At 45.5% G+C, this 57,671-nt stretch carries 49 protein-coding genes and 1 pseudogene (1 of these 50 running past the window's edge); 29 read left to right on the top strand and 21 right to left on the bottom strand.

Annotation, left to right across the window (positions count from 1 at the left end; all coding sequences use genetic code 11):
* Positions 1–211, top strand: partial view of a phenylacetate--CoA ligase family protein gene (locus tag NL645_RS01530; protein ID WP_253651038.1) — the end only. Its footprint begins 992 nt before the window's first position; the window shows 211 of its 1,203 coding nt (coding positions 993–1,203); the start codon falls outside the window, past its left edge; its stop codon occupies positions 209–211.
* Between the two features lie 124 nt (positions 212–335).
* Positions 336–932 carry a methyltransferase domain-containing protein gene (locus NL645_RS01535; protein ID WP_253651039.1) on the top strand — a complete coding sequence of 199 codons (597 nt, stop codon included), beginning with the start codon at positions 336–338 and terminating at the stop codon, positions 930–932.
* Here the strand turns inward: NL645_RS01535 and NL645_RS01540 are convergent.
* The 3 genes and pseudogenes from NL645_RS01540 to NL645_RS01550 all read right to left on the bottom strand — a co-directional run.
* Positions 929–1,411 (bottom strand): hypothetical protein, encoded by a 483-nt coding sequence (locus NL645_RS01540; protein ID WP_170901812.1) that lies wholly within the window; start codon positions 1,409–1,411, stop codon positions 929–931. The genes NL645_RS01535 and NL645_RS01540 overlap by 4 nt on opposite strands.
* Positions 1,412–1,528: 117 nt before the next feature.
* Complete coding sequence (locus NL645_RS01545) at positions 1,529–2,203, bottom strand: c-type cytochrome (RefSeq protein WP_253651040.1); 675 nt, start codon at positions 2,201–2,203, stop codon at positions 1,529–1,531.
* A gap of 43 nt (positions 2,204–2,246) precedes the next feature.
* Positions 2,247–2,489, bottom strand: a pseudogene (locus NL645_RS01550) (molybdopterin containing oxidoreductase); the annotation flags it as partial.
* Here NL645_RS01550 and NL645_RS01555 point away from each other — a divergent pair.
* Positions 2,456–2,746: a TPMT family class I SAM-dependent methyltransferase gene (locus tag NL645_RS01555; RefSeq protein ID WP_253651041.1), complete on the top strand. Its 291-nt coding sequence runs from the start codon at positions 2,456–2,458 to the stop codon at positions 2,744–2,746. The pseudogene NL645_RS01550 and the gene NL645_RS01555 overlap by 34 nt on opposite strands.
* Before the next feature lie 150 nt (positions 2,747–2,896).
* Positions 2,897–4,810, top strand: a complete 1,914-nt coding sequence (locus NL645_RS01560) for a BCCT family transporter (protein ID WP_048624916.1) — start codon at positions 2,897–2,899, stop codon at positions 4,808–4,810.
* A gap of 90 nt (positions 4,811–4,900) precedes the next feature.
* On the opposite strand, the gene NL645_RS01565 is transcribed toward NL645_RS01560, so the two are convergent.
* The 3 genes from NL645_RS01565 to budA are packed head-to-tail and all read right to left on the bottom strand — an operon-like array spanning position 4,901 to position 8,174.
* Positions 4,901–5,659, bottom strand: a complete 759-nt coding sequence (locus NL645_RS01565; RefSeq protein ID WP_253651042.1) for an SDR family NAD(P)-dependent oxidoreductase — start codon at positions 5,657–5,659, stop codon at positions 4,901–4,903.
* The gene (gene alsS, locus NL645_RS01570; RefSeq protein ID WP_237310900.1) at positions 5,656–7,359 is read right to left on the bottom strand and encodes an acetolactate synthase AlsS; all 1,704 of its coding nucleotides are present in this window, start codon (positions 7,357–7,359) and stop codon (positions 5,656–5,658) included. The genes NL645_RS01565 and alsS overlap by 4 nt, the downstream gene beginning before the upstream one ends.
* 29 nt (positions 7,360–7,388) lie before the next feature.
* On the bottom strand, positions 7,389–8,174 hold the full coding sequence (budA, locus tag NL645_RS01575; RefSeq protein ID WP_104972435.1) for an acetolactate decarboxylase: 786 nt from the start codon (positions 8,172–8,174) through the stop codon (positions 7,389–7,391).
* A gap of 97 nt (positions 8,175–8,271) precedes the next feature.
* Between budA and NL645_RS01580 the strand changes: the two genes are divergently transcribed.
* The 4 genes from NL645_RS01580 to NL645_RS01595 all read left to right on the top strand — a co-directional run bounded on the left by NL645_RS01580 (position 8,272) and on the right by NL645_RS01595 (position 12,463).
* Entirely contained in the window at positions 8,272–9,153 is an 882-nt protein-coding gene (locus tag NL645_RS01580; protein WP_243327944.1) for a LysR family transcriptional regulator, read from the top strand.
* Positions 9,154–9,282: 129 nt separating this feature from the next.
* Positions 9,283–9,939, top strand: a complete 657-nt coding sequence (hxpB, locus tag NL645_RS01585; RefSeq protein ID WP_253651043.1) for a hexitol phosphatase HxpB — start codon at positions 9,283–9,285, stop codon at positions 9,937–9,939.
* A 102-nt stretch (positions 9,940–10,041) separates the two neighbouring features.
* A complete protein-coding gene (locus tag NL645_RS01590; protein ID WP_253651044.1) occupies positions 10,042–11,595 on the top strand; it encodes a TIGR04141 family sporadically distributed protein in 1,554 nt (517 codons plus the stop codon).
* A gap of 112 nt (positions 11,596–11,707) precedes the next feature.
* On the top strand, positions 11,708–12,463 hold the full coding sequence (locus tag NL645_RS01595; protein ID WP_253651045.1) for a PhzF family phenazine biosynthesis protein: 756 nt from the start codon (positions 11,708–11,710) through the stop codon (positions 12,461–12,463).
* Between the two features lie 58 nt (positions 12,464–12,521).
* Here NL645_RS01595 and NL645_RS01600 read toward each other — a convergent pair whose 3' ends face one another.
* The 3 genes from NL645_RS01600 to NL645_RS01610 are packed head-to-tail and all read right to left on the bottom strand — an operon-like array spanning position 12,522 to position 15,071.
* Complete coding sequence (locus NL645_RS01600; RefSeq protein ID WP_104973567.1) at positions 12,522–12,650, bottom strand: DUF2474 domain-containing protein; 129 nt, start codon at positions 12,648–12,650, stop codon at positions 12,522–12,524.
* A 20-nt stretch (positions 12,651–12,670) separates the two neighbouring features.
* A complete protein-coding gene (gene cydB, locus NL645_RS01605; RefSeq protein WP_253651046.1) occupies positions 12,671–13,678 on the bottom strand; it encodes a cytochrome d ubiquinol oxidase subunit II in 1,008 nt (335 codons plus the stop codon).
* A 28-nt stretch (positions 13,679–13,706) separates the two neighbouring features.
* A complete protein-coding gene (locus NL645_RS01610; protein ID WP_253651047.1) occupies positions 13,707–15,071 on the bottom strand; it encodes a cytochrome ubiquinol oxidase subunit I in 1,365 nt (454 codons plus the stop codon).
* Positions 15,072–15,207: 136 nt separating this feature from the next.
* Here NL645_RS01610 and NL645_RS01615 point away from each other — a divergent pair, with 136 nt between their 5' ends.
* Positions 15,208–16,641, top strand: coding sequence for a PLP-dependent aminotransferase family protein (locus NL645_RS01615; protein ID WP_301339001.1), 1,434 nt, complete (start codon positions 15,208–15,210; stop codon positions 16,639–16,641).
* Between the two features lie 9 nt (positions 16,642–16,650).
* Here NL645_RS01615 and NL645_RS01620 read toward each other — a convergent pair whose 3' ends face one another.
* The gene (locus NL645_RS01620; protein WP_253651048.1) at positions 16,651–17,199 is read right to left on the bottom strand and encodes a sugar O-acetyltransferase; all 549 of its coding nucleotides are present in this window, start codon (positions 17,197–17,199) and stop codon (positions 16,651–16,653) included.
* A gap of 248 nt (positions 17,200–17,447) precedes the next feature.
* Positions 17,448–17,768, bottom strand: a complete 321-nt coding sequence (locus NL645_RS01625; RefSeq protein ID WP_031427956.1) for a DUF1840 domain-containing protein — start codon at positions 17,766–17,768, stop codon at positions 17,448–17,450.
* Positions 17,769–17,900: 132 nt separating this feature from the next.
* Here NL645_RS01625 and NL645_RS01630 point away from each other — a divergent pair, with 132 nt between their 5' ends.
* Both NL645_RS01630 and NL645_RS01635 read left to right on the top strand, forming a co-directional pair.
* Positions 17,901–18,737, top strand: coding sequence for a phosphate/phosphite/phosphonate ABC transporter substrate-binding protein (locus NL645_RS01630; RefSeq protein ID WP_170901800.1), 837 nt, complete (start codon positions 17,901–17,903; stop codon positions 18,735–18,737).
* An 11-nt stretch (positions 18,738–18,748) separates the two neighbouring features.
* The gene (locus NL645_RS01635; RefSeq protein ID WP_253651049.1) at positions 18,749–21,376 is read left to right on the top strand and encodes an ATP-binding protein; all 2,628 of its coding nucleotides are present in this window, start codon (positions 18,749–18,751) and stop codon (positions 21,374–21,376) included.
* An 86-nt stretch (positions 21,377–21,462) separates the two neighbouring features.
* On the opposite strand, the gene NL645_RS01640 is transcribed toward NL645_RS01635, so the two are convergent.
* The 6 genes from NL645_RS01640 to NL645_RS01665 all read right to left on the bottom strand — a co-directional run bounded on the left by NL645_RS01640 (position 21,463) and on the right by NL645_RS01665 (position 28,595).
* Positions 21,463–22,365, bottom strand: a complete 903-nt coding sequence (locus NL645_RS01640; protein WP_253651050.1) for a hydroxymethylglutaryl-CoA lyase — start codon at positions 22,363–22,365, stop codon at positions 21,463–21,465.
* Positions 22,346–24,406 carry an acetyl/propionyl/methylcrotonyl-CoA carboxylase subunit alpha gene (locus tag NL645_RS01645; RefSeq protein ID WP_253651051.1) on the bottom strand — a complete coding sequence of 687 codons (2,061 nt, stop codon included), beginning with the start codon at positions 24,404–24,406 and terminating at the stop codon, positions 22,346–22,348. The genes NL645_RS01640 and NL645_RS01645 overlap by 20 nt, the downstream gene beginning before the upstream one ends.
* Positions 24,399–25,181: an enoyl-CoA hydratase-related protein gene (locus NL645_RS01650; RefSeq protein WP_253651052.1), complete on the bottom strand. Its 783-nt coding sequence runs from the start codon at positions 25,179–25,181 to the stop codon at positions 24,399–24,401. Before NL645_RS01650 ends, NL645_RS01645 begins: the two co-directional genes overlap by 8 nt.
* A gap of 107 nt (positions 25,182–25,288) precedes the next feature.
* Complete coding sequence (locus tag NL645_RS01655) at positions 25,289–26,896, bottom strand: carboxyl transferase domain-containing protein (protein ID WP_253651053.1); 1,608 nt, start codon at positions 26,894–26,896, stop codon at positions 25,289–25,291.
* A 97-nt stretch (positions 26,897–26,993) separates the two neighbouring features.
* Positions 26,994–28,163, bottom strand: a complete 1,170-nt coding sequence (locus NL645_RS01660; RefSeq protein ID WP_253651054.1) for an isovaleryl-CoA dehydrogenase — start codon at positions 28,161–28,163, stop codon at positions 26,994–26,996.
* A 45-nt stretch (positions 28,164–28,208) separates the two neighbouring features.
* Positions 28,209–28,595 (bottom strand): MerR family DNA-binding transcriptional regulator, encoded by a 387-nt coding sequence (locus NL645_RS01665; RefSeq protein WP_005373242.1) that lies wholly within the window; start codon positions 28,593–28,595, stop codon positions 28,209–28,211.
* 209 nt (positions 28,596–28,804) lie between these two features.
* Between NL645_RS01665 and NL645_RS01670 the strand changes: the two genes are divergently transcribed.
* The 14 genes from NL645_RS01670 to choV all read left to right on the top strand — a co-directional run bounded on the left by NL645_RS01670 (position 28,805) and on the right by choV (position 46,504).
* Entirely contained in the window at positions 28,805–29,983 is a 1,179-nt protein-coding gene (locus NL645_RS01670) for a thiolase family protein (protein WP_182036096.1), read from the top strand.
* Between the two features lie 70 nt (positions 29,984–30,053).
* The gene (locus NL645_RS01675; RefSeq protein ID WP_253651055.1) at positions 30,054–31,547 is read left to right on the top strand and encodes a CoA-acylating methylmalonate-semialdehyde dehydrogenase; all 1,494 of its coding nucleotides are present in this window, start codon (positions 30,054–30,056) and stop codon (positions 31,545–31,547) included.
* Positions 31,548–31,642: 95 nt separating this feature from the next.
* On the top strand, positions 31,643–32,797 hold the full coding sequence (locus NL645_RS01680) for an acyl-CoA dehydrogenase family protein (RefSeq protein WP_005373226.1): 1,155 nt from the start codon (positions 31,643–31,645) through the stop codon (positions 32,795–32,797).
* A gap of 49 nt (positions 32,798–32,846) precedes the next feature.
* Positions 32,847–33,623: an enoyl-CoA hydratase gene (locus NL645_RS01685; RefSeq protein WP_253651056.1), complete on the top strand. Its 777-nt coding sequence runs from the start codon at positions 32,847–32,849 to the stop codon at positions 33,621–33,623.
* A 10-nt stretch (positions 33,624–33,633) separates the two neighbouring features.
* On the top strand, positions 33,634–34,764 hold the full coding sequence (locus tag NL645_RS01690; RefSeq protein ID WP_253651057.1) for an enoyl-CoA hydratase/isomerase family protein: 1,131 nt from the start codon (positions 33,634–33,636) through the stop codon (positions 34,762–34,764).
* Between the two features lie 18 nt (positions 34,765–34,782).
* Positions 34,783–35,679 (top strand): 3-hydroxyisobutyrate dehydrogenase, encoded by an 897-nt coding sequence (mmsB, locus tag NL645_RS01695; protein ID WP_253651058.1) that lies wholly within the window; start codon positions 34,783–34,785, stop codon positions 35,677–35,679.
* Positions 35,680–35,688: 9 nt separating this feature from the next.
* Positions 35,689–36,447, top strand: a complete 759-nt coding sequence (locus NL645_RS01700) for an SDR family oxidoreductase (RefSeq protein WP_253651059.1) — start codon at positions 35,689–35,691, stop codon at positions 36,445–36,447.
* A gap of 429 nt (positions 36,448–36,876) precedes the next feature.
* Positions 36,877–38,925 (top strand): tetratricopeptide repeat-containing diguanylate cyclase, encoded by a 2,049-nt coding sequence (locus NL645_RS01705; protein WP_253651060.1) that lies wholly within the window; start codon positions 36,877–36,879, stop codon positions 38,923–38,925.
* A gap of 525 nt (positions 38,926–39,450) precedes the next feature.
* Positions 39,451–40,050 (top strand): transcriptional regulator BetI, encoded by a 600-nt coding sequence (betI, locus tag NL645_RS01710; protein WP_005392557.1) that lies wholly within the window; start codon positions 39,451–39,453, stop codon positions 40,048–40,050.
* Positions 40,051–40,068: 18 nt separating this feature from the next.
* Positions 40,069–41,529, top strand: coding sequence for a betaine-aldehyde dehydrogenase (betB, locus tag NL645_RS01715; protein ID WP_253651061.1), 1,461 nt, complete (start codon positions 40,069–40,071; stop codon positions 41,527–41,529).
* A 180-nt stretch (positions 41,530–41,709) separates the two neighbouring features.
* Positions 41,710–43,425, top strand: a complete 1,716-nt coding sequence (gene betA, locus NL645_RS01720; RefSeq protein ID WP_253651062.1) for a choline dehydrogenase — start codon at positions 41,710–41,712, stop codon at positions 43,423–43,425.
* A 38-nt stretch (positions 43,426–43,463) separates the two neighbouring features.
* The gene (locus NL645_RS01725) at positions 43,464–44,402 is read left to right on the top strand and encodes a choline ABC transporter substrate-binding protein (protein ID WP_005392553.1); all 939 of its coding nucleotides are present in this window, start codon (positions 43,464–43,466) and stop codon (positions 44,400–44,402) included.
* 78 nt (positions 44,403–44,480) lie between these two features.
* The gene (choW, locus tag NL645_RS01730; RefSeq protein WP_005392552.1) at positions 44,481–45,323 is read left to right on the top strand and encodes a choline ABC transporter permease subunit; all 843 of its coding nucleotides are present in this window, start codon (positions 44,481–44,483) and stop codon (positions 45,321–45,323) included.
* Between the two features lie 2 nt (positions 45,324–45,325).
* Positions 45,326–46,504: a choline ABC transporter ATP-binding protein gene (gene choV, locus NL645_RS01735; RefSeq protein ID WP_253651063.1), complete on the top strand. Its 1,179-nt coding sequence runs from the start codon at positions 45,326–45,328 to the stop codon at positions 46,502–46,504.
* Positions 46,505–46,607: 103 nt separating this feature from the next.
* On the opposite strand, the gene NL645_RS01740 is transcribed toward choV, so the two are convergent.
* Positions 46,608–47,264 (bottom strand): NAD(P)H-dependent oxidoreductase, encoded by a 657-nt coding sequence (locus NL645_RS01740; RefSeq protein WP_150916796.1) that lies wholly within the window; start codon positions 47,262–47,264, stop codon positions 46,608–46,610.
* Between the two features lie 238 nt (positions 47,265–47,502).
* Between NL645_RS01740 and NL645_RS01745 the strand changes: the two genes are divergently transcribed.
* Entirely contained in the window at positions 47,503–47,907 is a 405-nt protein-coding gene (locus tag NL645_RS01745) for a globin (RefSeq protein WP_005392547.1), read from the top strand.
* Positions 47,908–47,991: 84 nt separating this feature from the next.
* On the opposite strand, the gene NL645_RS01750 is transcribed toward NL645_RS01745, so the two are convergent.
* From NL645_RS01750 to NL645_RS01760, 3 genes are all read right to left on the bottom strand, one after another.
* Positions 47,992–48,774, bottom strand: a complete 783-nt coding sequence (locus NL645_RS01750) for a slipin family protein (RefSeq protein ID WP_005373196.1) — start codon at positions 48,772–48,774, stop codon at positions 47,992–47,994.
* Positions 48,775–48,784: 10 nt separating this feature from the next.
* On the bottom strand, positions 48,785–50,161 hold the full coding sequence (locus NL645_RS01755; RefSeq protein WP_046875968.1) for a nodulation protein NfeD: 1,377 nt from the start codon (positions 50,159–50,161) through the stop codon (positions 48,785–48,787).
* A gap of 255 nt (positions 50,162–50,416) precedes the next feature.
* The gene (locus NL645_RS01760) at positions 50,417–53,065 is read right to left on the bottom strand and encodes an EAL domain-containing protein (protein ID WP_085344439.1); all 2,649 of its coding nucleotides are present in this window, start codon (positions 53,063–53,065) and stop codon (positions 50,417–50,419) included.
* A 720-nt stretch (positions 53,066–53,785) separates the two neighbouring features.
* Here NL645_RS01760 and NL645_RS01765 point away from each other — a divergent pair.
* From NL645_RS01765 to NL645_RS01775, 3 genes are all read left to right on the top strand, one after another.
* A complete protein-coding gene (locus tag NL645_RS01765) occupies positions 53,786–54,754 on the top strand; it encodes a cytochrome-c peroxidase (protein ID WP_253651416.1) in 969 nt (322 codons plus the stop codon).
* Entirely contained in the window at positions 54,747–57,104 is a 2,358-nt protein-coding gene (locus tag NL645_RS01770; RefSeq protein ID WP_253651064.1) for an ATP-binding protein, read from the top strand. Before NL645_RS01765 ends, NL645_RS01770 begins: the two co-directional genes overlap by 8 nt.
* A gap of 98 nt (positions 57,105–57,202) precedes the next feature.
* Positions 57,203–57,670, top strand: a complete 468-nt coding sequence (locus NL645_RS01775; RefSeq protein ID WP_253651065.1) for an OsmC family protein — start codon at positions 57,203–57,205, stop codon at positions 57,668–57,670.
* Position 57,671: the final 1 nt, after the last annotated feature.

Below are 57,671 nucleotides of genomic sequence, written 5' to 3' on the forward strand. Positions count from 1 at the left end.
CCAAGAAGTCTGTCGTCGCCACGATATTAAAGGCTCCTTGAAAATTGAGCGTGATGGCTTCAACGATACCATTACTTTCTGCTGTCATGATGTTCATGTATCAGCAGAGGACATTCAAGCAACACTCCAGTCTGTCACTAAACTGAAAGGCAATGTCCAGTTCGTGTCCAATCAGACCGAACAGCCGTTAATCAATGACTTGCGCAGTTAATCCGTCATTGTAAACCGCAGTTATAAAAAGCTAACAACGTAAAAATCAAAGGCTAGGAGAGGGGATACCACATTGTGCTGCGTATCCCTTTCTTTTTGTGCCAGTACAATCAGGAGGGCGATAAATGAAGCAGGCACCGACCATCAATCAACAGTTTTGGGATAATTTGTTTACCCAAGGCACCATGCCGTGGGATGCGAGCACCACTCCTCAAGAGCTAAAAGCTTACCTAGAAAAAGCGCTTAATAGCGGTCAGTCTGTATTTATCCCTGGCTGTGGCGCTGCTTATGAACTCAGCTCTTTTATTAAATATGGGCATGACGTGATCGCGATGGATTACAGCCAACAAGCAGTAAAAATGGCGCAATCGATGTTAGGCAAGCACAAAGATAAAGTCGTGCTGGGGGATGTATTTAACGCTGACTCTACGCACTCATTTGATGTGATTTACGAGCGTGCCTTTCTCGCTGCACTACCGAGAGACCAGTGGCCAGATTACTTTGCTATGGTGGATAAATTGCTGCCAAGAGACGGTTTGTTAATTGGTTATTTCGTTATAGATGATGATTACCACTCTCGCTTCCCTCCATTTTGTTTGCGAAGTGGGGAGTTGGAGGGTTATCTAGAACCGGAGTTTAAGCTTGTGGAATCCTCAGTGGTGGCAAACAGTGTTGAGGTTTTTAAAGGTAGAGAGCGCTGGATAGTGTGGCAGAAGTGTTAGTCGCTTTTAATCTTTTTGAAGAAGTATTCGCGGAAACTTTCTGGCTCTTTTTTAATCGCTGAAAAGTAAGTCACAAATGTATGATATTTGGTCGATGCCATGAGCCAGAGAGCGATAATAGGAAAAAGTACAAAACTAACAAAAAAAAATTTATGTTCATCTTCAAGAAGGAATAGGCCAAGAGCGTAAACAAGGAGCTGAAAGTAAATATTGATTAAGTTGATTTCTGCCGCTTTAGGTTTGCCTCTAACAATCATCATGTTTGGGATAACAAGCAGTAGAGTCATGATTCCAGCAAAAGAAAAGTTTAGAGCCAAGAAAGCATCAGTTGTTAAGTGCTCAGACGACTGGTCAATCAATATTGCCAGCAACGTTACTGCCATGCCGCCTCCCATCATAATCAAGGTAATGACTGCCACGCCAACAAGAAAAACCCAAATAGAAAGGTAATGGTTGTCAAAAAACTCTTCTGCCTTCAATCTCTTAAACCTCATCGATACGTGCTGTGAAATAACAGAGGCTACTTCACTCTATTCTTGTAGAGGGGATGCTCACATAGAAAGAATACGTATGTAAAATATCAATAAGCGTTAGTTTTAAAGGCGGGAGTTACCCCCATAATAGGTCGAAAGGTATTTCAGAATGGCTTCGCGATCATCACCCGGCAGTTCATCCATCCCTTGCTCTTCAATCATCCAGTCTAAGGTTTCATCCCATCGTTGGCGGCTTAGTCCTTGTTGTGTGACCATGTGTAACGAATGACAGGCTGAGCAGATTGCCGCGACGAGCTCCATATTCTCTCCCGGCCTTAATATCCCATCACCTGGCGATTTAACCTCCAATCCTGATGACGTCATATTCCAATTGGGTGGTGTCGGGTTTTTCGTTGCAAGCCATGCAATGATAGCCGCGCGCGCACCGGGATCTGTTACGCTAGGGAAGATCATGTTGGTCCCTGGCGCGAAGTCATTCGGAGCGGATAAAAATGCGTCCAACTTTTCTGCGTCCGATTTTCCTTGATGTTGTCTAATTCCGTTGCTGTAATTGAAGCCCTCAAAACTGGCGATATTGCGCTCTGCTAGCCCCCATAAGGGCGGGCCAACCACCGTTACGCCATTCGGCTCAAACTGATAGCAAGCTTTACAAACCATGGCTTGCTGCTCGCCTGCTGCAATCAACTCGTCGTTACTCGCAAGGACAGGGTCGCTCAACAAAGCCAAAAGGGTGAAAGCGAGCGGGAGTACCCGCTCTGATGGTTGTTTTGTTCTCACCTTGTTATGTCCCCTAAGTTCTCACTATTCTGCTACTGACTCTTTAGCTTCGTACAATCAATGCGATGCGGTGGAAAGTGTTGTTGAGGTAACCTTTCGGATTCCATGCGATGGTAAAAGGCTGGCTGACACCTTGATCGTCAGTTGCTTTCGCCCACACTTCGTAGTAACCCGCTTGAGGGCACTTCACCTTAGCATTGAACGTTTGCCAAGCACCGTCATTGGTAGGAGCTGCGAGGTCGGCATCCATCCATGTTGCGCCAAAATCAATCCTTTCTCGCTGCACTACCGAGAGACCAGTGGCCAGAGTACTTTGCTATGGTGGATAAATTGCTGCCAAGAGGCGGTTTGTTAATTGGTTATTTCGTTATAGATGATGATTACCACTCTCGCTTCCCTCCATTTTGTTTGCGAAGTGGGGAGTTGGAGGGTTATCTAGAACCGACGTTTAAGCTTGTGGAATCCTCAGAGGTGGCAAACAGTGTTGAGGTTTTTAAAGGTAGAGAGCGCTGGATGGTGTGGCAGAAAAGTTGCCGTATTTAAACGCTATGGCATCAAATAATGAATACCAAATCAGCGTCACATAATGCATATTTTAAAGATAATTATTCTTGTGGTAACGATAATTGTTGTGAATTGGCGAAGTTGTGAGAAATGTAGATCATGTCCTTTGAAAACATAAGGATATATAATATGGACAAATCATTTTCTCTCATCGATAAGCCTACCTTTTTAGGCTCACTCTTTCTTTTACTTAGCGTCGTTATACCTTTAATTTTATTTCCCACACAAGGTGCGGATTGGATAGCTTCAGCCAAATTTTTCATGACCGATAAGCTTGGTGTGTTATACCTCGCACTGGGTATCGCAGCAATGTGTTTTATGATTTACACCGTGTTCAGCGATCTTGGCCAAATCAAACTTGGTGAAGCCGACGAGCAACCAGAATTTGGTAACGCCTCATGGGCTGCAATGCTATTTTGTGGAGGTATTGGCGCAAGTATTCTGTATTGGGGGTGTATCGAGTGGGCATACTACTATCAATCACCACCATTTCAGTTGGAAGCAGGCAGTGAAGAAGCCATTCGCTGGGCCGCGACTTATGGTCTGTTTCACTGGGGACCGATCGCTTGGTCAATTTACCTTATTCCTGCTCTGCCTATCGCTTACTTCTTTTATGTACGCAAACAACCTGTTTTGAAAATCTCTAGTGCGTTAATGCCTGTATTAGGAGAAAAGCGTGCAAACGGTGGTATTGGCAAGTTTATTGATGTGTTGTTTATTTTTGGTATGTTGGGTGGCGCGGCGACTACGCTTGGCTTAGCAGCGCCTCTTATCAACGGTGGTCTACATCATATCTTCGGTCTTCCAAACAATACCTTCAGCCAAGTGGCTGTATTACTTCTCTGTACTGCTATTTTTGGTTACTCCGCGTATGCAGGGCTTGAGAAGGGGATCAAATTCCTTAGTAACATTAACTTCTGGGGTGCGATGGGCTTGTTACTCTTTGTACTTGCCGTTGGGCCAACCGTGTTCATGTTAGAAACGGGCTTAGATTCTATTGGTCGTATGTTGTCTAACTTCTTTGTTATGGCTACCTGGGCGGAGCCGTTTGGTGGTTATGGTGAGTTTACAGATACACACTTCCCGCAAGACTGGACTATTTTCTACTGGGCATGGTGGTTGGTCTTTGCTCCTTGTATGGGATTGTTTGTTGCGCGTATCTCGCGTGGAAGAACGATCAAACAGATGGTCGTAGGTTCGATATTTTACGGTTCTTTAGGTTGTTTCTTATTCTTCATTGTTTTAGGTAACTACGGTTTATCGTTGCAATTGACGGGTGAGCTTGATGTCATTGCAATCCTCAATGAATCAGGCGCACCAGCGGCTATTTTTGCAACGTTAGACACATTACCGTTAGGGCCAATCGTTATTGGTGTTTTTACACTATTGTGTATCATTTTTACGGCGACTTCGTTTGACTCTATCTCGTACATTCTTGCGTCTGTGGTTCAAAATGATGTGACGGAAGAACCGATGCGCTGGAACCGTTTGTTCTGGGCGTTTACTTTGTCTTTTCTGCCAACCGTCCTAATGTTCATGGGAGGTTTATCGACATTACAAACCGCTGCGATCGTGGGCGGTTTACCGTTGTTAGTTATCTCGGTGATGTTGATGGTGTCCTTTGTTCGCGCGGCGAGCCTAGATATTAAACATCAAGCAGAATACGAAGAGCCAACCATTAACATTGAAGAACTGCCGGAAATTGACCCTTGGTCAACAGAGGGAATGGCTTTGGCGAAATTTGAGCGCTTTAAAGACTTAGCTCAACAGGCGGCTGAAGAAGAGCGCGAAGCAATGGCAGCCCTGATGAGCATGCGTAAGAGAATTCGCGCATTTGCCTTAGAGCACAGCTGTGAATCTGGGTTTTCGGACCATCATTTACCAGAAGAGATGCAAACAGAGCTACAGCAACTAACCGAAGCGCTTGAGTTGGCTCAACAGAAGAAACAAGAACTGTCTGAACAAGCCCAAGAATCTCGAATGGAATTTAATCATGTGTTATTAGGCGGCGCGTCGGCAGGTTTAGCAACGTCGCAGGCTTAAGAACAGACACACAAGAGCCGAGTACAAACTCGGCTCTTTTTTGGCGTGGATACCTTACAGTTAAAAATTCTGCTCAGTCAGTGTTAATGCTTATACTATTTTAGGTTGACCATCTGATGCGGTGGCACCGCCGTCTACAGGTAGGTTTACGCCATTAATGAAAGATGCGTCATCACTTGCCAAGAAAGTCACGACGGACGCAATTTCTTCAGGTTCTGCTGCTCGGCCAAGCGCAATGCGCTCATTGAATTTATCGCGGATTTCCTGTGGCCAGCCGTTCGTCATGTTGGTTTTTACTAAGCTTGGGCATACGGCGTTAATTCTTACACCCTCCGCACCATGGTCCAATGCCATCGCTCGGGTAAGGTTCACCACTGCGCCTTTACTCGCGCAATAGAATGCGGCACCCCAGTCACCACCCAAACCGGAAACGGACGCGGTATTCACCATACAACCTTTCGTTTTTAAGAGTTCAGGTAACGCAAACTTCGCGCAATAAACGACGCCGTCAATGTTTACACCAGAGAGCTTCTTCCAGTCTTCCACACTACCTTTAATCACGGAACCAGGGACATGTACGCCAGCATTGTTTACTAAAATATCCAGTTTACCGAAACGGGTAACAACATCAGAAATCAGTGCTGCGACTTTGTCTGGATCAGAAACATCAATGGAATGCGCAGACACGCGCTGTTTATCAAAGCCCTCAACAGCGTTTGCCAACTGCTCTTCATTCCAATCGGCAAGAGCGACGTTTGCGCCTTCTTCATACAAACGTTTTGCGATGGCCAAACCAATACCATTGGCAGAACCAGTGACGAGTGCGACTTTATTTTTTAATCCTCTCATGCGATTTCTCCTTCGAAACTTACAAAAACGGGATCTTGATTTTTCTCTGTGCGCGGCAACATCAGTTTGTCGTTGTCGCTGTAATCTACGGGGATAGCCACCACTGCTGGTCCTTCAACGTCCATGGCTTTATTCAATGTCGGTAGCAATTCGTGTTGACTAGTCACTGCGAAGCCTTTCGCGCCAAATGCTTCGGCGTACGCCTTGAAATCAATTGGTCCAAATTTCACACCAGAGCAGCGCTGATATTTGTTGATCTCTTGCATTTCTACCATGTTGTAGGCGTTATCAACCCACACAATATGGACGATATTGCAGTTCAGTCTAACCGCGGTTTCTAACTCCATGCTCGATTGCATAAAACCGCCGTCTCCCGATATCGATACCACTTTGCTACCAGGTTTTAGTAGGCTGGCACCAATGGCCCATGGCAGTGCAACGCCCATCGTTTGTTGGCCGTTAGACACCAGCATTTGGCGAGCTCGAAAACAACTTAAGTAACGAGCGATCCAGATGTGGAAGCTCCCCATATCAAGACATAGCGTGGTATCTGGTGTGATGATAGATTGCATGGCTTTAATCAGTGCCAGCGGATGAAACCCTTGCTTGTTATAGACATTGGGATAGGTCTTGATCACTTGCCGTTGCAGTGCTACCTCTTCCAGTACTGAAAGTGCCGTTGGGGAAAGGCGAGCATATTCAGAGATATAGCTGCCCATTTTGTCTAGTGACTGCGCAATGTTTCCGACGATTTCAACACAAGGCTGATAATTAAGTTGGTACTCAGCCGGTTCAATATCGAGGTGAATCACTGGGTTACGGTGGCTGTTCCAAAGCTCAGGGTCATACTCTATTGGGCTAAAGCCGATGGTGAGAATTAAATCGGCATCACGCAGTAAAACATCGCCGGGTTGGTTGTTAAATAAACCAACACGACCAGCAAAGTGGTGATAGTAGTTGATGTCTACCGTGCCGGCGGCTTGGTAAGTGCCGACAACGGGTAGCTGCGTATTTTGAAGAAATCGGGCGATAGCAGCAGCGTTTTGGCTGCGGCTCGCGTGAAGGCCAAGTAAAACCACACAGCGCTTTGCTTTACTGATTCGACTGACCGCTTCTTCGATTGCTGCGATGTCTGCGCAACCAGGCTGTGTGTAAGGCGAGGGGACAATAATGTCCGTTTGGGTTTGCTCGGATAAAACATCTTGGGGGAGACTCAAAAAGCAAGCCCCAGGACGACCTGACTCTGCGATACGAAATGCGTTCGCCATGATCTCGCTTGCGGCGTCCACATGCTGCACTTCAGCACTGAACTTGGTTATAGAGCGAAAAATACTGACGGTATCCATGCTCTGGTGTGTTTGTTTTTGCTGGTCAGTTCGTTTCACCGCACCACCGATAGCAATCAGCGGATCGCCTTCGGAGTTTGCTGTTGCAACCCCCGTAACTAGATTGCCACAGCCTGGACCTGACGTAACCATTGTGACGCCTGCTTTGCCGGTTAGTCTTCCCATAACGCCCGCCATAAATGCGCCGTTAGCCTCGTGGCGTACCGGAATCATTTGGATGTTAGTGTCTTCAATCGCATCGAACAGTCGATCGATTTTTGCACCGGGAATACCGAATATGTACTTAATGCCGAGAGACTCTAGCTGTTGAGCGATCAACTGAGCTCCATTCTTATTTGAAGGTTTGGATTGCATTTGTTGTCCTTATTATTTGCCTGACTTTGTTACTTTTCCGCCTTTTCTATGGCGGTATTTATATCTTCCGGAGCCAAATTGGCACTGAGGAAGTCTGTCGATACCGGGGTATCAATCACTAGCCGCGAGACTTTGCCAATCTGGAGGAACCCTGACGAAATGCTGTAATCCTGAATATGACCACCTCCTTGGCGGTCATCGGTAATAAAGTGTTCGTGATAGCCGGGCACATTGATGCCAGTCGTATATTTAGGACTGCGAAAGCCGGCGACCACGCCTTGCTTATGCGTGAAGCGGAACGTTGGTTGTTCTTTAACCACTTCAAGCATTGGCCGATAAGGGCGTGTTTGTTTAGGTACGGTGCGAGTACGAACTGAATCGAAAACGCCATCAATGCGCACTGCGCAAAATAGGTTATCGCTTGGAACCATGTCGTCTATGAGGCTATGGACTTCATGACGTGACATGCGCGATGTCAGTGGCAGTTCGATATCAGGCTTAAAAAAAGTCATGACAGCAAAGGGCGTTTTTTGCGCCAGGTCTGCCGGGTTTGCGGAGCCATCCGACTTGAGTTGAAAAACTTCCTTATCAAAAGCAATCAACTCACCATCCAATTCATTGAACGTACCTAAACCAAAATCCCCATGTTTCATCAGTTCTTCTATGGTTGTTGAGCCTTCGTAAACACCAGCGATCAAAGCACTCATCAACGAAGTCTGATAAATCTCACCATCTCCGGTAACGTGATGGTATTCAGAAAATTCTTTCGCTACTTCAAGCGAACAAGCACATAGAGGGTTATAAAATCCACGCATGAGTAAGACCAGTTATGCAATGAAGAGTATATTTAGATTGACTTCTACACGGTGCTAAATCCAATATAAAAAAGATTTATTTTGATATGGAAAATATATGGAATTTCGCTACCTGAAGTATTTTGTCGCGGTCGCCGAGACTCGTCACTTTACCCGAGCCGCTGAACAGTTAGGGATTGCGCAACCTCCTTTAAGTCAACAAATCAAAAAGTTAGAGCACGAGCTTGGTGTGGACCTATTTAAGCGCTTGTCTAGAGGGGTAGAACTGACCCATGCTGGGCAAGTCTTTTATACGGATGCGGTAAATATTCTTGCTGATGTGGAACGCGCTAAAGCAAAAGCCCGACAGATTGCCCGTGGTGAAAATACGCAGGTTAAAATTGGGTTCGCGACGTCAACATCAACCTGCATTAAGGTATTAGAGAGGGTGGGGCGTATTCAAGAGAATGGGGTTCATTTACAGGCGGCGGAACTGTCAATGCCAGAGCTTGCCACTCAGTTAAAAAGCAAACAACTTGATCTCGCAATCATGCGGCTACCCTGTTACGCCAGTGAGCCTTTTGAGCACAAGGTGTTGTTTAACGACCCGTTTGTCGCGGTGATTCCGGCGGGCCACGAACTGGCAAAGTATCACTGTATCCAGATGAAACAGTTGAGAGGCCATAAAATTTTACTGTTTCCACGAGAGACGGGCCCCGCATTGTTTGATGGCATGAGCACACTTTTTGCCGACGCAGGAGTAAGACTCGAACCACAGTTTGCAGCACCGCAACTTCGTACGACGATTGCCATGGCGCAGGCTGGGTTAGGTATTGCCCTCGTTCCGCGTTCACTGGCTGAACATCTCGATGATTCTGCGACAGTCGCCGAGATTGATGATATCCCTCTCACTAGTCGTGTTGTCGTTGCTTGGGAGGCGTCTAATCTCAATAAGCTGGCGTTAAAAGTAGTCACGAATATCAGTCATGTTGAGGCTTAAAGATGAGTTATCGAACTGGCTCTGATAGCCACAGGCAAATGTGATACTCTCCCTCGTTATATGCAAAGCTATGCTTTGGTTGAATAGACAAATCTTACTCAACGAATAGAACTTACTGAGGGTGTGCCAATGATATACGCTGCGGTCTTTGATATGGACGGGTTGCTGATTGATTCAGAACCTTTGTGGAAGGAAGCTGAAAAGCAGGTGTTTTCATCAGTTGGCGTCCAAGTGACCGAAGTATTATCAAAGCAGACTGCGACGATGACGACAGGTGAAGTAACAAGGTTTTGGTATGAACGTAATCCTTGGCAAGAAAAGAGCCTAGAGGAAGTAGAGAATGCTGTTGTGGATAAAGTGGAGGCATTAATAATTGAAAAAGGATGCGAATTAGAGGGTGTTACAGAAACACTCAAATTGCTTAAGGAAAAAGGGTTTAAGATAGGATTGTCTACTAATTCACCTTATCAACTCATTCCCATCATTTTGAACAAACTCGGTATTGCCAGTTACTTTGACGCGATATCATCGTCAGACGATGTAGAACAGGGCAAGCCAGAGCCAGATGTCTACCTTTCAACAATCAATAAACTAGGTGTAGATTCAAGTAACTGTATTGCCTTTGAAGACTCTTATTCGGGTATGCTTGCGGCAACACGAGCAAACATAAAAACAGTCGTGATACCTCAACCTGATAAGTTCTACCAAGAGTTTAATGAAGCCAGTCTAAAGCTGCAAAAGCTATCAGAGTTTAATGAAAGCCATTTAGTGGATTTAATAGGATAAAGCTATTCATTACGATTGGTAATATTTATGACAGATGTCATACCATATGGAGAACTTTGATGAGATATTAGTTGCTTATGTGTAGGAGTGGTGAGGGATGAAATGAAGCTTAATGTCGTTGCATATTTGATCAAAGAAGGCTACGAAGAGGCCGATATAATCAACCCTAAGAAAAATGCTAGAAAGATAGAGGTTAGCATAAACGATAGCTCCAATAGTCTTTACATTAAAAATGCTAGATCTAAGCCTAAATGGAGCGATATTTTTACCATCCACCCTGACGTTGATGATTCTATGTTTTATGCTGAGAGCATATGTGGAGTGTTTTTGGTAGAAGCAGAGGGAAGGTTAGTCGCTTTTACATTCGGACACGCCAAGTCATTACTTTTTCAGCATGTAATTCAGCGTGGCTTCGGACTGAGAGTATCACTCAATATTGGTGATTCAGAGCAAATCAAATCAATAGATAAGTCAACATTAGACAAAGTTGCACTTAAGACACGCTCTCAAACTTCAAAAAATACGAACGTTTCAGATTTTGACTTCGAGTTTGATCACGAAATTCTAAAGTCAATATCTGCAGTTGTTGATACTGAAGGTGATGAACTAGAAATTGTTTCAGGTTACGACTCTGTATCCTTATATACAAAAGTAAGTCTTGAGGAGCTACCTAAAATTGCTGATAGGATAATGTCTGCATATGCTTCGGATAAGTATTTGTCTAATTACCCTTGGGTCGATTTTATACAAGCTGTAACTGATCCAGAAACGATTTCAATATTAAATGACAAGATTGTTCAACAGTTTAGTTCCCAAGCTTATAATTCAATTTGGATTGCATGCCCTGAAATAATGGATTATGGGGACTTTTCAGGTTTTGCTTATACAACAAGAGCCAAAAAAGGTTGTTCAGTTTGTCTGCACCCTGAGCTTGATTTGGAGTTGTATGTGAAAGAAGCCAAGTTGAAGCTTCCTACAAGCGTGGAGACATTAAAGCGCAAACAAGTTTACGCCTATAACTCTGCTGAGATTCAAGTCAAGTCATGGTCAATTTTTCGTTGTCTTAATGGAGAAGTAGAGTTAGAAGGTGATGTATTCGTCTTAAATGATTCTCAATGGTATAGAGTTGAAAGAAAGTTCAGTGATTCGGTTAATGAGTATTTCAAACATTTACCTAGGTCGAAAATCGACTTCCCACCATACGGAACTCTTACTGAAGGTGAGTATCTCAATAAAATTGCAGATGGTGAAAACTTTGCCCTTTTAGATCAAAAATGGATCTACCCTCAAGGTATAGGAACTCGAATAGAGTTTTGCGACTTACTTTCTCAATGCAATGCTTTTATTCATGTTAAAAAATATGGTGCATCTTCGGTATTGAGTCATTTATTTTCACAAGCAACGGTTGCAACTGAGCTTTTGTTAAATGATAACTCAGTGCTTGCACAAGTTAACAAACACTTAGACGATACTTATTTGAGTATTGTTTTTAATAAAGATGAGTCACCGCGTACACATAGAGTTGTTCTCGCAATTATGCACAAGAAGAAAGGTGAAGTGCACTTGCCATTTTTTTCAAAAGTAAACCTGCGTCATCACAGTAGACGGTTACAAAACATGGGTTTTACGGTTGAACTAGCCAAGATAGATGCATAAAAAGACTAACAAAGCATTTAAGAGGGACTCCCGAGGCTTGTCATTTTTTGGTTTCGGGTTAATGATAGCGTTGTTCACAACTTAGTGCAGCGTTAAACCGCAAGGATGATGGATGATTAAAGCGCAAGTATATGATGTATTTTGTGATGAATTGGCTCAAGGTAACCCTTGTGGTGTTGTCGAACTAAATCACTGGCTGAGTGATTCTGAGTTACTTCAAATCACTCATCAGGTCGCTCAACCTGTCACATCATTTGTGGTTCAGTCTGGCAGTGACTACCACATTCGCTGGTTTAGCCTAGCAGGAGAGATCAACCTATGCGGACACGGAAGTTTGGGCGCAGGCGCTGCAATCATTTCCAACTATCATCAGAATGAGGTCATTCTAAAAAGCCAGTATGGTCATATTACCGTTACGGAACTGGGTGGAATGTACAGGATCGTGATGCCAAGTTGGCAAGCTAAGCCTCATGCCATCCCCTTGGATATTTCAGGCTTTTCCAATCGCCCTGTAGATGCTTTTACAACGCGTGATTTGGTTGTTGTTCTCGAGTCCGAAGATGATGTTGCTCACTATAAACCTAACTTTGATGAGCTGGTTAAAATTGATGAGTTTCATGCAGTCATCGTGACGGCTCAAAGCTCTGATAGTGGCTATGTGCTGCGTTACTTTGCACCTAAAATCGGTATTTCAGAAGATCTTGCCACAGGCTCAGCTCAGTGCTCATTGGCGCCTTATTGGTTTGAAAAACTGGGCAAAGAAAAACTGATGGCTCGCCAGCTATCTCGCGCTGGTGGTTATTTTGAAGTGGCGCGCGGTTCAGAATCTACTATCGTATTGTCTGCACACGTGAAAAGTCGGACTTGAATGCAAACGCCTCTAGCTCTTACATAAGATCTAGAGGCATCCATTTTAAAGTGCCGAGCTAAGACTTTAATCCTGCTGCTGTCATCATTATTCGAAAGAACATAGACACCAACCCTAATGCAGCGACGCTAGCGATCCAAATCCCAATCATCCATGCCCACTGGCGACACCAATTTTTGATTTTCATAATCACTCCTCATTAACTCGTTAATGGTACGCTTCGCCTTCTTTCACTTTTCCAGAAAAGACGTAATAACTCCAAAAGGTGTAAGCCAGAATGATCGGGATGATGATCACCGCTCCAACGAGCATAAAGCGCTGACTGCTTGCTGGAGCCGCTGCTTCCCATATCGATATGCTAGGAGGAATGATATTTGGCCATATACTGATGCCAAGCCCAGCGAACCCGAGAATTACGATCACCAATGCCATCACGAAAGGGCTGCGCTCTTTACGCTTTTTAACGGAGTCGGCAATCTTAAAACATACCAACCCAGTAATGACAGGTACGGGCAGTAAGTAGAACAAATTAGGCAGAGAAAACCATCTTTCCGCAATGGTAGGGTAAGCAAGTGGAGTCCAAGCGCTCACAATGACTAATGCGGAGATCATCGCCAGTAGTGTTTTGTTAGTGAAGCGGTACATCGTGTTTTGTAGTGCACCTTCCGTTTTCATGATGAGCCATGTGCTACCAAGAAGCGCGTACGTTGCGACTAAACCCAAACCACAAAAGATGGGAAAAGGGCTGAGCCAGTCTAGTTGGCTACCTACGAAGACGCGGTTTTCCACCGCAAAGCCCTGAATTACCGCGCCAACAACGATGCCTTGGAAAAACGTGGTTAACATCGAGCCGACCATAAAAGAGCGGTCCCAGAACTTTAAGTGGTTTTCCAATGCTTTAAAGCGAAACTCAAATGCTACGCCACGAAAGATCAAAGCAATCAACATCAGTGTTAAAGGGATGGTTAGCGCTTCAATAATTACCGCGTAAGCCATCGGAAAAGCGCCAAATAGAGATGCGCCTCCAAGCACAATCCAAGTTTCGTTGCCGTCCCAAACTGGCGCGACACTGTTGACCATGACGTCTTTTTGTTTTTCATCCTTGATGAAGGGCATCAGTATTCCAATACCCAAATCGAAGCCGTCCATGATGATGTACATCAAAGTGGCAAAAACGATGATCGCGAACCAAATCACGGATAAATCAAAATGCATACTTTCTACCTTCACTTTGTGACAAATTCTAGATGCGGCCTGAAACGGTCGTCATGTCGTGCTCATCGTGTTCGATTGCATCGGGGCCTTTCTTGATTTGGTGGATCATGTAGTAATACCCAAAACCAAACACCAAGCTGTACACAACAAGGAAACACAGCAGGCTGATGCTCATTTGTAGGTCTCCGTGTGCAGAAACCGCATCACGCGTTTTTTGTACGCCATACACGACCCAAGGTTGCCGCCCAACCTCAGTCGTAAACCAGCCAGCGAGTATCGCGATAAGACCAGATGGCCCCATAAATAATGAAAATTTGAGGAAACAACGCGAGGTATAAAGCGTGTTCTTTTTTCGTAACCACATGCTGTAGAAGCTTTGAAAAATCATCAGAAGTCCTAGCCCGACCATGATTCGAAATGACCAAAAGACGATAGGTGAGTTCGGTCGTTCCTCTTTCGGGAAGTCTTTCAGCGCCGGGATTGGCTCAGTTAAACTGTGGCGTAGGATCAAACTTCCTAGAACAGGAATTTCTAAGGCATAGTCTGTGCGTTCTTGTTCCATGTTTGGCATGCCGAACAATATCAATGGGGTTGGTTTGCCATCGCTGTTATCCCAATGTCCTTCGATGGCGGCGATTTTGGCAGGCTGGTATTCCAAGGTGTTTAGCCCGTGCACATCGCCAATCACGGCTTGGAGTGGCGCAAGGAACACTAAGATCCCGAGCGACATCGAAAACATGGTTTTTACCGCAGTCGATTGATTGCCTCTCAATAAATGCCAAGCGGCTGACGCGCCTACAAAGAGTGCTGAACTGACGAAAGCCGCGACGCTCATGTGCGCCAAACGATAAGGAAATGAAGGATTGAAAACGATAGCAAACCAGTCGGTTGGCACCACACGTCCGTCGACAATTTCATAGCCTTGTGGCGTTTGCATCCAACTGTTGGAGGCGAGAATCCAGAACGTCGAAATGATCGTGCCTAACGCCACCATCGAGGTTGCAAAAAAGTGCAGCTTTTCGCCGACGCGACGCCACCCAAATAGCATTACGCCAAGAAATCCGGCTTCGAGAAAGAAAGCCGTTAACACTTCATAAGTCAGTAATGGGCCAGTGATAGAACCAGCGAAGTCGGAGAAACCACTCCAGTTGGTGCCGAATTGATAGGCCATGACAAGACCAGATACAACACCCATTCCAAAGTTAACCGCAAAAATTTTCGACCAGAAGTGATAGAGCTTTTGGTAATCGGGATTACGTGTTTTTAGCCATAAGCCTTCCAGCACGGCGAGATAGGTGGCCAAACCTATGGTGATAGCGGGGAAAATAATATGAAAGGATACCGTAAAGGCGAACTGTATCCGTGCAAGCATAAATGCGTCGAGGCCAAACATTAAACTTCCTTTGATCTTTTAAGTTTTATGAGAGAGCTATTTTAAAAGGAGCGGAATGAGGGAAGTAGGTACAGACAGTGACTATAAACCTATAACAGATTAAATATTGAAGTGTTATTATTTTGAATTCAGCTTTATGGGGGGGGATTCGCGTGTGGCGAAGTATCAAGAGTTAGTGGAACAGCTTAAAAGGCAGATAAAATCGGGGATATGGCATCCGGGTGACAAGCTGCCTTCACTGCGTCGCCAATCTGAACACTCGGGTTTAAGTTTGATGACGGTATTGCACGCTTATCAAATTCTGGAATCTCAAGGCTGGGTCACCTCACAGCCGCGCTCTGGTTATCGAGTCGCGCCCAATATTAAGAGTTCAAATGAACCCCAAGCGCCAGCCGCGGTTTCGTGGACAGAGCAGGTAGACATCAATGAGTTTATCTTTGATGTTCTGCAGGCGAGTAAAAATCCATCCATGATCAATTTTGGCTTTGCCTATCCAGACCCAAGTTTGTACCCACGATATCACGTGAATCGGGCGATGAGCGCAGCCGCTCGCAATATGCCGATTTCCACCACCTTTGATAACTTACCGCCGGGAAACGAACAATTACGCACCATCATCGCGAAGCGTTATGCTGCGAAAGGCATTGAAATTTCACCCGATGAAATTGTCATTACGGCAGGCGCGCTGGAGGCGTTAACGCTCAGTTTGCAAGCTTGTACAAGACCGGGAGATTGGGTGGTTGTGGAGTCGCCTGCATTCTATGGCGCATTGCAATCCTTAGAGCGGTTAGGTTTGAAAGCGCTCTCAGTAAGAACAGACCCGGTCACGGGCATTGACCTAGATTCATTGGAACGAGCGCTGCAAACACACGATGTGAAAGCATGTTGGCTTATGTCGAACTTCCAGAATCCTCTGGGTTTTACGCTCTCCAACGAGAAAAAACAAAAGCTGATTGAGCTGACACAGCGATATAACGTGCCAGTGATTGAAGATGATGTGTACAGCGAACTGCATGCCGGGAATGACTCGGTTTACCCACTAAGAATGTTTGATGACACGGGCAATACCATGTTGTGCTCGTCGTTTTCAAAATCATTAATCGCAGGGCTACGTATTGGTTGGGTTGCGGCGGGAAAGCGGGCGCTAGAGGTACAAAAGTTACAGCTAATGAGTACATTAGCGACGAGTGCACCAGTGCAAATGACATTGGTGCACTATTTAACAAGCCGCAATTATGAATCGCATTTGAAGCAGTTACGGAAAAAGCTGTTTGAACGTAAAAGTAAGATGACGGATCTGCTTAATGAGCTGTTACCTGAAGAAGTCAAAGTGTTAAGCCAAAGCGGCGGGTACTTTATTTGGTTAGAGCTTCCCAAGCATATCGACGCCTTGCAGATATATCGAGAAGCGCTAAAAGATAATATCAGCATCGCACCGGGAAAGATGTTCAGCCTGACAGAACAATACGATCACTGTATTCGTCTTAACGCTTCTTTTGAGCTTAATGACAAATACGTCCATGCTCTCAATCTGCTTGCCAACATTATTCGCGATCATTTGGCAAAATAGCGACTTTCTTCAGTTTTTTGGTTTAATGGAGCGCGCCGGATTTCCAGCAACTCGATCGCCCGGCGCAACGTCTTTGGTTATCACAGAGCCAGCGCCGACGACGGCCTCATCGCCAATGGTCACGCCTGGCAGTATGATAGCGCCCCCACCAATCCAAACGTTATTGCCGATTTTTACCGGTTTGGCGATCTCATCTCCGGCTAAGCGTCTTTGCGTATCGAGTGAATGAGCGGCTGTGTAAATTTGCACTCTAGGCCCAATCATGACGTTCGCGCCAACCTCAACCTGTCCATTGTCCAGAATAATGGCATCCCAGTTGATGTAGGTGTTTTCTCCGATGGACAAGTGACAACCGTAGGTAAGTTGAAGCGGTGGCTCTATACAGGCGCTGTTTTTTAATTGGACGCCCATCTCCGCCAATAGTTGTCTACGGATACCTGGGTTTGGCTCGTGGTTAAATTGGAAGACAAGCTGCGCAGTTTTGGCGCGCATTAGCTTTAGTTCTTCATCCAGGCAATTATAGGTTTCTCCAGAGCGCATCCGAGTCAGTTCTGACATAACAATCATTCCATTAATGGTTTGCAGTTGAGGCCACAATGATAAGTGAGTGTTTCAGTCAATAGGAGGTTTTTATTATGAAATCAGATGTTTATCACTGATTTATATTCAATAGGTTAGTTTTGAGTAAGCACTCGTTAAGAGTCATTCAAATAGAGAAGTGAAGTGAATTGGGTAAGTTCCTTTTAGCAGGGGAGGAAAGTATAGATTGGATGTTGCTTTCCTCTCCACAGCTTGATTTGGAGCATTTATTGGCTGTCCCACATCACTTCGCACTCTTCTTTAATAGCCGATTTTAAAAGCTCAATAAGTGGAAATGCTCTGCGTCCTAAACTGACCGTTTGTTCCTCTTGCTCCTCATCTTCTTCCATTGCTTGACTGTTGTTCTGCTCTATCGCTTCTTGTGCTGCGAGAGCAGAGGTCAATCTAGATAGAGCATCAGGGATGTCTTGAGCGGAAATAGACCCTGGTACTGAGCCACTATGCCCCATCATTTTGATCATCTTTATCGCAATATCGCCAAACATAGTGACGTTCGAGTGGCTATGGCAACGAAATGTAATAAGCATTTACCTGCTCCTGTTGTAGGTGTTCATTTGAGTATAAATGGTATCTGAGACACGAGGCAATTTAATCCGATAATTCGCAATCTTTCAGATAGCTATCTATCTTTAACGAAAGACAAACATAAGGAGATGATTTTGTTGAACTCCCAATTAAAGACGTTGATTTGGCGGCTTCACAAGCGAATATTTACGTTGCTTATGGTGTTATGCATATGGTCACCTTCTGTCGTTGCTCAACCTTCCATTGTTTTTGGTGTCGTACCGCAACAGTCGGCGACCAAACTAGTGCAACAATGGCAGCCATTACTGCAACGTTGGGGAGATCTTGCTGGCGTTGAGATTAAGTTTGCCACGGCGCGTGATATTCCCACATTCGAAGCTCGCTTGATGGCTGGAGCCTACGACATTGCATACATGAACCCATATCACTTTACCTTGGTGAATCAAAACCCAGGTTATACGGCGTTAGCAAGAGCGAAAAATAAGCGCATCACAGGCATTATTGTAGCAAGGCGAGGGAAGTCGGTTTCCCTTGATGAGCTGCAAGAAAAGACCATCGCTTTTCCTGCCCCACGAGCATTTGCTGCCTCTATCATCACACAATCAGAGTTGGCGCAGAAAGGCATCAAGTTTACGCCTAAATATGTTGGTTCGCACGACTCAGTCTATTTGGGGGTACTTAAAGGTTTGTACATTGCTGGTGGTGGCGTGAAGCGTACCTTTGAGAGCTTACCGAGTGAAATAAAAGACCAACTTAGCATCATTTATACAACTGCTGGTTATACGCCTCATGCTATTGCGGTTTCAAATAATGTCGATGAAGAGATTACTCTTGCCTTACGAAAGGCAATTTCGCAACTTAATGATGATCCCAAAGCACAGGAGAGTTTTACTTTACTTAACATTGACGGGTTACAGCTTGCACAAGACCAAGATTGGCAAGATGTTGTTCAATTGGGAATCTCAAGATAAATGGTTGTCCTATGACGCTGCGTTCGAAAACGATACTTGGCATTGCTCTTATTGAGGCCCTTGCGCTCGGTGTACTCATCATTAGTGGGCTTAATTGGTTGGAAAGTTCCAACGAGACTAGCCTCGAGGTTGGGAGCCAACACTTGGTGAGTGTATTTGCTCAGGCGTCGAGAGATGCGGTGATTGCGACGGACTTAGCCTATCTAGACAGTTTTGCTCGCTCTGTCGTGAGTGAGCGCGAGTTGGCTTATATTCGTATTGTTAATCAAGATGGCGTCGAGTTGACGCTACAAGGGGATTACAGCGGTGTTGATACTGGTGTGAGACCGTTTGATGTGACCGATGGAGTTTACGATGTTGCGCAAGAGATTACTCTTGGAGAGCAGACTTTCGGTAAGGTTGAAATGGGTGTGAATGTTGAACATGTACATCAAGTACTTTCATTTGCGACTCATGCAAGTTTGGTTATCGCCTTTATTGAAATGTCGCTGGTGGCCATGTTTTCGTATGCTCTCGGTAGCTATTTGATGAAGCGGCTCGATCTTCTTCGTACTGGGGTAATCAAGGTTTCACAGCAAGGTCCGGGTTCGCAAATTTCGATTTCAGGCAATGACGAAGTTACACGTGTTGGCGAAGCGTTTAACCAAATGTCACGCTCTTTAGCACAAGCGCAAACTAAACTTCAGCAAGAGCATCAAACCCAGCAACAGTTATCGGCCAAAATATCGCAGCTTGCTGAGGTTGCTGAACATGCGCGTGATACCATCATCATTACTCACCCTGACGGCACTATTGCATGGGTAAACCCTGCGTTTGAACAGCTAACCGAATATACGTTGGAAGAAGTTATTGGCAAATCTCCGGGCGAGTTACTCCAAGGGCCAGACACAGACCCAAATACGGTGGCATTGCTCTCAAAAAGTGTCCGTAAGCACTCTCCTATTAGGGTTGAAATACTCAACTATACCAAGTCGAAGCACCCGTATTGGGTCGAGTTGGAGCTCTCTCCTGTGTTTGATGAAGATGGCGGGTTGTTACGTTTTATTGCGGTAGAGCGTGACATCACCGACAGGCGAAGGATGGAGAGGCGTCTGTCGTCTGCTTTAGATAAATCGAAAAAGGCGATGCAAGCCAAATCGGAATTTTTGGCGAACATGAGCCATGAGATTCGCACCCCAATGAACGCGATCATGGGGATCAGCGAGATATTGCTTGAGAACGAAAACCGTCGAGAGCCAAGGGAGTTATTACTCTTGCTGCACAAATCTGCCAACAACCTTGTGACGATCATTAACGACATCCTTGACTACAGCAAAGTAGAAGCGGGCAAGTTGACGTTAGTTGAAGAGGAGTTTGACTTGCGTTCACTCGTCGAGAGCTGCACCGCTTTGTGTGCTTATCAGGCGGATAAAAAGAACCTCAAGTTGTTGGTTGATATGCCATTGGCCATGAATACGGTCGTGGTCGGTGATAAAGGTCGGATTAATCAAATCTTGCTTAACTTGATCGGTAATGCGGTGAAATTCACGGATGAAGGTCATGTGCTACTCAAAGTCAGAGAAAGTGAGCACGGTTTTGATTTTTCCGTGAGTGATACGGGCATTGGTATTCCCGAAGATCGATTGGCTCATATTATGGATAAGTTTGAGCAGGTCGATACCTCCGCGACAAGACGCCATGAAGGTACAGGCTTGGGGTTGGCAATCTCAAAACGTTTGATCAGCATGTACAACGGCGAGCTTTGTGTGCATTCAGATTTTGGAAAAGGGTCGTGCTTTAGCTTTAGCTTTAGTTTGCAGTTGCCTAAGCAAAGTCAGCTTCTTTCCGATCCGATAGAGCTGAGTGCAAATCGACTATTGTTGATTGATGATTATCAACCGCGCGTGCAACACTTGATACATTTAGCTCAAGAGATTGGCATTGAAGTTACTCATGCCAACGATTGGTCAACTGCGCAGTCTTTGGGTAAAAAATTGGATGGTTTTGATCGTATCCTCGCAAGTGTAAACAATGCTCAAGATAGAGATTCGCTCTATGAGCTTGATGCGACAGAATCAGCCGCCAAACGGGTAATGTTTCTTGCACCTTGCGTGATGGAGGAAGGGCAGGCATGGTCGTGCGAGCGGGATCGTTTATTGCCGCAACCGGTCACGCAGCATAAACTGCAAGCTCTGTTTTCTACTAAGACACAAAAGCGTCGAGAACTTTCCTCAGATGAGAATCCTGACTTTTCTAGCCTGCACCTATTAGTCGCAGAAGACAGCCATATCAATCGAATATTGATTGAAAAAATGTTGCAAGACACAGGTGTTAAACTGACGTTGGCGGAAGATGGTGTTGAAGCCGTTGAGCTTTATAAACAGATTTCTCCGGACTTGGTGATTACCGATATTTCTATGCCAAACAAAGATGGTTTTGGCGTGACAAAAGACATTCGTGAGTTACAGGAAAGTGGTGCGTTTCCTTGGTGTCCAATCGTCGCGTTTTCTGCACATGCGATGCAAGAGCAGCAACAAAAAAGTATTGCATTAGGTATGGATGATTACCTGACAAAACCAGTTCAGAAAAGTGATTTGCTTAATATGATCGCGAAGTGGGGATGCCACACCCTTGCAGAGGAAAAGCACGCTTCTGTTTAGTGTTTCGGTTAGATTAAATCGGCTCAAGAAAACGAGCATGTTATTAAACATGCTCGTTTGTAGTTGTTTATCGTAGGTTGAGCAATTTACAAGCTGTTTGGATCACCCAATGCTAACGCCACTTTCGACATCGGCCGTTTACCTAAGGCACGGCAAATTTGCCAACCCGCTTGATTGATGATGTTGAGATTAATCCCAGTTTCAATCCCAAGTTGCTCACAAAGATAAAGCACATCTTCCGTTGCAACATTACCGCTGGCCCCTTTTGCGTAAGGGCAGCCGCCCAGTCCTGCAACGGCACTATCAATGGTATTGATCCCCACCAGCAAGGCTTGGTAGATATTGGCCAACGCTTGCCCGTACGTGTCGTGGAAGTGCACGGCTAACGAATCTTTGGGTAGCTGCGTTAACAGAGAGTCCAGCATGGCGATAACGCGATTAGGCGTTGCTTTGCCAACGGTGTCACCGAGCGAAATCTCGTAACATCCCATATCAAACAGCGTGTTGGCGACCGCAGTGGTTTGCTCTGGCTTGATTACTCCCTCATATGGACAAACCATAGTGCAAGACAAGTACCCGCGCACAGGTATGTTGTGCTGCTTTGCGAGCTCGATAACGGGTTCAAAACGGGCAAGGCTCTCCGCAATACTGCAGTTGATGTTTTTCTGGCTGAAGGCTTCTGAAGCGGAGCCAAACACCGCAATTTGCTTTACGCCACTTTCCAGCGCACGCTCTAACCCTGCGAGATTTGGTGTGAGCGCGCTGTAAACCACGTCAGGCTTTTGCGTGATACCAGCAAACACCTGATCGGAATCGGCCATTTGTGGTACCCACTTTGGCGAGACGAAAGAGCCCGCTTCAATATGCTTTAAGCCACTGCTGCTTAACTGATTGATTAAACGGATTTTATCGACTAGCGTCACTGCCGTTTCATTTTGTAAGCCATCGCGTGCGCCAACTTCGACGATATTAACCTTCGCTGGTAGCATATTCGCGCTCCTTATCGGTACAACTACTTGCTGGCTCAGAAGCCAAATGTAGCAGTATTGAACCATGCTGAACTTGGTCTCCGTGTTGATAAAACACTTCATCAATTATCGCTGCGACCGGAGCGGTAATGGTGTATTCCATCTTCATCGCTTCGAGCACTAGCAACGGATCACCAGCCGCTACTTTGTCTCCCTTATTCACCATGACCGCCGAGATCACACCGTTCAGTGGCGCGGTTGGACTAAGTTCATCGTATTGACCTTTTGAGGATTCAAAACTTGGTTGGTGAGCAAAGGTACGTTGCTGACCAAGATAAAATAGCGTTGTCTTTTGTTTGTCGTTGAGCGCGTTAAAGATGTAACGCACTCTATCGATATCGACGATAAACTGATTGCCACTTTCAAGCAGGATGACCTGATGTGAATCCTCACCACATCGGATAGTGAATTGGTTCAAATGCTGAGGTCCTGTTTCCTGAGAGGATTGCTGCAGGCATATCTGATGATTGACATTGGCATCCGTGAAGTTAAATCGATAAACGTTGTCGACTGACAGCCTAAAACCTTGTGTGGTTGGAGCGGGTAACGTTGAGCTGCCTGATTTAGCAGTGAGAGCATTCCAGCGAGCAACCGCTGCCAACGTTAGCCAGATAGAATCCGACACATTTTGTTGCGCGCTGATGCCTTGCTGGTGTTTAACCAAGAAGTCGGTATCAAGTTCGATATTGGCAAAGGCTGGCTGCGAAATAATGCTGTGCAGGTAACCAATGTTTGTCGTGACTCCACGCACGTGATATTGAGTTAACGCCTGTTTAAGCTGTTTGAGCGCGATATCACGTGTTTGGCCCCAGACGATCAGTTTGCTGATCATAGGATCGTAGTATTCGCTAATGGTATCGCCTTGGGTAACACCGCTATCAACACGCACACAAGCTAGTCGAACATTGTTGTCCGTGATGGGTTCTTGTAAATAATCAATGCATCCAGTCGACGGCATAAAGTCATTGTCTGCATCTTCGGCGTAAATTCTCAGCTCGATTGAGTGACCGTTATGAGTGATTTCGGATTGCGAGATCGGTAAATGCTCGCCAGCCGCAACTTTGAATTGCCACTCCACCAAATCAACGCCGGTGATCGATTCAGTGACAGGGTGTTCAACTTGAAGGCGGGTATTCATCTCCATGAAGTAGAATTGACCTCGGCTATCGAGTAAGAACTCCACCGTGCCAGCGCCAACATAGTCGATCGCTTGAGCGGCCTGAACCGCAGCTTCACCCATTTGTTTACGCAGTTCATCACTAAGACCGGGAGCTGGTGCTTCTTCGACTACTTTTTGATGACGACGCTGAATGGAACAATCACGATCAGATAGATAGACACAGTTGCAATGCTGGTCAGCAAATACCTGAACTTCCACGTGGCGAGGCTGCAATATGCATTTTTCGATTAGAAGTTGCTTATCGCCAAAGCTTGAAAGCGCTTCACGCTGCGCACCGTCGATGGCCAAGGGCATTTCGGCTGCGCTATTGACCACTCGCATGCCTTTACCGCCGCCACCTTGTGTTGCTTTAAGCATCACTGGGTAACCGATTTTTTCCGCTTCCGCTAATAAATGCTCAACGCTATTATCTGTGCCGTGGTAGCCCGGAACCAAGGGCACGTTCGCCTCTGACATGATTGCTTTGGCTTGAGATTTAGAACCCATTGCCTCAATTGCGCTGGTGGAAGGGCCAATAAAGACGATGCCATTTTCGCTGCACGCTTTGGCTAGTTTCGGGTTCTCGGAAAGAAAACCATACCCAGGGTGGATAGCATCGGCTTGCCATTTTTTCGCAGCGCCGATAATCGCATCGATATCAAGATACGACTCACTCGCCGGAGCAGGGCCGATAAATTCAGCGAAATCTGCTTGTTTAGCATGTAAGCTGCTGTGATCCGCTTCGGAATAGACGGCAACCGTCTCTATAGCCATGCTTTTTGCGGTTTTAATAATTCGGCATGCAATTTCACCGCGGTTTGCGATCAGTATTCTTTTAAACATGATTCCTCCAATTGGCGGCGCGCTTTTCAAAAAATGCACTCAGTCCTTGCTGTCCTTCGCTGGACACGCGGGCGGTTGCAATCGCTTGGCTGGTGTATTCAATTAATGAGTGATCGATAGGTTGGTTGTCACAACGTAAGCAGAGCGTTTTTGCTGCCTGCATGGCTTGTGGACCGTTGTTGAGCAGGTGATCAATGGTGCGATTGACAGCTTCACGTGGTTGAGAGTCGATCTGATGAAGAAGATTCATCGATAGCGCGGTTTCGGCATCGATCAGTTCCGCGGTTAAAAAGTAGCGTCGGCTTTGTCGTTGTCCAATCGCTCGGATTACGTAAGGTCCGATGGTAGCGGGTAATAAACCGAGCTTCACTTCACTCAAACAGAAGCGACTTTCAGGTGTACCGATTGCGATATCGCAGCAGCAGATAAGCCCAAGTGCGCCGCCAAATGCAGCGCCGTGCACCATAGCAATGGTTGGTTTGCTAAAGGTATCCAGCGTATGCAAAAGTTTTGCTAGTTGCTGTGCGTCTTGCAGGTTTTCACTCTCTGTTTTGGTGGCCATTGACTGCATCCAGCCAAGATCCGCACCGGCAGAAAAGTGTTTTCCTTGCGCAGTGAGTACCAACGCGCGTAGAGAGTCGTCTTGCTCAAGTTGTTCCAAAGCTTCGATAAGTGAAGCAATCAATTCATCATCAAACGCGTTGTGTTTTTCTGGCCGATTCAGGCTCAACCAGGCAACGCCATTGCTGTCTTTTTCAAACAGTAGTCCGGTCATGTGACTTCCTTTGTCTGACATTTCAGTCTGATATTCCAATACTCGCTAACCAGTACTCGGATAAACATCGGTGGATAGCGAGGAGTTAAGGCTTGCCTTGCATCTGACTACATACGGAAGATGCCAAATTTGCTGTCTGGTATCGGCGCATTAAGCGCAGCAGATAGAGCAATACCGACAACATCACGTGTTTTTGCAGGGTCAATAATGCCGTCGTCCCACAAACGGGCACTGGCGTAATACGCATGGCTTTGGACTTGATATTGCTCCGCAATTGGACGTTTGAACGCTTCCTCTTCTTTAGTGCTCCAGCTTTCACCTTTGCGCGTTTTGATATCGCGGGTCACTTGCGCCATCACGCCAGCCGCTTGCTCTCCACCCATGACGGAGATGCGTGCATTTGGCCACATCCACATCATGGTTGGATCATAAGCGCGACCACACATACCGTAGTTACCTGCACCATACGATCCACCTATAACCACGGTAAACTTCGGTACGTCTGCACACGCAACAGCGGTCACCATTTTCGCGCCATGCTTGGCGATGCCTTCGGCTTCGTACTTCTGGCCGACCATAAAGCCAGTGATGTTCTGCAAAAATAGCAGAGGAATTTTGCGCTGTGCGCACAGCTCAATAAAATGCGCACCTTTCTGCGCCGATTCCGAAAATAGAATGCCGTTGTTAGCGACAATGCCAATCGGCATTCCGTGAATATGAGCAAAGCCACAGACCAAGGTTTCACCGAACAAGGCTTTAAATTCATCAAATTGTGAATCATCAACAATTCGGGCAATGACCTCTTTGACATCAAACGGCTTTTTAAGATCGGTTCCGACGATGCCGTACAGCTCTTGCGCAGTAAAGCGTGGTTCCTGTGGCGCTTTTTGCTTGAGTTGGACGGGTTTCAAGTGGTTGATTTGAGAGACAGCTTGTCTTGCCAGTTCTAACGCGTGGTGATCATTTTCAGCATAGTAATCGGCTACGCCAGACGTACGGCAGTGAACGTCTGCGCCACCAAGATCTTCCGCGCTGACTTCTTCGCCTGTTGCTGCTTTTACCAGAGGAGGGCCAGCTAAGAAGATCGTACCTTGTTCTTTGACGATGATGGAAACGTCACACATCGCAGGAACATAAGCGCCGCCAGCGGTACAGAGCCCCATGACCACCGCAATTTGCGGGATACCCTTGGCTGACATTCGAGCTTGGTTATAGAAAATACGGCCAAAATGGTCTTTGTCTGGAAATACTTCATCTTGGCGGGGTAGGTTAGCACCGCCAGAGTCGACCAAGTAAACACAAGGCAACTGACACTTCTCTGCGATTTCCTGTGCGCGTAAGTGCTTTTTAACCGTGAGCGGGTAGTAACTACCGCCTTTTACCGTCACGTCGTTGGCAACGATCATACACTCGGTGCCGTCTATTACACCCACGCCAGCAACCACGCCAGCGCATGGAACGTAATCTGGATACACATCCCAGCCAGCAAACTGACCGACTTCTAAAAAGGATGAGCCAGGGTCGAGTAGGGCAAGAATACGCTCACGAACCGGAAGTTTGCCTTTCTTCTGCTGATGCTCTCTTGCTTTCTCGCCGCCACCATCTTCGATTTGCGCGGTCACGGTATAGAGTTGATCCACAAGAGACGCCATAGAGCGGTAGTTTTCCTGATACTGCTCTGAATGGGTATTAATATTGGTCGTCAAACAAGCCATAAATAGCCGATCTCCATTCGGTAAACGGGTGAGAACACCCGTCTTTATTTAGGTTGAGTAAGAAAATATTTTTGAGTCAGAACGCCTGGGCTGATTATTAGGCGCTTTCGTTAAACAATTCGCGACCAATAAGCATGCGGCGAATTTCTGAAGTGCCCGCACCGATTTCATACAGCTTGGCATCTCGCAACAAACGGCCCGTATCAAACTCGTTGATATAGCCGTTACCGCCAAGTAATTGAATCGCATCTAATGCCATCTTGGTTGCCAGCTCAGCGCTGTAGAGGATCGCACCAGCAGAGTCTTTACGTGTGGTTTCACCACGATCACAAGCGGCAGCGACGGCGTAAACGTAGGCTTTTGCGGCATTCATTTGCGTGTACATATCGGCGATTTTTGCTTGAACAAGCTGGAATTCACCGATGGATTTGCCAAATTGTTTGCGGTCGTGAATGTAAGGCACAACGATATCCATACACGCCTGCATGATGCCAAGTGGACCACCGGCAAGTACCACACGTTCGTAGTCCAAACCGCTCATCAATACTTTCACGCCTTGGTTTTCTTCACCGAGAATGTTTTCAGCAGGGACTTCGCAGTTTTGGAATACCAATTCACAAGTGTTCGAACCGCGCATACCTAATTTGTCGAGCTTTTGCGCTTGAGTGAATCCCGGGTATCCACGTTCTACGATAAAGGCCGTGATGCCTTTAGAATGCTGGCTTGGATCGGTTTTGGCGTAGACAACATAGGTGTGTGCATCCGGGCCGTTAGTGATCCACATTTTGTTGCCATTTAGCAGGAATATATCGCCTTTACGTTCCGCTTTAAGTTGCATAGAGACTACATCAGAACCTGCTCCGGGCTCACTCATTGCTAGTGCACCAATATGTTCGCCAGAGATGAGCTTAGGTAGGTATTTCTCTTTTTGCGCTTGTGTGCCGTTGCGGTGGATTTGGTTGACACAAAGATTGGAGTGAGCACCGTAACTTAACGCAACCGAAGCGGATGCTCGGCTGATTTCTTCCATAGCGATAACGTGGGCGAGATAGCCCATGTCTGCACCACCAAACTCTTCGCTGGTGGTCACGCCTAAAAGACCCATGTCACCCAGTTTGGACCAAAGATGGTTTGGAAAGTCGTTAGATTGGTCGATAGATTGCGCTAGCGGCGCAATTTCTCTTGCAGCAAAACTATTGATTTGCTCGCGAAGCAAATCGGTATTTTCGTCATAAACAAAGTTCAGGGAAGAGTAGGTAGATTTCATTGCGTGTCCTTGCCTTTACGTCACCTACATCCCAGTGCTGAGGTGTCAGGTGACTTTTTCGCCTTTCATGGATCTCAGTGTGTTTTGGCATCGCAACTGTGCCGCGTTTAACTCCATCATTACCGCTTGAATGTCGTTTGCTTGCTGTTGCAATGCTGCCTTCTTCTCTTCGATCAACCGAATCATATAGTTCAACTGCTCAGTACTTTGATCGGTATCGTAGAGTTCAAATAACTCTTTGATATCTGCAAGAGAAAAGCCCAATCGCTTACCTCGCAAAATCAGTTTTAGTCGAATTCGATCGCGACCATTGTAGATTCGTGTGTTGCCTTTACGTTCCGGAGTTAGGAGACCTAAATCTTCGTAGAAGCGAATACTTCGGGTAGTAATGTCGAACTCTTTCGCGAGCTCGCTGATCTTAAATGTGTTCATTCCTTAACCTTACGACTTTCGTATAACATTCATACGAATATACAATTCGTTAACGTTAAAGTAAACAAACAACATCCACTCTTGAGCCTTGATATCACTCGCATTTACTCGAAATAAAATAATCACTCGAACAAACAATAACCTCAAACTTGACGTTAACGTAAATGTTAGTATAGTTATGACGTAAACGTCAACAAAAGGTTAATGGAATGAAAAATGAAACATGGATTGTTGCCGCCAAGCGAACGCCTATCGGCTCTTTTCAAGGTGCATTAGCTTCAACAGATGTCACGGAACTCGGTGCGAAAGCCATCCAAGGGGCACTAGCCGAAAGCCAACTCGATGTGCAAAAAATAGACGAAGTGTTGATGGGATGCGTTTTACCCGCCGGCGTGGGGCAAGCGCCAGCAAGACAAGCAAGTCTTAAAGCAGAAATGCCGCAATCGATCGGTTGTACGACACTGAATAAAGTCTGTGGTTCGGGTATGAAAACCGTCATGCTGGCACATGATCTTATTCAATCTGGTAACGCGCACGCGGTTATCGCTGGCGGTATGGAAAACATGTCCTCTTCTCCTTATTTACTTAAGAAAGCGCGTGATGGTTTCCGCTTAGGCCATGAGCAAGTGCTTGATCACATGTTTTATGACGGTTTGCAGGATGCCTACCAAGGCGAATTGATGGGGGTCTTTGCCGAACAAACCGCGCAAAAGTATCAGTTCAACCGTGAAAGTATGGATATCTGGGCGCAGCAGTCGGTGACTCGTGCGCAGCAAGCGATTGAGCAAGGTTTGTTCAAAGAAGAGATCGTGCCTGTTAACGTAAAAAGTCGACGTGGTGACACCTTGGTTGTAGACGATGAGCAACCGAGTAAACTCGACGTCACTAAAATTCCTACCTTACGTCCTGCGTTTGCTAAAGATGGCGGAGTAACGGCTGCCAACTCTAGTTCTATTTCTGATGGTGCATCGGCAATGGTATTGGTCGATAGTGAATTTGGCCGTCAGGAAAACCTTCAACCACTAGCGAAAATTGTCGCGTACAGCACGCATGCAAGACAGCCTGATGAGTTCACCATCGCACCCGTCTTCGCGATTGAAACGCTGCTGGAAAAAACGGGCTGGGACAAATCAGACGTGGACCTTTGGGAAATCAATGAAGCCTTTGCTGTTGTCACTCAATACGCGGTGAAGACACTCGAACTGGACGAGAGCAAAGTGAACCCTCGCGGCGGTGCTTGTGCTTTAGGCCACCCAATTGGTGCGAGTGGTAACCGAATCCTCGTGACTTTGATTCACGCTCTTAAACAAACAGGCGGTAAACGTGGCGTTGCATCGCTTTGTATTGGTGGCGGCGAGGCAACCGCCATCGCGATTGAAATCTGCTAAATCATTCTCAACAAAGTTTCACTTACATAACAGTAGTCAGTAACAAGCTGAAAAATACAAGGATGTCATCATGACAGAACAAGTAAAGCAGTATATCGGTGGTGAATTTGCCATCTCCGACTCAAAACAATGGCTAGATGTAACTAACCCGGCAACCAACGAAGTGATTGCGCAAGTACCTTGTGCCACGGAATCAGAAATGAATGCGGCGATCGCCAGCGCAACAGAGACGTTTAGGCGTTGGAAAGAAGTTGCCGCTCCGGAGCGTGCGAGATTGATGCTACGCTACCAACACTTGCTAAAAGAGCAACACGATGAGTTGGCGATACTGCTTTCAAGTGAGACAGGCAAAACTCTTGCGGATGCAAAGGGTGACATTTGGCGCGGGATTGAAGTCGTAGAACAAGCGGCGAACATTTGTAGCTCAATGATGGGTGAAACGGTGGAAAACGTCGCAACCAATATTGATGGTTACTCTTACATTCAACCGCTCGGTGTTTGTGCGGGTATTACTCCGTTTAACTTCCCTGCGATGATCCCTCTATGGATGTTCCCAATGGCGATTGCTTGTGGCAACACCTTTATTTTGAAACCGTCGGAGCAAGTGCCGCTTACTGCAATGAAACTGGCAGAGCTGTTTGAACAGGCTGGCGCACCAAAAGGTGTATTACAAATCGTTCATGGTACCAAAGAGCAAGTCGACCGCATTCTTACAGATCCAGTCGTTCGTGCGATCTCTTTTGTCGGCTCTGTGCCAGTTGGTGAGTACATCTACAAAACGGGTACGGACAACTTAAAACGCGTTCAATCCTTTGCGGGTGCGAAGAACCACATGGTCATCATGCCAGATGCAAACAAGCAGCAAGTCATCAATAACCTAGTTGGAGCGTCAGTCGGTGCCGCAGGCCAACGCTGTATGGCGATTTCGGTGGCGGTATTTGTCGGCGAAACCAAAGAATGGATTCCAGAGTTTAAAGAGGCGTTAGCTCAGGTTCAACCTGGCGCGTGGGATGATGAAACCGCCGGTTATGGCCCACTGATTAGCCCGCAAGCGAAGCAGCGTGTGGTGAATCTGATTAATGAAGGCAAAGCATCAGGCGCGAACTGTGTTCTGGACGGGACAGATTGCCAAGTATCTGGCTTCCCGAACGGTAACTGGGTGGGACCAACACTGTTTACCAACGTGACCACAGACATGTCGATTTATCAGGAAGAAATTTTCGGGCCTGTACTGTTAACTATGGAAGTGGATGACCTAGATGAAGCGATTGAACTGATCAATGCAAACCGCTTTGGTAATGGTACGTCTATTTTCACGGCGAACGGCGCTGCCGCGAGAAAGTATCAACACAATATCGAAGTGGGTAACGTAGGCATCAACGTGCCGATTCCTGTGCCATTACCGTTCTTCTCATTTACGGGTTGGAAAGGCAGCTTCTATGGCGATTTGCATGCTTATGGAAAACAGGCGGTTCGCTTCTACACCGAGACGAAAACCGTCACCGCGCGTTGGTTTGAAGATGACATTCCAAGCGGCCCAAACATGACCATTCAATTGAGCTAGTCACAGAAGTAGCGATACCTCTAGCCAAGCCCTTCAACCCTTTAGAGGGCTTGGCTCGGATACAAATGCAACGAATTAGACCTTAGGACTTCAAGATGGATTTTGAATTAAACGAAGATCAACTCGCGTTTGCCGAAGTAGCAAAGCAGTTTGCAGACCAAATGCTAGCGCCGCACGCGGCCGAGTGGGATGAAAACCATCACTTCCCTAAAGATGTACTGCGTCAAGCAGGTGAACTTGGCTTTCTGAGCATCTATACGCCGCCAGAGCATGGTGGTTTGGGATTGTCTCGTTTGGATGCGGCGATCATTTTCGAGCAGTTGGCTATGGGTTGTACCGCGACTACTGCGTTTATGACCATTCACAACATGGCGACGTGGATGATCACCAGCTTTGCCAAAGCGGAAGTGGCGCAGCAATTTAGCGCGGATTTAATTTCGGGTGAAAAGCTCGCTTCCTACTGTTTAACCGAACCTAATGCCGGATCTGATGCCGCTTCACTGACGACCAGTGCAGTGCGTGACGGCGATGAGTTTGTCCTGAATGGCGCAAAAGTGTTTATCTCTGGCGCGGGTGATACAGATGTTCTCGTCGTGATGGCGCGTTCGTGCGGCGAAGGAGCGGGAGGCGTTTCTGCGTTCGTCGTTCCTGCTGATTGCGAAGGCATTAGCTACGGTAAGAAAGAAGCCAAAATGGGTTGGAACTGCCAACCAACGCGCATGATCACCTTCGAAAATGTCCGCATTCCGGCTGACTATCTGTTGGGTGAAGAGGGAGAAGGCTTTAAGTTCGCCATGCTTGGCCTTGATGGTGGTCGAATCAATATCGCCACTTGTTCCGTCGGTACTGCGCAACAAGCACTGAACGAAGCCAAGCAATACATGAACGAACGCAAACAGTTCGGCCGTTCACTGGCGCAATTTCAAGCGTTGCAGTTCAAGCTTGCTGATATGGCGACTGAGCTGGTCGCTGCGCGTCAAATGGTGCGACTCGCTGCCGCTAAACTCGATGCCCAGCACGCAGAAAAAAGTGCGTACTGTGCCATGGCAAAACGCTTTGCTACTGATGTGGGCTTTAAAGTCTGCGATCAGGCGCTGCAAATTCACGGTGGCTATGGCTACATCAAAGAATATCCAGTCGAGCGCCATTTCCGAGACGTTCGTGTTCACCAAATCCTTGAAGGTACCAACGAAATCATGCGTCTGATCGTCGCAAGACGATTACTAACGGAAGGCGTTGAGCTGCTTTAGTCAGCGAGACACAGCCTTACCTAAAGAAATTAAAAAGGACTGAAAGATTATGACGGCACAAATCAAATTAGAGCGCGAAGCGCATATTGCCAAGCTCACGATTAGTAATCCGCCAGCGAACACTTGGACGCTTGAGTCTTTGAATCAGCTAAAAGAGTTGGCGATTGAACTTAGCAATGATCGCTCTATTTATGCGTTGGTTTTAACAGGCGAAGGCGAGAAGTTCTTCTCTGCTGGAGCAGATCTTAATAACTTTGCATCGGGTGATAAATCACAAGCAGCAGACATGGCGTTCGCATTTGGTGAAGCGTTTGAAGCGCTTTCTGCATTCGATGGGGTTTCTATCGCAGCGATTAATGGCTATGCGATGGGCGGCGGTCTGGAAGTGGCGATGGCGTGTGACATTCGTATCGCAGAAGAACAAGTACAAATGGCACTTCCTGAAGCATCGGTAGGTTTGTTGCCGTGTGCCGGCGGAACGCAAAACTTGACCTCGTTGGTAGGTGAAGGTTGGGCGAAGCGTATGATTCTATGTGGCGAACGAGTGACGGCCGAGCGAGCGGAAAAAATTGGTTTAGTCGAAGAGGTGGTGGCGAAAGGTCAAGCACTCGAAGCGGCTATGGAGCTAGCACAGCGTGTTGCGGGCCAATCACCGAAATCCATTTCTGCGTGCAAAACGCTCATTCAAGGTCGACGCAGCCAAACTCACGCGGCTGGATTGGTTTTAGAGCGTGAACTGTTTTTACAGCTGTTCAATACACAAGATCAGACTGAGGGTGTGAATGCGTTCTTGCAAAAGCGCAAGCCACAATGGACAAACAGCTAGCGGAGGCCAAATGACAGGTACAGTAAATGTTTCAAAGCTTAAGTGCGCTGATGGATCTGTTATTGGTGTGCTGGAGCTTGATAATCCAGTAGCTCTCAACGCGTTGAGTTACGTGATGATTGAGAAGTTGTACAAACAGCTTAATGAATGGCAAATGGACGACAGTATCGTCGCGGTCTTTTTGCATGCCAAGGGTGAAAAAGCGTTTTGTGCTGGCGGCGATATTCAAGCGATTTACCGTGCACTTGAAAACAAAGAGCAAGACTTTGATTCTGCGTTTTCAGCCATGGAAACCTTCTTTGACCTCGAATATCGCTGTGATCATCTTATTCACACTTATCCAAAACCGATCATCGCGTGGGGGCATGGTTATCTGATGGGCGGCGGTGTGGGCTTATTTATGGGCGCAAGTCATCGCGTAGCAGAAACCACCACACGCTTTGCGATGCCAGAGATTAAAATCGGCCTTTACCCAGACGTAGGCGCAACGTACTTCCTAAATCAGTTGCCAAAACATTTGGCACTTTTCCTGAGTTTAACGGCTTGCCAAATTAATGCGACAGACATGAAAGCGTTGGGGTTAAGCCAATGGATTGCAAAGCCAGAAAGCAAACAAGCACTGTTGGATCTACTCGCATCGGTAAGTTGGAAAGGTGAAGCGAACATCAACGAAAAAATCGCTACTACGCTACGTTCGGTACAAGTGGACGAGCCAAGCGAAGGGATGTTGATGCCATATGCGGGATTGATTGAGCAGCTTTGTTCGGGTGATTTAGATTCGATTTTTCGCGCAATCAGCAGTGCCGACGTTGATGATAAGTGGTTCATCAATGCGCAAAAAGCATTGAATTATGGCAGTCCGTTGTCGCTCAATATCACTTATCAGCAGCTAACGCAGTATCAAAACCTCTCTTTGAAAGCGTGTTTTGATATGGAACTTAATCTGACGTTACGTTGCGGCTTAGAAGGTGATTTTAGAGAAGGGGTTCGTGCGCTGATTATCGATAAAACCAATCAACCGACTTGGCAACATCGCACGGTTTCTGACGTAACGCCACAAGTTTTGGAACGCTTCTTCGCGCCAATTGACTCAGCAGAATACCCACTGACCGCATCCTCGGTTGCCACTGTGGCACTTTAGACAAGGAAGAAATACGACATGGATAAAATTGCATTTATTGGCCTTGGCAACATGGGTGCGCCTATGGCTAAGAACCTACTCACAGCGGGATTGAACGTCGAAGTGTTTGATTTGAATCCAAACGCTGTGACAGAACTTACCGCACTTGGTGCGTCGAGTGCAGATTCGGTAAAACAAGCCGTTCAAGGTGCGAGCGTGGTGGTCACCATGCTACCTGCTAGCCAACACGTTCAAAGTGTTTATCTTGGTCAAGACGGGATCTTAGATAGCGCAGATTCTGGAACGCTGCTAATCGACTCTTCGACCATCGATCCAGCGACCGCTCGTTTGGTTGGCGAAAAGGCGCTGCATCTTGGCATCAGCTTTGTTGATGCACCGGTATCTGGTGGCGTTGCGGGCGCAGCGGCAGGTACGTTGACTTTCATTGTTGGCGGCTCACAAGAGAACTTTGTTCAAGCCAAGGTGGTGCTTAGCCACATGGGCAAAAACATTTTCCATGCAGGTGATGCCGGAGCCGGTCAGGTGGCGAAGATCTGCAATAACATGATGTTGGGCATTTTGATGAGCGGCACTTGTGAAGCACTCAATTTAGGCATGGAAAACGGACTCGATCCCAAAGTGCTGTCTGACATCATGCTGCAAAGTTCAGGCCGTAACTGGGCGCTAGAGCTTTACAACCCGTGCCCAGGTGTGATGGAAAACACGCCTGCAAGCAATGGTTATCAGGGCGGCTTTATGAGTCAGTTAATGGCGAAAGATCTCGGTCTTGCGATGGAAGCGGCGGTTGCCAGTCAAACATCAACGCCAATGGGCAGCTTGGCTCGTAACCTGTTTAATTTTCACAACGGTCAGGGCAACGGACAAAAAGATTTTTCAAGCTTGTTTGAGTTCTACCAAAAGCAAAATCAGGCCTAAGGAGTGCTTATGGATCTAGCAAATAAGGTTATTGCGATCACGGGGGCCGGGCAGGGGCTTGGTAAACAAATGGCGCTGTCGCTAGCGGAAAGCGGTGTTCACCTTGCGCTTATCGACCTCAATTCAGACCAACTGGCTGAAACGAAAGCGGAGTGTGAATCTTTCGGCGTCACCACTCGTTCTTATGTAGCGAACGTGACGGAAGAACAAGAAGTGTGCGCTGCTTTTGAGCAAATTGAAGCGGATTTCAAACAGCTCAATGGCGTGATCAATAACGCAGGCATTATGCGCGATGGCATGTTCATCAAAGTTAAAGATGGTCAGGTTAACGCGATGTCGCTGGAACAATTTCAGTCTGTTATGGATGTGAATGTGACAGGCACTTTTCTGTGTGGCCGCGAAGCAAGCAAGGTAATGCTGAACACCGACAGTAAAGGCGTTCTGATCAACATATCTAGCGTCGCGCGTGCGGGGAATATTGGTCAAACTAACTATTCTGCATCCAAAGCGGCGGTAGCCACCATGGCGACGGTGTGGGCGAAAGAGTTAGGGCGTTTCGGAATTCGCTCAGTAGCGATTGCTCCGGGTGTCATCAAGACTGCCATGACGGACCAAATAAAACCTGAAGCGATGGAGCGTTTAGTCAAAATGATTCCTGTCGGACGCTTAGGTCTTGTTGATGAAATTTCTTCGACCATCAAATACGTGTTAACCAATGAGTTCGTGACTGGAAGAGTATTCGAAGTCGATGGCGGAATGCGAATGTAGCCCTTCCTCATATTAAAAAGGGGAGCGAGCTTGATTGTCCGCTTCCTTCCTCCTTTCTTATATTGTTTCTATCGATAATTATTAATGGATGTTTTAGTAACGGCTGCTGTACCGATTACATTTACAACTTTTTTGTATTTTTGGTATGAATAAGTACTCTCGTGTTAATTTCTATGTAAATGCATTAATTCACAATCAAGACAATCATTTGCCTCATTGATGAGATTTTTCTTCTTGGTGTATGAAAAATACTCTTATTGATTATATTGTGACCGAAAACCATTTCGACATCTAAAGATGGTGATTTATTATTCAGCGCAAAATACATGGGAATATGAGGCTGGCTGAATAACCTTCAGCTACCTTAATAATAAAATAACCAGAATTCTCTATTACACTGAAGTAACTACCCATTAGGGAAGAACAATAATGTCACTATTTCATTCGCTTAGGACGATGCCACTATTATTGGGGTGTCTGTGTCTTTCTATTCAGGCATCCGCAGAAAAGGTTGAACAAGAAGGTAAGTTTTTACAGTCGCTAGAAGGCATTGAAAATCAAATTTACGCATTACCTCAGAGCTCTTTGGCTTTGATTGAGGCGTTAGAAGAAGACTCTCTACTACAAAATCAACCAACAGAGCTACTGGTACGTTATTGGCTTGCAAAGTCCACGGTTCTAGAGCTACTTGGGCGCGCGGAAGAGAGCCAAAACGTCGCACAAAAAGGGTTGGAACTTGTGCGTCCACAAAGCCATGAGTATCTCTTATTTAAGTTGATTCAGATGCGAACTATGGTCGGAAAGAGCGATATCGATACCGCGCTTTCTTCGTTGGATAGTTTGTTGGAAACATCGCGTGAAAATGGCGATAAGCAGCTCGAGTCGGAGATCCTGTTGCTAAAAGGACGTTACTACGATGAGCAGGGCGAGTTTAAAAAATCCTATGCCGCAATTATGTCGTCAATGGATGCGGCTGAGTCCTCTGGCGTTCAAGGATTGGTCGAACGGGCGGCGCTAGAGCTTGGTGACGTACTGGTCAAAATTCAGGGCTATGACCGTTCAGAAGCATTGTTGGAACAAGCGTACCGTTATTTTAGGGATAGACGCATGTCGTTCAATGAGCTGCTGAGCGTCTTAACGATAGCAAAGCTTCATAAGGCACAGTTCCAATACGAAGAGGCGATTGTATCGTATCAGAGAGCGCTAAAGCTCGCGCAAATCATTGGTGACGGGCGCTTTAGGTTTCGAGTTAACCTCGAGCTTGCTGCGTTATACCGTGAGACGAACCAAGAAAATAAGATGGTTCGCCACTTAAAGTTGGCGGAGAACTTACAGTATAGAGAAACCTCTAGCGCCTACTTAGCTACATTTAAGCTGTTGCAAGCCGAATATATGCTAGAACAGAAGCAGTTTGAGACACTTCTAGCGATGATCGCGCCTATGTTGCCGGAAATTATCGAGAGCCGATATGTTAAGCAACAGCAAATGGAACTACTAAAAGTGGCTGCCATGGCCTACGCGGGAAGCAATGACTTTAAATTAGCGTATAAAACTTACGGCAACTATCACGATAAATTCATCCAATTTAGCAACCAAAGAGAAGTTGAAAATCTTGAGCGTCAGCAGACGCTATTTGAGCTAGAAAGACTTGAATATGAGAACGAAGATCTCAACTGGAACAACGTGTTGCAGCGTATGGAACTGGAAAATAACCGTCGTACCTTTTATCTATTGGGTGAAGCGCTACTAGCACTCATTGGTGTTCTCTTTTTGATGGCAGTGGTATTCCTTGTTGTGAATCGATCACGTTTAAGAATGCGCCGCCTAGCAAAGACAGATACGTTGACAGGGTTATTCAATCGCCGTTTTTTAGAAGATTGGTTCACTAAATCCGTAGAGACGAAACGTGAACGCAAAGAAAAGCCGACGCCTCAATCTAAGCAAGAAAAGGTGCAGCATTTTGTGTTTGAGCAAGTCGAGCAAGTTAAGTACGGCTACCTAGCTTTAAACAAATGGGTGGATAGCAAGCTCGATAAACAGAAAATGGTGCCAAAGAAGCCGCAGTCGGGGCCGGTAAGTTTAGCGCTAATCGATGTAGATTATTTTAAACAGGTAAATGATACCTATGGACATGTGTTCGGTGATGCCGTACTAACAGGCGTTGCCAAAGTGCTAGAAGAGACGGTGCGTGAAAATGACATTGTTGCACGCTTTGGTGGTGAGGAGTTTGTTGTTGTGATGCCCAATACCGATCATGAAGACTCTCTCATTACCGCTGAACGATTACGTAGCGCTTTATCCTTACATGGGTTCGTCACGGAACAGAATGAAGAAGTGAGAGTGACCTGTAGTTTTGGTGTTGTGACGACTGAAGATAGTGAGATGAATTTTAAATCACTCTGTGATCAGGCAGATAAATTACTTTATCAAGCTAAAGCGGGTGGACGTAACTGCGTGAAAGGGCGCAAGCTGACCTAATAAAATCAAGAATGCAGGCTCATCAAACGGTGAGCCTGAACTTACCCTTCCTACTGATTACTTCAGAATCACTTAAGAGTATCGAATTACATACTCATAGCGTTCAGTATTATCTACTCGTTTTATCTCCCACATTTTCAAAGTACTAATGTCACTTGTGTATACGAAGCTATAACACACGAGTATGTCTGTTTTTTATACAAACAAAGCCGATACAGATGAAATGATTAGTGGTCGATGTAAAATTTTTCTGGTGTGGATTTTTGTGGCACGAAAAACAATTCTCTGAAAGGTGTGTTAAAAATTGACACTTCAATAAGTTATTGGTTTATTTGTGTTTTTATTTGGGTTTTTAAACGCATCTTTGACTTTTACGACAAGTTATCGCATAGAAATTTTGCGTACACCATCAACTTTCCTTCCTTTGTTAATAACCTTTTTCTTAAAAAATGATTTGAGTTCGAACTAATTTTCGGGCATTTTATATTTAACTAACCGTTCAATTAAAAATAACAAGGACGCAAAATGCCAAAGGTGGGGATGCCTGAAATCAGAAAACCACAGCTGGTGAAAGCGACAATGTCAGTGATTGATAGAGTCGGTTTACACGCTGCGAGTATTTCGTTGATCAGTAAAGAAGCAGGTGTATCAACGGGAATTATCAATCACTATTTTGGTGGTAAGCATGGGTTGTTGGAGGAAACGATGCGAGAGATCTTGCGTCAGCTTTCGTCCACCATCACACAGAAGTTACGTGAGCTGCCAAGTGATGCTCATCACCAAAGAATTAATGCCATCATTGACGGTAACTTTGTCGGCTATCAGGCAGAAAACCAAGTTGCGAAGACTTGGCTGGCGTTTTGGTCGTACTCAATGCATGACGAACAGCTTAAGCGTTTGCAGCGTGTCAATGAACGACGTTTATTGTCCCACCTAAGAAAAGAACTCAAAGCATTATTAAATGCAGAGCAGGCCGAACTGGTTGCTCATGGTATTGCGTCACTTATCGATGGTATTTGGCTGCGCGGAACGCTCAACCCGCAAGGCATTGATGCAGAAAGAGCGAGAATCATCATCAACGACTATCTCGACAAACAACTTACGTTTTATTCTGAAAAAATATAAAAGTCACAGGTCTTCAAAATGGAAATGAAAGCACACTATATCAATGGTGCGATGTACAACGGGTGTTCAGATGAGCACTTCACCACTTACAATCCGGCGAATGGTGAGCCATTGGCCAACATTAAACAAGCGAACCAAGACGATCTCGAAGCGGCGATTGAGTCGGCAAAGAAAGGTTTTGCTGCATGGTCAGCAATGACTGCGATCGAGCGTAGCCGTATTTTACACAAAGCCGTTGCCATTTTACGTGAGCGTAATGACGAGCTGGCTGCATTGGAAGTGGCAGATACTGGTAAGCCAATTCAAGAAGCTGTCGCGGTTGATATAACAACAGGTGCCGATGTTCTTGAGTACTATGCGGGTCTTGCTCCAAGCTTGCAAGGTGAACAGCAGCCACTCAGCGAAGACCAGTTTTTCTACACACGTCGCGAGCCATTGGGCATTTGCGCAGGTATTGGCGCTTGGAATTATCCAATCCAAATTGCGATGTGGAAATCGGCACCAGCACTGGCTGCGGGCAACGCTATGATCTTCAAACCATCAGAAGAAACACCATTAACAGCGCTTAAGCTAGCAGAAATTTATTCAGAAGCGGGCATGCCAGATGGCGTATTTAATGTCGTACAAGGGGATTACCGAGTAGGGCAGATGCTAACGGCGCATCCTGACATCGCAAAAGTATCGTTCACGGGCGAATCAGGCACCGGTAAAGTCGTCATGAGTGACAGCGCTAAGACACTAAAACAAGTAACGATGGAGCTTGGTGGTAAGTCTCCACTGATTATTTTTGATGATGCGAAGTTAAACGATGCCGTTTCTGCGGCCATGGTGGCTAACTTCTACACCCAAGGTGAAGTTTGTACGCACGGTACACGCGTATTTGTCCATGAAGGTATTTATGATGACTTTATCGCACAACTTAAAGCCCGAACCGAGCTGTTAGTCGTCGGCGATCCGCTTGATGAGAACACGCAGATTGGCGCGCTAATCTCTAAAGATCATGAATCGAAAGTTTTAGGAGCGATTGAAGCCGCGAAAGCGAGTGGCGCGACGTTACTGACTGGCGGCTACAAAGTAACAGACAATGGCCTAGCCAATGGTAACTTTGTTGCTCCAACCGTATTTGTCGATTGCGATGATGACATGAGCCACGTTCAGCAAGAAATCTTTGGTCCGGTAATGTCAGTGCTGAAATTCCGCGATGAGTCGGAAGTGATTGCGCGTGCAAATGGCACCGATTATGGCTTGGCTGCAGGCGTATTTACTCAAAACCTATCTCGTGCTCACCGCTTGATTCATCAAATTCAAGCTGGTATTTGTTGGGTGAACACATGGGGTGACTCACCTGCGGAAATGCCAGTTGGTGGCTACAAACAATCAGGTGTTGGCCGTGAAAACGGTGTCGAAACCCTTAAACATTACACGCAAACGAAGAGTGTTCTGGTTCAGCTAAGCGACTTCGAAAGCCCTTACAAATGATACCAATCGTAGTAGATAACTGACCACTTTAGCTTGTTAAAATGCTCGATAACTGCGTTGTCAATTTTGATTGTAGGCTAACTACTTATCGAAAATTTCCGCCTTGTTCTCAAGCATTTTTCCTACGCTAATTTCGTTCACTTATCTACTGTGATTGGTATTAACTCCTAGGAGAATCAAATGCAACAACACTACGATTATATCATCGTCGGTGCGGGTTCGGCCGGCTGTGTGTTAGCGGATCGCTTAAGTGAAAGTGGTCAATATTCGGTCCTATTACTCGAAGCGGGTGGGTCGGATAAAAGTATTTTTATCCAAATGCCGACGGCGCTTTCTTACCCGATGAACACTGAAAAATACGCGTGGCAGTTTGAGACGGTTGAAGAGCAAGGGTTGGATGGTCGTCAACTTCATTGTCCTCGCGGTAAAGTTCTGGGCGGTAGTTCGTCTATCAACGGCATGGTTTACGTTCGTGGACACGCTTGTGACTTTGACCAGTGGGAAGAGGAAGGCGCGAAAGGCTGGAATTATCAATCGTGTTTGCCTTATTTCCGTAAAGCAGAGTCTTGGGTCGGTGGCGCAGATGAATACCGAGGCGATAATGGCCCAGTCGGCACATGTAACGGCAACGATATGAAGCTCAATCCGCTGTATCAAGCTTTTATTGATGCAGGCAAAGAAGCGGGCTACCCAGAAACAAAAGATTACAACGGTTATCAGCAAGAAGGCTTTGGCCCAATGCATATGACCGTTGACAAAGGCGTACGCGCTTCAACCTCCAATGCATACTTAAGCCGTGCTAAAAAACGCAAAAACTTCACCCTAATGAAGCGAGTGACGGTTCATCGCGTTTTACTAGAAGAAACAGGCGCAGAAGGCAAGAAAGCGGTTGGTGTTGAATTCGAAAAGTCAGGTTCAGTTCAGCAATGTTTTGCGAATCATGAAGTGATTTCGAGTGCTGGTTCGGTTGGCTCAGTTCAGCTGTTGCAGCTTTCAGGCATTGGCCCTAAAGAAGTATTAGAAAAAGCAGGCATTGAGGTGAAACATCCGTTGGAAGGGGTAGGTAAAAACCTGCAAGATCACTTAGAAGTGTACTTCCAATATCACTGTAAACAACCTATCACGCTCAACAGCAAATTAGGTTTGGTGAGCAAGGGCTTGATTGGCACTGAGTGGATATTAACTCGCAAAGGCCTTGGGGCTACTAACCACTTTGAATCATGTGCGTTTATTCGTTCTCGTGAGGGACTAAAGTGGCCAAATATTCAATATCACTTTTTGCCAGCGGCAATGCGTTATGACGGACAAGCTGCTTTTGACGGTCATGGTTTCCAAGTGCACGTTGGACCTAACAAGCCCGAAAGTCGCGGCTCGGTAGAAGTTGTATCTGCGAATCCGAATGATAAGCCGAAGATTGAGTTTAACTACATTTCCACTGAACAAGATAAGCAGGATTGGCGTGATTGTATTCGCCTTACTCGCGAGATCCTCAATCAGCCAGCCATGGATGAGTTTCGTGGTGATGAGATCCAGCCGGGTCTGAATATCACAACGGATGAACAAATTGATGAATGGGTGAAGCAGAATGTCGAGAGTGCTTACCATCCATCTTGTACCTGCAAAATGGGCGCAGACAATGACCCATTAGCGGTTTTGAATGAGCGATGCCAAGTACGCGGTATTCAAGGCTTGCGTGTGGTGGACTCTTCTATTTTCCCAACCATTCCGAACGGTAATTTAAATGCGCCAACTATTATGGTTGCAGAACGTGCCGCGGACATGATTTTGGATAACGCCCTGGAAACGTCGAACAACGCACCAGTTTGGATTGCACCGAACTGGCAAGAGATGCAACGAATGCATCCGCCAAAAAGAGATCTCGATTCGATCTCATAAAAATGAAAAAAGTCAGTAATCATTACAAGGAATTCAATATGTCTAAGATGACAAAAATCTTCTCAACAATCGCACTAAGTACTTTAGCAACAGGCGCTTATGCCAACCAATGTGAAACGGTACGTTTTGCAGATGTAGGTTGGACCGACATTACGGCGACCACCGCTGTGACATCTGAGCTGCTAAAAGGGTTGGGGTACAAAACGAAGACCGATCTACTATCGGTACCTGTTACTTACTCTTCTATGGCCAATGGCGATATCGACATTTTCCTAGGTAACTGGATGCCAACAATGGAAGGTGACATCGCGAAATACCGTGATGCAGGTACCGTTGAAACCGTACGAGCGAACCTCGTCGGCGCAAAATACACACTCGCGGTTCCAAAATACGTTTATGACGCAGGCGTGACCAACTTCGCTGATCTAGTAAAACATGCCGACAAATTTAAAGACCGCATTTACGGCATTGAACCAGGTAACGATGGTAACCGCTTAATTCAGTCAATGATTGATAGCAACGCATTCGGCCTAAAAGACTTCAGCCTAGTTGAATCCAGTGAAGCTGGCATGGTGTCTCAAGTATCACGTGCTGCGCGCCGCAACCAATGGATTGTGTACCTAGGTTGGGCCCCGCACCCAATGAACAGCAACGTTGAAATGGAATACCTAGCGGGTGGTGACGACTTCTTCGGCCCTAACTACGGCGGCGCGAATGTGTACACAAACGTACGTAAAAACTACCTTGCTGAGTGTCCAAATGTAGGTCAGCTAGTGAAAAACCTAGAATTCAACCTAGAAATGGAAAACGAATTGATGGAAGCGATTCTCAACCAGAAGCAGAAACCGTCGAAAGCAGCGCAAGCATGGTTGAACGCAAACCAAGAACAAATTGAAGCGTGGCTAGAAGGCGTTAAGACGGTGGATGGTCAAGACGCAGTAACAGCAATTACAAACTATTTAAAAACTAACGCTTAATTAAGCAGTTTTTAAGCGCGTTTTTTTGAAAAAGAAAGTGGGCAGTCATGCCCGCTTCATTAACACAAAGGTTTTATTTTGAATTTTATTACGGACAACAAACTACCGTTGGGCCAATGGATGGAAACTGGCGTCGATTGGTTAACCATCAATGCATCGGGTTTCTTCGATGCAATCTCTATTACACTTGAAACGATCATTCTTTTCGTGGTGGACATTTTTAAATGGATGCCACCTGCAGCGCCAATCATTATGACGGCGGCAATTGCTTGGTTCTTACACCGCAGCATTCCGCTTGTTGTATTCATCGTGTTGGCCTTACTCGCAATTCTCAACCTTGGTTACTGGCAAGAAATGCTGGAAACCTTTGTCCTTGTGTTTGCAGCGACAACGATTTCCGTATTAATTGGCGTGCCGTTGGGTATTATGGCGGCACACCGTCCTTGGTTATACACCTTGTTGCGACCAATCCTCGATTTGATGCAGACCGTACCGACATTCGTTTACCTAATTCCAACCTTGGTTCTGTTTGGCTTAGGTATTGTCCCTGGCCTAATCTCGACCATCATTTTCGCTATCGCTGCGCCAATTCGATTGACGTACCTCGGTATTATTAAAGTGCCGGAGGAGTTACTTGAAGCGGGCAAAGCATTTGGTGCAAGCCGCATGAAGTTATTGTTTAAGGTGGAATTACCTGCGGCATTACCAAGTATAATGGCCGGTGTTACGCAATGTATTATGTTGTCTCTCTCTATGGTGGTCATTGCGGCACTTGTTGGTGCTGACGGACTTGGTAAGCCAGTCGTACGTGCACTGAATACCGTAAACATCTCGCAAGGTTTTGAAGCGGGTTTAGCGATTGTACTCGTCGCCATCATTCTTGACCGCTTGTGTAAAGCACCAAACCAGAAGGAGGCTTAATCATGGACGCAATTACTATTCAAAATCTTGATGTGGTTTTTGGTCAGCAGCAGTCACAAGCGTTAGCACTACTAGACCAAGGCAAGTCTCGACAAGAAATCATCGACGAAACTGGCCAAGTGGTTGGGGTTGATAATGTTTCGCTGAGTGTGAAACAGGGTGAGATCTGTGTTTTGATGGGGCTTTCAGGTTCGGGTAAATCAAGTTTGCTGCGAACAGTTAACGGGTTGAACGAAATTTCTCGTGGCTCTCTGAAAATTAAAGACGGCGACGACATGGTTGAGCTCTCTAACTGTGACGAACAGAAGTTGCGCCACCTTCGTACTCACCGCGTATCCATGGTGTTTCAGAAGTTTGCATTGATGCCATGGTTAACGGTATTAGATAACGTTGCGTTTGGTCTAGAAATGCAAGGCATTGGCAAAGCAGAGCGCCGTAAAAAAGCGCGTGAACAGCTCGAAATGGTCGGTTTGTCTGAGTGGGAAACGAAATTCCCGCACGAGCTCTCTGGTGGTATGCAGCAGCGTGTTGGCCTAGCGCGAGCGTTCGCGATGGACACAGATATCTTGTTAATGGATGAGCCGTTTTCAGCGCTTGACCCATTGATTCGTGCTCAGCTTCAAGATGAATTGATTCTGCTTCAAGAAAAGCTAAACAAAACCATTCTTTTTGTGAGTCACGACTTGGATGAAGCGCTAAAAATCGGTAATAACATCGCCATTATGGAGTCAGGAAAGTTGATTCAACACGGCAAGCCAGAACAGATCATTCTTGCTCCAGAAAACGATTATGTGGCTGACTTTGTTGCCCACACTAATCCATTGAACGTACTTAAGGGACGCTCTTTGATGCGTGACGACTTAGTTCGTGAAGATGAGCGTGTTCTGATTTGCCCTGACAAAGGTATTTGGGTGACCGAAGAGAGCAAAGGCTTAAGCTTAGCGGATACAGATAAGTCGTTGGTTCAATGGAAGAGTGATTCTTCGAACCTTGATGAGGTAAACGAAAACTCTCTGGTTCAGGTTAGCCCGGAAATCAGTATGCGAGAAGCGATTGAGCTTAAGCAGCGCAGCAATCAGCCTCTGCTTATGGTGGAGGACAACCAGTTAGTTGGTGTGTTAAGCGACAACGAGCTTTACGATGCATTGCTTGGTAACTTTAAGTCCGAGCAAGTGGCATAAAGTTAGAGTAGAGTTGAAGCCAAGCTAAAAAAGAGCCGCACATTAGTGCGGCTCTTTTTGGTTTAAACAATGAGTTAAGTAGTTAAGCTAAGGAAACGGTCGACTATAGAGTCGTAATTACATCATCCATCGCAAGGCGAGCTTTTGGTAGACCATGATTATAATCTTCCCCGTCTTTGTGGTAGCCAATCGCCAGTGCAACTTCACAGACATGGCCTTCTAATTCTTCTTTGAATACTTCTCCAATCAGTGTTGGATCTACGCCTTCCATCGGCGTTGAGTCAATACCCAGACGAGCCAATGTGTGTAGTAGGTTGCCTAGTGCCAAATAGACTTGCGCTTTTGTCCAGTTTCCGTTGAAGCCATTTTCGTCCGTATTTGCATCGGCAAAAGCGTAGGCGCCCATAAAGTTGTTGTACATATCCGCCGGTAGGTGGCCAGACGTTACTTCGGCATCCACACGTTTTGCGAACTTCTCTTTGGTGAAGTTTGGATCGTACGCAAAAAGAATCGTATGTGACGCGGCTTTAGCGTGTGGCTGGTTAAACTGGTGCATATTTGCAAACGTATTGTGGAAACGTTGCTTGGCCTCATCACTTTCAATCACGATGAATTTCCACGGTTGCGAGTTAATCGAAGACGCTGAAAGACGGAGTGCTTCTTTGATGATTGCCATATCTTCTTGAGAAACGCGTTTAGTTTCGTCGTATTTTTTAGCAGTGTAGCGGCTGTTTAGATCAGTAATGATTTGATGAGACACGTTTGTATCCTTTTTATTTTTGTGACAAATGAGGATGCGCTTAGCATCGACAACCATGCGTACCTCGAATATGGATTCATAATACGGGATATTTTTTCATTGATAAGAGGGCGTTTATTTGAATCACTTTTTACTTTTTATTGAAAATTGGCGTGCTTCATAGGGTTAGGCATCATCATTTAGATGCTTTTGATGATTATTAAATTACACTCATATTAAGAGAGTGATGGAGAGCAACATGAACGTGATTCAAGTTTTCAACGATAGTTATGAACGTTGTATCGCGAACCAAGGCTTTTTCGACTTGTTTTACAAGAATTTATGGTCAAAAAGTACAAGCTTCAGACAAAAGTTTGATGGTGTCGACATGCACCAACAGGTGCGAATGCTTAGAGGATCTATCGTGTTTTTTATGATGGCCGATACCTCTAACGAGGCGCACAAGATGGTGGAGAAATATGGTAAGAAGCATGCGAGTTCCGATATTGGCATTGAACCACAGGATATTGATGTTTGGTTTGAAAGCCTTATCGAAACGGTTCAAGAGTGTGATTTTGAATACGACGATGATGTCGAAACAGCGTGGAGAGCTTGTTTTAACACAGGTTTGTCGGTAATGAAGCGGGAGTGCTCCAAACACTAAAAGAGAAACTAAATACTCTTCGAAAACAAGCAAGTTAAAGCAAGGAAGTAACGTGTAAGGTTGTTACTTCCTTGAATATGGTTTTTATTTATCTTGTGTCTCTTTATTCTTTTTTACCGCTTCGGCGATATCACTGACGGCTTCGACAAGATTGATCGGCATTGGGAAGATAATAGTCGATGTTTTGTCTGTCGTGATTTCCGTGAGGGTCTGCATGTAACGCAATTGCAGCGCATTCGGCGCTTCGTTGAGCATTTGAGCTGCCTCTTTTAATTTATTAGAAGCTTCTAGCTCACCGGTAGCGTGAATGATTTTCGCCCGACGGTTACGTTCTGCTTCGGCCTGACGCGCTAGCGCTCTGACCATGCTGTCATTTAAATCAACATGTTTGACTTCAACCGTGGCAATCTTGATGCCCCAGTCATCAGTCTGTTGATCGAGGATGGATTGTAAATCCTTATTGAGACGCTCGCGCTCTGAAAGTAATTCATCCAGTTCATGCTGGCCTAATACTGATCGCAGCGTGGTTTGCGCTAACTGGCTGGTGGCATCGCTGTAACTTTCAATGTTGTTAATTGCCATTTGAGGATCGACTACGCGAAAATAAACAACCGCATTGACGCGCACAGACACGTTATCTTTGGTTATCAAGTCTTGTGTCGGCACATCCAAAACGACAGTACGTAAATCCACCCGTACCATTTGTTGGATAAATGGGATAAGAATGATTAAGCCAGGGCCTTTTACTTCTTGAAAGCGACCAAGAAAGAATACAACCCCACGTTCATACTCTCTCAAAACCTTAAACATTTGGGTCGCAAGTGCGAACAACAGCACCACGATCACCGCAACAGTATAGAGCATCATAAAGCGCCTCCTATTTATTTTGGCGGTCATCAGGCATCACGGTTAAGGTCAGCCCTTTCACATTCACAATGGTGACATGATCACCTTGTTTGAGTTGTTGATGGTCTTTGGTTTTGGCTCGCCATAGCGCACCGTCAAGCTGAACGCGCCCTTCGCCATCGATAAAGTCATCGCTCACGACAGCGATTTTCCCAGGGTAAGTTTCTAAACCTGTTGTCACACGTCGTCGGCGTATTTTGAGCAGCAGGCCGACCGTCAACACGATCAGCGCGACAGAAAAGATAGAAATACCGAAAATTAAAGGAAGGGCGATCTGAAACCCTGGCAACTCACTGTCCATGAGGAATATGGAACCGAGCACAAAGGCGACAACGCCACCTAAGCCCAAAATGCCAAAGCTCGGACTGAATGCTTCTGCGATCATCAGTGCAATTCCGAGTAACAGCAGACCAAGCCCAGCGTAGTTCACAGGCATCATTTGTAATGCATACATGGCGAGGAGCAAACAAATACCACCCAACACGCCGGGTAAGCCAATGCCTGGGTTGTAAAACTCAAGAAGCAAACCGTAGATACCAATGAGCATCAGGATGTAGGCGACGTTTGGGTTTGTGATAACGGCTAGCATTTCTGCTCGCCAATCGGGGGTTCTTTCAATCCATACGGGATCTTTCAGTGACAATGTCACATCACGATTGTTAACTTTAACAGTTTGTCCATCAATGGCTTTGACTAAATCCTCTGGTGAGTTAGCGATATAATCGATAACGTTTAATTCTAATGCCTCTGTGGCGTCCAAACTCGCTGCTTCACTTACTGCTTTCTCTGCCCACTCTGCATTTCGGCCATGAAGCTTTGCTAAGCCTTTAATATAGGCTCTAGCATCATTAATCACCTTTTTCTCCATTGCGGTTTTCGCGGGAACTTTCTCTGAGCTTTCGTTGGTTCCTTCTGACGTTTCTTCCGCGTTTTGATCTTTGCCATCATCCGATGAAGTGGGCTGAGGGGCACCACCTAACGCGACGGGTGTTGCCGCGCCAAGGTTGGTGGCTTCAGCCATTGCGGCAACGTGGCTGGCGAGTAAAATGTATGTCCCTGCGCTAGCCGCTCTAGATCCTGACGGGCCGACCCAAGTCGCAATTGGAGTGGAGGAGGTGGTAATCGCGTGAATAATATCTCTCATTGCGCTGTCTAAGCCGCCAGGAGTGTCCATCTCTAAGATCACTAAACTGACACCGTTGAGTTGCGCTTCTTCTATCTCACGAGACAAATAGTCGCTGGTAGCAGGACCTATAGCGCCTTTGACGGGAACAATCCAGACAGTATTGGCCAGTGCTTGACTAGCAAACAATAGTAAAGGTAAGACCCATATCCATAGTCGTTTCATGCAGTCCTCCTTGTGCGGTCACAGGGACTTTTTGAAAACCTAATTCAAGTATATACGCAGTAATACTAGTGCAAATAAGTAATTGATCACTCGAATTAGTCATATCAGCATTTATCATGGCACATCTGAGGCTACGGGCCTTAATATGAATATCGGTAGTCACTAATCGTGGAGCGTCTGGTGTGAAAAGGTTCAACAAAAAGGCAAAGTGACAGTAATCACTTTGCCTTCCTAATGTGTCTTAGAGGAGAGAGACTAACTGTTTACGTGGCGAGAAAATTGAACGAGTGCTTGCTCGGCAGGCATCGGTTTGTGGAAGTAAAACCCTTGCAACTCATCAATATTCCAAACTTTAAGCTTGCGTACTTGGCTCGCGGTTTCAACACCTTCGGCGACAATAGTTAAGCCTAACTCTTGAGACATGTTAGCAATGTTTCTTACCAGTGTTTTCGCTCTGTCATTGGTTTCAATCTCGTCAATATAAGATTTATCCAGCTTCACAATATCTAATGGAAAATTACATACACTACTGAATGATGCGTATCCAGTTCCAAAATCATCCAAAGCGAGTCCAACACCAAGTCGCTTGATGTCTTGAATGCTTTGGATTGATTCTATTTCTCCGCCCATCAACATACTTTCGGTAATTTCAAGCACAAGCTGGCCCGCAGAGAGGTTGTATTGAGCCATCACTTTTTTTAGGTAGGGCATCAGTCCTGAATGATAAAAGTGCTGCGCGCTTAAGTTCACATGCACGCTTAACATCGACAGACCTTGCGCATGACGAACTCCATTGAGCCGACTGATAAATTCGCACGATTGTTTGAGAATGGACTCTCCCAATTCGACGATAAGTTTTCCTTGTTCTGCCATCGGAATAAATACTTCTGGTGAAATCATCCCTAATGTTGGATGTTGCCAACGAGCAAGTGCTTCAAAGCTAATGACTTCAGTGGTTTTAGCATCCACGATAGGCTGGAAAAAAGGTTTAATCGCATCTTGTCTAATGGCATTTTCTAAATCGCGATTGATCACCATAGACGTTTCCGCTTGCTCTGATAGTTCTTCATCAATGACTAATACTTCGTGAGAGTGACGACCCTTAGCGGATTGTGATGAGAAACGTGCTGCAAGCAGCAAATGCTCGACAGATTGGTGAGTAATGTTTAGGTCCATCATCACCGCTTTACTGTCTAATGACATCATGATCCCAGAGAGCTGGACCTTATGTGACAAATGATTCAGTAATCGATTGGTAGCATCTATCGCTTTTTGGTGGTGCTCGATATCTGGAATCAAAACGATAAATTCATGCTCACTAATTCGGCCTATTTGGAATGCCCCTAATTGCTCACGTATTGCGGATGCGATGTATTGAATCACTTCATCAAAAATGAGGTGACCGTATACCCCTGCAATTTGCTTGAGAGTTTTACTGTTAATGTACACAAACGAAAAATGGTTTGGCCGTGTCTCTACGAGCTCGTGCAGTGCATTGAGAATGACAGGACGATTACAGAAACCGGATACCGGATCAAAGTCGGTGAGTTTTTGGATCATTTCTGCTTGCTGTTTTGTCTCTCTCATATCCTGAAGCAACAACATCAGTGCACTCTGACCATGATGTTGAATGAGCGTGGCTTCTATCAAACAGTCGATTTCTTCGGTATTGCTATCGAGCACTTGCGCTTCGAATTGTGTTTTACCGTTTTTCAGCTCTCTGAACATTGCGTCAACTCGACATTCATCGTCCTCCGATGGGCACAAGGTGTCTAGAGGACGATCTATCAATTGCGATTTGCTGTAGCTCAACAGATCTAACGCTCGTTGGTTGACATCGACTATTTTACGATCGATAACAATTAGCATGCCTAGTGAGGAGCTATGGTACAGAGCACCAAACTTTTCCATCGAGTCTTTCAATTGCAGTTGGGTTAACGATGTATTTTCAGAGAGCTTTTGTACCAGTTTTGTCGCTAACTCTAATTCGTCTACTTTTACAGAATGCAAGCCTTCAAGCTGGTATTGAGAGGCGATTTCGCTTATTCCTTCAGCAAAATGATTAAAGCGAGTGGCGACCTTATTTTTAAACGTGATGTAGGTACCCGCAGCGATGATTGATGCCACAACGCCAACCGTTGCAAACAGGTACATGAATAGCGTATTACCTTTCGCATAATGCTCTCGCTGTGTTTTCGTTTTTAGCCATGCGATTGGTTCACCAGATAAATCAGAGAGTGAGGCCCATTTTGTTATTGACCGCGAGGTCTTCTCTATATCCCGCATCTCACTACTGTCTGATCCACTTACCATCTGCGTCTCTAATGAGTTTTCCGCAGTTAAAATGGATTTAAAGTCTCCAGGAAAGCGCAAAGATAGGTTTCTTCCCCAAAGCATCCATCCGTTAGAAGGGCGGTCGCCTTCACTATTTCTAACTGGGCTGAGGCTAAGACCCCAAATAGTATCGTTGATTTTAAACAACCCTGAGATGCTCTCTCTATGGATATCAAGCTTGTGATTCATGGACTTGATGTAATCTTGAAGAGTAGGTTGATTCGCCATTTTAGCGGTGAGTTCTGAAGAAGTGTCGGGGTTATCCTCACGAGTTAAGGAGAGCAGGGTTTGCCCATTAGTCGTGATAAACGCCATCATATCGAGGTTTAACGCATCAATGCTCTCTGTGTAAAGGTTTCGCTCGGTATATTTCGCAATATCACGATCAACAAACAGATCGTACGTTTCGTCCCAGTACGCCCAGTCGTATGAGGCGCTTTCTTGCTGGCTCACCATCATGTCGATGACAGCGAGTGCTTGCTGATTCGCATGGTTAATTTCCATGTCTTCGAGCTCATCTAAGCTATACAGGAAAAAATAACGGCTAATAAAAAGGAAGCTGATGACCATGCCCAGCAGTCCTAATGAAAAGTATAAGGCGGTTTTATAGCGAAGATTCAAGTTAAACAAGCGAAGTGTTTTCATTAAAAAATAGTTATAGATGTTAATTCACTGAAAGTGTACGACATGTTCTAACAGAAATTGTTGATATAGATTCAAATTATAGAGATAAAATGAAGGATTTTCTGAGCTGATATGGTAAGTGAAACGTTTGCTCTAATTACTAGATTTTCGTGTTTGCAATTAAAATGCTCAATAACGTACCGCGCATTCAAATTACGGTTTAATCGTGCAGCTAGTAAAGGTATAAATCTTTTTATAAAACAGTCTATTAGTGTAACTAGTGCTTTTCTTCTGTATCTAAACTTCTTTTGTAATAGTAAACTGCGAAAAAATGATGGGTAATTATGATGTTTATTGTTCAACGCTTGGTCAAACTGGCCATTATCTGTGCCATTTTCTTTACTATCTTCGATCTCATCTCCTATGGTGAGATTACTTGGGTTCAAAGGTTGCTGGCTTCTATAAGCTAAATCTAGAATTCAATATGCACACATAACTCCACGAAGCGAGTCAATTCTTCGTTACTCGCCTTCGTCATTTGCTCCTTATCTGAGCTTTAAATAAAAGTCCCTCCACGTGCAGCTCTGGTAACCGTTTTCCATTAATGGAAAAAACCTAAAAATGCAACTAACTTCATACTAATGGCAAGTGTAAGGTATGCAGTTGATGAGGCAATTCAGCATAATCACATTAGTTGTTGTGACACTCATTTTGAGCCAAGCAACAATCGCAAGAAATGCTAAGATGCTAGGTGATATTTCGTTAGTTCAGCCGATAGAAGGCGACCCCGTCGTAGATATTAAGCTGGCGAGAATTGGCTGGCATCTCTTTCGTGATCCTCAGCTATCTTCAAACGGTAGCGTCAGTTGTGCGACGTGCCACAACTTGCAAACCAATGGCGCTGAAAATACACCTGTCTCTACAGGGGTGAAAGGTGATGGAACTCGAAATTCCATCACAGTGTTTAATGCAGCGTTAAATTATCGTTTTTTATGGGATGGTACCGAAAACACCTTGATGGCTCAGATTGATGGGCCAATCCACAATCCAATAGAAATGGACTCAAACTGGCAAACAATAGAGCAGTACGTGAAAGGAAGCGAACGTTATCAAGCGCTATTTAGCCGTGATGGTGAGCTACCGATTAATATTCATAATATCAAGTCCGCCATTGTGGAGTTTGTCGAAGGGCTCCAAACTCCAGGTGCACCATTCGATGCCTACTTACTGGGTTACACCCATGTCCTCAGTGAGCAGCAAATTAGGGGGTGGAAAACATTTCAGTCTTCAGGTTGCGTACAGTGTCATCAGGGCAAAAATATTGGCGGAGCGATGATACAAAGGTTCGCCTATTTCAAAGATAAGCCAGTAGTAGAGGATTCGGGACGTCACCTGATTACGACGGAAAGTGAAGAACAATTCTATTTTAGAGTCGCCAGTTTACGTAATGTCGCCCTAACAAGTCCTTATTTTCATAACGGACGAGTTGACCAGTTATCCGAGGCGATACAGATTATGGCGAAAACGCAGCTCGGTATTACGATGAGCGATGAAAGTGTCGCTGATATTGAAGCGTTCTTACAGTCCTTGACCGCACCCAGACCCGTGATTTTAGAGGTGTTGGAAAATGAGTAAATTCAAACTGGTTAATATCTGCTTTTTTATTGCCATGCTGACGTGTTGTGTATTGGCGTACATGTCACATGTGAATTCAAAAAGTGCACAAGAATTCCACGCGGAGTTGACGGATATTGGGCACAAGTTGATTGAAGAGCGCGATGTTATAGTGAATCGATATGCGGTTGAAGATAGGAAGAATTATGAACTGACGACATCTTTAGTGGATATAGAAGTCGCAGCTGAGAACTTGCTAAATTCATCAAGGGAGTCAGTTTGGTTCCCTGTGACGCCCAATCATAAAAAAGTTGAGGATACGCTCAACCTATTCAAAAATCGTGTGCTTGATACAACGCTGAAGCTCGATATGTTGATTGGCGTTCAGGTAGAGAATCAATACGCGTTATTAATGCTATTCAACTTATATCAGCAAGATATTTCTACCGATACCGGAAAGACGTTGAGTGGGCATCACTATTTTGAGTTTCTCAACCAACTGCTTTTGACACAAAACGCAGTTGAGAGTGAAAGTGAAGCCAATTTCTTAGATCGGCTTCAAGCGAGCGATAAAAGGATAGAACTACTCACGAATGAACTGCTTGATCATGGATACTTTGTTTTTATTGAGGATGCGGAGCATCGGCTGCTCAATATTGCCCAAAGTGAAGCGCGTTTTACTTGGTTGTTTGTTTTTATTGCCGTGATGTTGTTAGTCAGTGCATTCTTGTATCAATCGCAATATCGAATGTACAACTTGAAACAATTGAACCTCGAAATCGAGGAGGCGCGAAATAAAGCCGAGCGAGCGGCAAAAGCCAAATCAAGTTTTCTCGCCGCAATGAGTCACGAATTAAGAACGCCGATGAATGGTGTATTAGGTCTTTCTCAAATGATTGCAGAGGAAACCAAAGAGCCGACGACTAAAGAGTACGTGAAAGTCATTCTTGATTCTGGCCAACACTTGATGACGATTCTCAACGATATTTTGGATTTCTCCAAAGTTGAAGAAAACAAACTGGAATTTGAGCAGGCTAAGTTCAATTTAGACCAAGTCATTTCTCCTGTGTGTAGCGCAATAAAACCGCTCATCGATGAAAAAAATATCGAATTGATCGTGGAAAATGAAGTGCCTGAATACGTTGAATTTACCGGAGACTGCGCACGTTTACGACAGATTTTGTTTAATCTTGCTGGCAACGCGGTGAAGTTTACCAGTGAAGGGCATGTGTTAATCAGAACGGAACTTGATAAGGTAAATCATTGCTTGGTGATGATTGTGAGTGATACTGGTATTGGTATCGCGCTAGATAAGCAAGAACATGTTTTCAACTCGTTTGAGCAAGCCGATTCTTCAACTACCCGAAAATTTGGAGGCACAGGGCTTGGTTTGGCAATAGTTAAAAAATTAACTGGCTTGATGGATGGCAAGATTACATTGAAAAGTGTGGAGGACGTCGGAAGTCAATTCATCGTCGAACTGCCCATTCCTTGGGTTGAATGCGAACTTCCAAAGGCACAAGAGCCACCAAAAACGCGCAAGAAAACACACAATTTGCAGATATTGCTTGCTGAAGATAACCGAGTGAACGCCATTGTGGCGAAAGGGTTTTGCGAAAAGTTGGGACATGAAGTGGATGTTGCTGAAAACGGATTGGTGGCGGTTAAAAAGGCGAGAGATAACGAATATGACCTGATTTTGATGGACAATCACATGCCTGAGATGAATGGTGTTGAAGCGACGCGTGTGATTCGACAAGAGTTAGGTATCAAAACATTACTCTTTGCGTATACGGCAGATGTATTTCGTGAGGCGCATGATAGCTTTATTGAAGCCGGAGCGGATCATGTGCTTACAAAACCGCTACAGCAAGAGAGCTTTTCGGACGCTCTTAAACAGTTTGCTGCGAGGCTCGAACCAAAAGAGAATTTACCATTAACGAATGACAACAACGTTCTCCAGTTGCAGCGCAAGCCAATAGAGAAGCTACGGCTGACAGAAGAAGAGTTATCCAGTTCAGAGATGCTCATTTCTTTGCAAGAAGCGCCGGAAGCGATAGATGAGCTACTAAAAAGTATTATTGTCGATTTTGAATCATCGGTTGATGAACTTATTGATTATTTTATGGCTGAAGATTTCGCGTCTCTAGAAGACACGTTGCATAAAACAAAAGGTATGGCATTGAACCTTGGTTTGCCGATTTTAGCTGGACAAACGGAGGCGCTAGAAAACACGCTCAAAGCGAAGCAAACTCCTGAAATTGAGCGGTTACAGATGCTAATCAACCGATTACAAGTTAACATCCATCAGGCTAATCGACTTCTGGATGACATACAGAAAAAAAACGTCGATCCTCAACAAATTTTGTAACCTCTCTGAGTTCATGCGTTCCTTACCTTGTTTCGTTATGGTTTACTATGACGTGAATGGATGTGTTGATTCGTCAATGAGAAAATCAGGGAGTTAGAATGAGTAAGCATTCCGCTTTAATCGAATGGCATCGCGAAGCTGACGAAGTATTCAGTGATAACCAGTATAGTCGGGCGCACATTTGGAAGTTTGATGGAGGGTTGCAAGTCCCTGCGTCACCATCTCCACACGTAGTGCCGTTGCCACTGTCTGTAGAAGAAAATGTTGATCCGGAAGAAGCATTTGTTGCGGCACTTTCCAGTTGTCACATGCTTGTTTTTCTCTCTATTGCGGCGAAACGACGTTACGTTGTGGATCGCTATCTAGATGAAGCAGTAGGAGAGCTGACAAAAGGTGAAAATGGGAAAGAATGGGTGTCTAAGGTAACACTAAACCCTAAAATAACATTTGCTGGTGATGATAAACCGACACGATCTCAATTAGAAAAAATGCACCACATGGCTCATGAGAATTGTTTTATCGCCAATTCGGTTAAAACTGAAGTGACGACGCTTATTGTGGATTAAA

Source organism: Vibrio sp. Y51_MX_L26 (assembly GCF_024181935.1).
GTDB classification, from domain to species: domain Bacteria; phylum Pseudomonadota; class Gammaproteobacteria; order Enterobacterales; family Vibrionaceae; genus Vibrio; species Vibrio diabolicus.

Bases quoted from the DNA above. Each gene is read 5' to 3' on its own strand.
- NL645_RS01685 (WP_253651056.1), top strand. From the start codon at position 32,847: ATGACGGCACAAATCAAATTAGAGCGCGAAGCGCATATTGCCAAGCTC.
- betB (WP_253651061.1), top strand. From the start codon at position 40,069: ATGGAAATGAAAGCACACTATATCAATGGTGCGATGTACAACGGGTGT.
- NL645_RS01680 (WP_005373226.1), top strand. From the start codon at position 31,643: ATGGATTTTGAATTAAACGAAGATCAACTCGCGTTTGCCGAAGTAGCA.
- NL645_RS01745 (WP_005392547.1), top strand. From the start codon at position 47,503: ATGAACGTGATTCAAGTTTTCAACGATAGTTATGAACGTTGTATCGCG.
- NL645_RS01655 (WP_253651053.1), bottom strand. From the start codon at position 26,896: ATGGCTTGTTTGACGACCAATATTAATACCCATTCAGAGCAGTATCAG.
- NL645_RS01705 (WP_253651060.1), top strand. From the start codon at position 36,877: ATGTCACTATTTCATTCGCTTAGGACGATGCCACTATTATTGGGGTGT.
- NL645_RS01535 (WP_253651039.1), top strand. From the start codon at position 336: ATGAAGCAGGCACCGACCATCAATCAACAGTTTTGGGATAATTTGTTT.
- NL645_RS01770 (WP_253651064.1), top strand. From the start codon at position 54,747: ATGAGTAAATTCAAACTGGTTAATATCTGCTTTTTTATTGCCATGCTG.
- NL645_RS01665 (WP_005373242.1), bottom strand. From the start codon at position 28,595: ATGAACACATTTAAGATCAGCGAGCTCGCGAAAGAGTTCGACATTACT.
- betI (WP_005392557.1), top strand. From the start codon at position 39,451: ATGCCAAAGGTGGGGATGCCTGAAATCAGAAAACCACAGCTGGTGAAA.
- NL645_RS01650 (WP_253651052.1), bottom strand. From the start codon at position 25,181: ATGACCGGACTACTGTTTGAAAAAGACAGCAATGGCGTTGCCTGGTTG.
- NL645_RS01610 (WP_253651047.1), bottom strand. From the start codon at position 15,071: ATGTTTGGCCTCGACGCATTTATGCTTGCACGGATACAGTTCGCCTTT.
- NL645_RS01640 (WP_253651050.1), bottom strand. From the start codon at position 22,365: ATGCTACCAGCGAAGGTTAATATCGTCGAAGTTGGCGCACGCGATGGC.
- NL645_RS01700 (WP_253651059.1), top strand. From the start codon at position 35,689: ATGGATCTAGCAAATAAGGTTATTGCGATCACGGGGGCCGGGCAGGGG.
- NL645_RS01620 (WP_253651048.1), bottom strand. From the start codon at position 17,199: ATGTCAGAACTGACTCGGATGCGCTCTGGAGAAACCTATAATTGCCTG.
- NL645_RS01555 (WP_253651041.1), top strand. From the start codon at position 2,456: ATGTTGCGCCAAAATCAATCCTTTCTCGCTGCACTACCGAGAGACCAG.
- NL645_RS01675 (WP_253651055.1), top strand. From the start codon at position 30,054: ATGACAGAACAAGTAAAGCAGTATATCGGTGGTGAATTTGCCATCTCC.
- NL645_RS01690 (WP_253651057.1), top strand. From the start codon at position 33,634: ATGACAGGTACAGTAAATGTTTCAAAGCTTAAGTGCGCTGATGGATCT.
- NL645_RS01565 (WP_253651042.1), bottom strand. From the start codon at position 5,659: ATGAGAGGATTAAAAAATAAAGTCGCACTCGTCACTGGTTCTGCCAAT.
- NL645_RS01635 (WP_253651049.1), top strand. From the start codon at position 18,749: ATGACGCTGCGTTCGAAAACGATACTTGGCATTGCTCTTATTGAGGCC.
- NL645_RS01660 (WP_253651054.1), bottom strand. From the start codon at position 28,163: ATGAAATCTACCTACTCTTCCCTGAACTTTGTTTATGACGAAAATACC.
- betA (WP_253651062.1), top strand. From the start codon at position 41,710: ATGCAACAACACTACGATTATATCATCGTCGGTGCGGGTTCGGCCGGC.
- NL645_RS01755 (WP_046875968.1), bottom strand. From the start codon at position 50,161: ATGAAACGACTATGGATATGGGTCTTACCTTTACTATTGTTTGCTAGT.
- NL645_RS01645 (WP_253651051.1), bottom strand. From the start codon at position 24,406: ATGTTTAAAAGAATACTGATCGCAAACCGCGGTGAAATTGCATGCCGA.
- NL645_RS01580 (WP_243327944.1), top strand. From the start codon at position 8,272: ATGGAATTTCGCTACCTGAAGTATTTTGTCGCGGTCGCCGAGACTCGT.
- NL645_RS01600 (WP_104973567.1), bottom strand. From the start codon at position 12,650: ATGAAAATCAAAAATTGGTGTCGCCAGTGGGCATGGATGATTGGGATT.
- choV (WP_253651063.1), top strand. From the start codon at position 45,326: ATGGACGCAATTACTATTCAAAATCTTGATGTGGTTTTTGGTCAGCAG.
- NL645_RS01760 (WP_085344439.1), bottom strand. From the start codon at position 53,065: ATGGTCATCAGCTTCCTTTTTATTAGCCGTTATTTTTTCCTGTATAGC.
- cydB (WP_253651046.1), bottom strand. From the start codon at position 13,678: ATGCATTTTGATTTATCCGTGATTTGGTTCGCGATCATCGTTTTTGCC.
- alsS (WP_237310900.1), bottom strand. From the start codon at position 7,359: ATGCAATCCAAACCTTCAAATAAGAATGGAGCTCAGTTGATCGCTCAA.
- NL645_RS01590 (WP_253651044.1), top strand. From the start codon at position 10,042: ATGAAGCTTAATGTCGTTGCATATTTGATCAAAGAAGGCTACGAAGAG.
- NL645_RS01750 (WP_005373196.1), bottom strand. From the start codon at position 48,774: ATGATGCTCTATACTGTTGCGGTGATCGTGGTGCTGTTGTTCGCACTT.
- NL645_RS01725 (WP_005392553.1), top strand. From the start codon at position 43,464: ATGTCTAAGATGACAAAAATCTTCTCAACAATCGCACTAAGTACTTTA.
- NL645_RS01625 (WP_031427956.1), bottom strand. From the start codon at position 17,768: ATGCTTATTACATTTCGTTGCCATAGCCACTCGAACGTCACTATGTTT.
- NL645_RS01615 (WP_301339001.1), top strand. From the start codon at position 15,208: ATGGGGGGGGATTCGCGTGTGGCGAAGTATCAAGAGTTAGTGGAACAG.
- NL645_RS01595 (WP_253651045.1), top strand. From the start codon at position 11,708: ATGATTAAAGCGCAAGTATATGATGTATTTTGTGATGAATTGGCTCAA.
- NL645_RS01560 (WP_048624916.1), top strand. From the start codon at position 2,897: ATGGACAAATCATTTTCTCTCATCGATAAGCCTACCTTTTTAGGCTCA.
- hxpB (WP_253651043.1), top strand. From the start codon at position 9,283: ATGATATACGCTGCGGTCTTTGATATGGACGGGTTGCTGATTGATTCA.
- NL645_RS01765 (WP_253651416.1), top strand. From the start codon at position 53,786: ATGAGGCAATTCAGCATAATCACATTAGTTGTTGTGACACTCATTTTG.
- NL645_RS01775 (WP_253651065.1), top strand. From the start codon at position 57,203: ATGAGTAAGCATTCCGCTTTAATCGAATGGCATCGCGAAGCTGACGAA.
- mmsB (WP_253651058.1), top strand. From the start codon at position 34,783: ATGGATAAAATTGCATTTATTGGCCTTGGCAACATGGGTGCGCCTATG.
- NL645_RS01670 (WP_182036096.1), top strand. From the start codon at position 28,805: ATGAAAAATGAAACATGGATTGTTGCCGCCAAGCGAACGCCTATCGGC.
- budA (WP_104972435.1), bottom strand. From the start codon at position 8,174: ATGCGTGGATTTTATAACCCTCTATGTGCTTGTTCGCTTGAAGTAGCG.